Annotated in this window: 60 protein-coding genes (1 of these 60 running past the window's edge); 43 read left to right on the forward strand and 17 right to left on the reverse strand. The window is 33.4% G+C overall.

What is annotated here, in order from left to right; all coding sequences use genetic code 11:
• The 6 genes from GVV19_RS07360 to GVV19_RS10945 all read left to right on the forward strand — a co-directional run.
• The coding region (locus GVV19_RS07360; RefSeq protein WP_159638028.1) for an IS3 family transposase at positions 1-87 on the forward strand (87 nt) is incomplete at its 5' end.
• Entirely contained in the window at positions 81-1256 is a 1176-nt protein-coding gene (gene mobP3, locus GVV19_RS07365; protein WP_328598622.1) for a MobP3 family relaxase, read from the forward strand. The genes GVV19_RS07360 and mobP3 (GVV19_RS07365), both read left to right, overlap by 7 nt.
• Before the next feature lie 51 nt (positions 1257-1307).
• Positions 1308-2678 carry a DUF3991 and toprim domain-containing protein gene (locus GVV19_RS07370; RefSeq protein WP_159646720.1) on the forward strand — a complete coding sequence of 457 codons (1371 nt, stop codon included), beginning with the start codon at positions 1308-1310 and terminating at the stop codon, positions 2676-2678.
• Entirely contained in the window at positions 2668-2916 is a 249-nt protein-coding gene (locus GVV19_RS07375; RefSeq protein ID WP_159646722.1) for a hypothetical protein, read from the forward strand. Before GVV19_RS07370 ends, GVV19_RS07375 begins: the two co-directional genes overlap by 11 nt.
• Positions 2916-4619, forward strand: a complete 1704-nt coding sequence (locus tag GVV19_RS07380) for a VirD4-like conjugal transfer protein, CD1115 family (RefSeq protein ID WP_159646724.1) — start codon at positions 2916-2918, stop codon at positions 4617-4619. Before GVV19_RS07375 ends, GVV19_RS07380 begins: the two co-directional genes overlap by 1 nt.
• Entirely contained in the window at positions 4612-4869 is a 258-nt protein-coding gene (locus tag GVV19_RS10945; RefSeq protein ID WP_159646726.1) for a helix-turn-helix domain-containing protein, read from the forward strand. Before GVV19_RS07380 ends, GVV19_RS10945 begins: the two co-directional genes overlap by 8 nt.
• 223 nt (positions 4870-5092) lie before the next feature.
• On the opposite strand, the gene GVV19_RS07390 is transcribed toward GVV19_RS10945, so the two are convergent.
• From GVV19_RS07390 to GVV19_RS07405, 4 genes are all read right to left on the reverse strand, one after another.
• Entirely contained in the window at positions 5093-5338 is a 246-nt protein-coding gene (locus GVV19_RS07390; RefSeq protein ID WP_159646728.1) for a hypothetical protein, read from the reverse strand.
• 161 nt (positions 5339-5499) lie between these two features.
• Positions 5500-6180 (reverse strand): hypothetical protein, encoded by a 681-nt coding sequence (locus GVV19_RS07395; protein WP_159646730.1) that lies wholly within the window; start codon positions 6178-6180, stop codon positions 5500-5502.
• An 84-nt stretch (positions 6181-6264) separates the two neighbouring features.
• On the reverse strand, positions 6265-6891 hold the full coding sequence (locus tag GVV19_RS07400; RefSeq protein WP_159646732.1) for a hypothetical protein: 627 nt from the start codon (positions 6889-6891) through the stop codon (positions 6265-6267).
• A 371-nt stretch (positions 6892-7262) separates the two neighbouring features.
• Positions 7263-7673, reverse strand: a complete 411-nt coding sequence (locus GVV19_RS07405; RefSeq protein ID WP_159646734.1) for a helix-turn-helix domain-containing protein — start codon at positions 7671-7673, stop codon at positions 7263-7265.
• Between the two features lie 289 nt (positions 7674-7962).
• On the opposite strand from GVV19_RS07405, the gene GVV19_RS07410 reads away from it, so the two are divergent.
• The 6 genes from GVV19_RS07410 to groL all read left to right on the forward strand — a co-directional run bounded on the left by GVV19_RS07410 (position 7963) and on the right by groL (position 12560).
• Positions 7963-8376, forward strand: a complete 414-nt coding sequence (locus GVV19_RS07410; RefSeq protein ID WP_159646736.1) for a sigma-70 family RNA polymerase sigma factor — start codon at positions 7963-7965, stop codon at positions 8374-8376.
• 570 nt (positions 8377-8946) lie between these two features.
• On the forward strand, positions 8947-9210 hold the full coding sequence (locus GVV19_RS07415) for a helix-turn-helix domain-containing protein (RefSeq protein WP_159646738.1): 264 nt from the start codon (positions 8947-8949) through the stop codon (positions 9208-9210).
• A 36-nt stretch (positions 9211-9246) separates the two neighbouring features.
• The gene (locus GVV19_RS07420; RefSeq protein ID WP_201288202.1) at positions 9247-9441 is read left to right on the forward strand and encodes a helix-turn-helix domain-containing protein; all 195 of its coding nucleotides are present in this window, start codon (positions 9247-9249) and stop codon (positions 9439-9441) included.
• Positions 9428-10549, forward strand: a complete 1122-nt coding sequence (locus tag GVV19_RS07425) for a site-specific integrase (RefSeq protein WP_159646742.1) — start codon at positions 9428-9430, stop codon at positions 10547-10549. The genes GVV19_RS07420 and GVV19_RS07425 overlap by 14 nt, the downstream gene beginning before the upstream one ends.
• 119 nt (positions 10550-10668) lie before the next feature.
• Positions 10669-10947 (forward strand): co-chaperone GroES, encoded by a 279-nt coding sequence (locus tag GVV19_RS07430; RefSeq protein ID WP_067422657.1) that lies wholly within the window; start codon positions 10669-10671, stop codon positions 10945-10947.
• Positions 10947-12560, forward strand: coding sequence for a chaperonin GroEL (gene groL, locus GVV19_RS07435; RefSeq protein ID WP_159646744.1), 1614 nt, complete (start codon positions 10947-10949; stop codon positions 12558-12560). The genes GVV19_RS07430 and groL overlap by 1 nt, the downstream gene beginning before the upstream one ends.
• Before the next feature lie 563 nt (positions 12561-13123).
• On the opposite strand, the gene GVV19_RS07440 is transcribed toward groL, so the two are convergent.
• From GVV19_RS07440 to GVV19_RS07450, 3 genes are read right to left on the reverse strand one after another with little or no spacing between them, the layout of a single operon-like run.
• On the reverse strand, positions 13124-14170 hold the full coding sequence (locus GVV19_RS07440; RefSeq protein WP_159646746.1) for a restriction endonuclease subunit S: 1047 nt from the start codon (positions 14168-14170) through the stop codon (positions 13124-13126).
• The gene (locus GVV19_RS07445) at positions 14163-16070 is read right to left on the reverse strand and encodes an HsdM family class I SAM-dependent methyltransferase (RefSeq protein WP_159646748.1); all 1908 of its coding nucleotides are present in this window, start codon (positions 16068-16070) and stop codon (positions 14163-14165) included. The genes GVV19_RS07440 and GVV19_RS07445 overlap by 8 nt, the downstream gene beginning before the upstream one ends.
• Entirely contained in the window at positions 16060-16659 is a 600-nt protein-coding gene (locus GVV19_RS07450; protein ID WP_159646750.1) for a helix-turn-helix domain-containing protein, read from the reverse strand. The genes GVV19_RS07445 and GVV19_RS07450 overlap by 11 nt, the downstream gene beginning before the upstream one ends.
• A gap of 179 nt (positions 16660-16838) precedes the next feature.
• On the opposite strand from GVV19_RS07450, the gene GVV19_RS07455 reads away from it, so the two are divergent.
• From GVV19_RS07455 to GVV19_RS07475, 5 genes are all read left to right on the forward strand, one after another.
• A complete protein-coding gene (locus GVV19_RS07455) occupies positions 16839-17174 on the forward strand; it encodes a hypothetical protein (RefSeq protein WP_159646752.1) in 336 nt (111 codons plus the stop codon).
• 186 nt (positions 17175-17360) lie between these two features.
• Entirely contained in the window at positions 17361-18284 is a 924-nt protein-coding gene (locus GVV19_RS07460; protein ID WP_159646754.1) for a replication protein, read from the forward strand.
• Positions 18285-18294: 10 nt separating this feature from the next.
• A complete protein-coding gene (locus GVV19_RS07465) occupies positions 18295-19557 on the forward strand; it encodes an FtsK/SpoIIIE domain-containing protein (RefSeq protein ID WP_159646756.1) in 1263 nt (420 codons plus the stop codon).
• An 84-nt stretch (positions 19558-19641) separates the two neighbouring features.
• On the forward strand, positions 19642-19851 hold the full coding sequence (locus tag GVV19_RS07470; RefSeq protein ID WP_159646758.1) for a DUF3173 domain-containing protein: 210 nt from the start codon (positions 19642-19644) through the stop codon (positions 19849-19851).
• Positions 19852-19863: 12 nt separating this feature from the next.
• Complete coding sequence (locus tag GVV19_RS07475) at positions 19864-20979, forward strand: site-specific integrase (RefSeq protein WP_159646760.1); 1116 nt, start codon at positions 19864-19866, stop codon at positions 20977-20979.
• 225 nt (positions 20980-21204) lie between these two features.
• Here the strand turns inward: GVV19_RS07475 and GVV19_RS07480 are convergent, their stop codons facing one another.
• From GVV19_RS07480 to GVV19_RS07495, 4 genes are all read right to left on the reverse strand, one after another.
• A complete protein-coding gene (locus GVV19_RS07480) occupies positions 21205-22029 on the reverse strand; it encodes a GIY-YIG nuclease family protein (RefSeq protein ID WP_159646762.1) in 825 nt (274 codons plus the stop codon).
• A 156-nt stretch (positions 22030-22185) separates the two neighbouring features.
• Positions 22186-22827 carry a hypothetical protein gene (locus GVV19_RS07485; RefSeq protein WP_159646764.1) on the reverse strand — a complete coding sequence of 214 codons (642 nt, stop codon included), beginning with the start codon at positions 22825-22827 and terminating at the stop codon, positions 22186-22188.
• A gap of 233 nt (positions 22828-23060) precedes the next feature.
• A complete protein-coding gene (locus tag GVV19_RS07490; protein ID WP_159646766.1) occupies positions 23061-24641 on the reverse strand; it encodes a hypothetical protein in 1581 nt (526 codons plus the stop codon).
• Between the two features lie 244 nt (positions 24642-24885).
• Entirely contained in the window at positions 24886-26073 is a 1188-nt protein-coding gene (locus GVV19_RS07495) for an IS256 family transposase (RefSeq protein ID WP_159646768.1), read from the reverse strand.
• A gap of 181 nt (positions 26074-26254) precedes the next feature.
• Between GVV19_RS07495 and GVV19_RS07500 the strand changes: the two genes are divergently transcribed.
• From GVV19_RS07500 to GVV19_RS07510, 3 genes are read left to right on the forward strand one after another with little or no spacing between them, the layout of a single operon-like run.
• The gene (locus tag GVV19_RS07500; RefSeq protein WP_159633267.1) at positions 26255-26674 is read left to right on the forward strand and encodes a cupin domain-containing protein; all 420 of its coding nucleotides are present in this window, start codon (positions 26255-26257) and stop codon (positions 26672-26674) included.
• 40 nt (positions 26675-26714) lie between these two features.
• Positions 26715-27362, forward strand: coding sequence for an ABC transporter ATP-binding protein (locus tag GVV19_RS07505; RefSeq protein ID WP_159646770.1), 648 nt, complete (start codon positions 26715-26717; stop codon positions 27360-27362).
• Positions 27352-28110, forward strand: coding sequence for an ABC transporter permease (locus tag GVV19_RS07510; protein WP_159646772.1), 759 nt, complete (start codon positions 27352-27354; stop codon positions 28108-28110). The genes GVV19_RS07505 and GVV19_RS07510 overlap by 11 nt, the downstream gene beginning before the upstream one ends.
• 170 nt (positions 28111-28280) lie before the next feature.
• Here the strand turns inward: GVV19_RS07510 and GVV19_RS07515 are convergent, their stop codons facing one another.
• The gene (locus GVV19_RS07515) at positions 28281-29468 is read right to left on the reverse strand and encodes an IS256 family transposase (RefSeq protein WP_159646774.1); all 1188 of its coding nucleotides are present in this window, start codon (positions 29466-29468) and stop codon (positions 28281-28283) included.
• A gap of 300 nt (positions 29469-29768) precedes the next feature.
• Here GVV19_RS07515 and GVV19_RS07520 point away from each other — a divergent pair, with 300 nt between their 5' ends.
• The 16 genes from GVV19_RS07520 (at position 29769) to GVV19_RS07595 (ending at position 44194) form a co-directional block, all read left to right on the forward strand.
• Positions 29769-33149 carry a SpaA isopeptide-forming pilin-related protein gene (locus GVV19_RS07520; protein ID WP_159646776.1) on the forward strand — a complete coding sequence of 1127 codons (3381 nt, stop codon included), beginning with the start codon at positions 29769-29771 and terminating at the stop codon, positions 33147-33149.
• A gap of 111 nt (positions 33150-33260) precedes the next feature.
• A complete protein-coding gene (locus GVV19_RS07525) occupies positions 33261-33629 on the forward strand; it encodes an LPD28 domain-containing protein (RefSeq protein ID WP_159646778.1) in 369 nt (122 codons plus the stop codon).
• The gene (locus tag GVV19_RS07530) at positions 33610-34755 is read left to right on the forward strand and encodes a hypothetical protein (protein WP_159646780.1); all 1146 of its coding nucleotides are present in this window, start codon (positions 33610-33612) and stop codon (positions 34753-34755) included. The genes GVV19_RS07525 and GVV19_RS07530 overlap by 20 nt, the downstream gene beginning before the upstream one ends.
• Entirely contained in the window at positions 34752-35672 is a 921-nt protein-coding gene (locus tag GVV19_RS07535) for a DNA adenine methylase (protein WP_159646782.1), read from the forward strand. The genes GVV19_RS07530 and GVV19_RS07535 overlap by 4 nt, the downstream gene beginning before the upstream one ends.
• Positions 35662-35952, forward strand: coding sequence for an AbrB/MazE/SpoVT family DNA-binding domain-containing protein (locus GVV19_RS07540; protein WP_159646784.1), 291 nt, complete (start codon positions 35662-35664; stop codon positions 35950-35952). The genes GVV19_RS07535 and GVV19_RS07540 overlap by 11 nt, the downstream gene beginning before the upstream one ends.
• Positions 35945-36295: a DUF3852 domain-containing protein gene (locus GVV19_RS07545; RefSeq protein ID WP_159646786.1), complete on the forward strand. Its 351-nt coding sequence runs from the start codon at positions 35945-35947 to the stop codon at positions 36293-36295. Before GVV19_RS07540 ends, GVV19_RS07545 begins: the two co-directional genes overlap by 8 nt.
• Positions 36295-37149 (forward strand): conjugal transfer protein TrbL family protein, encoded by an 855-nt coding sequence (locus GVV19_RS07550; protein ID WP_159646788.1) that lies wholly within the window; start codon positions 36295-36297, stop codon positions 37147-37149. The genes GVV19_RS07545 and GVV19_RS07550 overlap by 1 nt, the downstream gene beginning before the upstream one ends.
• Before the next feature lie 113 nt (positions 37150-37262).
• Entirely contained in the window at positions 37263-37415 is a 153-nt protein-coding gene (locus GVV19_RS07555) for a hypothetical protein (protein WP_159646790.1), read from the forward strand.
• A gap of 219 nt (positions 37416-37634) precedes the next feature.
• Positions 37635-38558 (forward strand): hypothetical protein, encoded by a 924-nt coding sequence (locus tag GVV19_RS07560; RefSeq protein ID WP_159646792.1) that lies wholly within the window; start codon positions 37635-37637, stop codon positions 38556-38558.
• A 342-nt stretch (positions 38559-38900) separates the two neighbouring features.
• Positions 38901-39224, forward strand: a complete 324-nt coding sequence (locus GVV19_RS07565) for a resolvase (RefSeq protein ID WP_159646794.1) — start codon at positions 38901-38903, stop codon at positions 39222-39224.
• Positions 39221-39778 (forward strand): hypothetical protein, encoded by a 558-nt coding sequence (locus tag GVV19_RS07570; protein ID WP_159646796.1) that lies wholly within the window; start codon positions 39221-39223, stop codon positions 39776-39778. The genes GVV19_RS07565 and GVV19_RS07570 overlap by 4 nt, the downstream gene beginning before the upstream one ends.
• Entirely contained in the window at positions 39775-41628 is a 1854-nt protein-coding gene (locus tag GVV19_RS07575) for a VirB4 family type IV secretion system protein (RefSeq protein WP_159646799.1), read from the forward strand. Before GVV19_RS07570 ends, GVV19_RS07575 begins: the two co-directional genes overlap by 4 nt.
• Positions 41628-42683: a M23 family metallopeptidase gene (locus GVV19_RS07580; RefSeq protein WP_159646801.1), complete on the forward strand. Its 1056-nt coding sequence runs from the start codon at positions 41628-41630 to the stop codon at positions 42681-42683. Before GVV19_RS07575 ends, GVV19_RS07580 begins: the two co-directional genes overlap by 1 nt.
• 15 nt (positions 42684-42698) lie before the next feature.
• Positions 42699-42980 (forward strand): hypothetical protein, encoded by a 282-nt coding sequence (locus GVV19_RS07585; RefSeq protein WP_159646803.1) that lies wholly within the window; start codon positions 42699-42701, stop codon positions 42978-42980.
• Between the two features lie 32 nt (positions 42981-43012).
• The gene (locus GVV19_RS07590) at positions 43013-43939 is read left to right on the forward strand and encodes a DUF3846 domain-containing protein (RefSeq protein WP_201288203.1); all 927 of its coding nucleotides are present in this window, start codon (positions 43013-43015) and stop codon (positions 43937-43939) included.
• A 9-nt stretch (positions 43940-43948) separates the two neighbouring features.
• Positions 43949-44194, forward strand: a complete 246-nt coding sequence (locus GVV19_RS07595) for a DUF6103 family protein (RefSeq protein ID WP_159646807.1) — start codon at positions 43949-43951, stop codon at positions 44192-44194.
• Between the two features lie 352 nt (positions 44195-44546).
• Here the strand turns inward: GVV19_RS07595 and GVV19_RS07600 are convergent, their stop codons facing one another.
• From GVV19_RS07600 to GVV19_RS07610, 3 genes are read right to left on the reverse strand one after another with little or no spacing between them, the layout of a single operon-like run.
• On the reverse strand, positions 44547-47621 hold the full coding sequence (locus tag GVV19_RS07600; RefSeq protein ID WP_159646809.1) for a metallophosphoesterase: 3075 nt from the start codon (positions 47619-47621) through the stop codon (positions 44547-44549).
• Between the two features lie 26 nt (positions 47622-47647).
• Positions 47648-48565 (reverse strand): BsuBI/PstI family type II restriction endonuclease, encoded by a 918-nt coding sequence (locus GVV19_RS07605; RefSeq protein WP_159646811.1) that lies wholly within the window; start codon positions 48563-48565, stop codon positions 47648-47650.
• A complete protein-coding gene (locus GVV19_RS07610) occupies positions 48558-50030 on the reverse strand; it encodes an Eco57I restriction-modification methylase domain-containing protein (protein WP_236262336.1) in 1473 nt (490 codons plus the stop codon). Before GVV19_RS07610 ends, GVV19_RS07605 begins: the two co-directional genes overlap by 8 nt.
• Positions 50031-50219: 189 nt before the next feature.
• Here GVV19_RS07610 and GVV19_RS07615 point away from each other — a divergent pair, with 189 nt between their 5' ends.
• The 7 genes from GVV19_RS07615 to GVV19_RS10950 are packed head-to-tail and all read left to right on the forward strand — an operon-like array spanning position 50220 to position 55691.
• Positions 50220-50636, forward strand: a complete 417-nt coding sequence (locus tag GVV19_RS07615; protein WP_159646813.1) for a hypothetical protein — start codon at positions 50220-50222, stop codon at positions 50634-50636.
• Complete coding sequence (gene mobP3 / locus GVV19_RS10860; RefSeq protein WP_159646815.1) at positions 50629-51264, forward strand: MobP3 family relaxase; 636 nt, start codon at positions 50629-50631, stop codon at positions 51262-51264. Before GVV19_RS07615 ends, mobP3 (GVV19_RS10860) begins: the two co-directional genes overlap by 8 nt.
• Complete coding sequence (gene mobL / locus GVV19_RS10865; RefSeq protein ID WP_159646817.1) at positions 51212-52090, forward strand: relaxase MobL; 879 nt, start codon at positions 51212-51214, stop codon at positions 52088-52090. Before mobP3 (GVV19_RS10860) ends, mobL begins: the two co-directional genes overlap by 53 nt.
• 46 nt (positions 52091-52136) lie before the next feature.
• Positions 52137-53486 carry a DUF3991 and toprim domain-containing protein gene (locus GVV19_RS07630; RefSeq protein ID WP_159646819.1) on the forward strand — a complete coding sequence of 450 codons (1350 nt, stop codon included), beginning with the start codon at positions 52137-52139 and terminating at the stop codon, positions 53484-53486.
• A 3-nt stretch (positions 53487-53489) separates the two neighbouring features.
• Entirely contained in the window at positions 53490-53735 is a 246-nt protein-coding gene (locus GVV19_RS07635; protein WP_159646821.1) for a hypothetical protein, read from the forward strand.
• On the forward strand, positions 53732-55441 hold the full coding sequence (locus GVV19_RS07640) for a VirD4-like conjugal transfer protein, CD1115 family (protein WP_159646823.1): 1710 nt from the start codon (positions 53732-53734) through the stop codon (positions 55439-55441). The genes GVV19_RS07635 and GVV19_RS07640 overlap by 4 nt, the downstream gene beginning before the upstream one ends.
• The gene (locus tag GVV19_RS10950) at positions 55434-55691 is read left to right on the forward strand and encodes a helix-turn-helix domain-containing protein (protein ID WP_159646825.1); all 258 of its coding nucleotides are present in this window, start codon (positions 55434-55436) and stop codon (positions 55689-55691) included. Before GVV19_RS07640 ends, GVV19_RS10950 begins: the two co-directional genes overlap by 8 nt.
• 160 nt (positions 55692-55851) lie before the next feature.
• Here GVV19_RS10950 and GVV19_RS07650 read toward each other — a convergent pair whose 3' ends face one another.
• Together GVV19_RS07650 and GVV19_RS07655 are read right to left on the reverse strand one after the other, a co-directional pair.
• Entirely contained in the window at positions 55852-57042 is a 1191-nt protein-coding gene (locus GVV19_RS07650) for a glycosyltransferase (RefSeq protein ID WP_159646827.1), read from the reverse strand.
• Positions 57043-57138: 96 nt separating this feature from the next.
• Positions 57139-57671: the 3' portion of a nucleotide sugar dehydrogenase gene (locus GVV19_RS07655; RefSeq protein WP_159646829.1), read on the reverse strand. The gene runs 784 nt beyond the window's last position; the window shows 533 of its 1317 coding nt (coding positions 785-1317); the start codon falls outside the window, past its right edge — the gene reads right to left on this strand; the stop codon is at positions 57139-57141.

Raw genomic sequence — 57671 nt, forward strand, 5'->3', positions numbered from 1 at the left:
GACTATTTAAAATATTACAATGAAAATCGAATACAAGAAAAGCTAGGATATCAGTCTCCCGTTAATTATCGGTTGGCTTCATCCTAACTTGGTTTTTTCTTGAGTCCCAAGGAACTAGGTCAGTTCCACATCATGGTCTTTTTTATATAAGTGACGAACCTTTGGTACTTCAACATGTTAAAGGTATTGTTAAAGATCATCCTGGTAATATTTGGACAGCAATTATATCACTCAAAAGAGAAGATGCTACACGGCTTGGCTATGATAATCTCAACTTATGGAAATCACTCATTCGAAGTAAGCAAAACGATGTTGCAAGATACTTGAAAATCGACACAGACAACTTCGAGTGGTATGCTGCGTTTCATGACGAATCACATCACCCTCATGTTCATTTAGTTATGTTTGCTAAAGATGGGAAACAAGGATATCTCAATCAAAAATCAATGGATCAAATACGTTCTGTCTTTGCCCGTGAGATGTTCAAAGGTGAACATCTTCATATCTATAAAAAACAAACACAACATCGTGACCAGTTGAAGTTTGTAAGTAAGGAACTTATACAAGAACATATTGATTCCCTTAATCAAAATATTAAAAGTGACCCCAAGATCGATTCCTTACTCCTGAAATTACATGATGAGCTTAAATCTGTAAAAGGGAAACACTCTTATGGTTACCTCCAAAAACCTTTAAAACGATTGGTTGATGAAATTATTGATGAATTTTCAAATATACCCCATGTTCAAAACCTTTTAGATTTGTGGTATGAACAGAGAAACGAAATACTCAGTACCTATACGAATAAACAAGAGCAAATCCGTCACCTCTCAGACCTTGAAGAATTTAAATCAATTAAGAATACCGTTATCAAACTGGCTAGAGAAATTCAAATTCTTGACCAAATACCTAAAACTATTATTGATACTACTTCACCAACAAAACTAGTTCGAGAAGACCAGGATAATCTTGTAGAAACCATGCCGATAATGGCTCCAGAAAATGATAAGGTTTTCAAAATGAAACTCAATTCAAAAAAAGATATTCAGTCTGATATGCCAGACATATCACCTAACCGAAAAAACTCTGCCATGTCATCTCAAAGTATTCGTTTGTTATACCACATTAGTAATCTCTTTGAATCGTCAATGATGAAACGAGTTCACAATTATCAAGTCGATCACAAACTCATTCTCAAAATCAGAAAGCAAAAAATCACACTAGGTCAACATGAAAATGATTCACACAAAGACTAAGCAATATAATGCACGATATATTGCGAATATACATAGAAATCGGAGGAACATATGCACTCAAAGAATAGCTTATATAAAGCAAACACTGTACCTATTAAAGAACTTCTAATCAAACTGAATGAACCTATTAAGAAAATTGGTAAAAGTATTCGATGGGAAAAACATAATTCAGTATCACTTAATGATAACTTATGGTATCAACATTCTCTAAAACGTGGTGGACTTCCTGTGGATTTTCTTACTACGTTTTTTAATTACTCTAAAGAAGATGCAATATCATTCATTCTTAGTGAGTTTGAACTTGCTGGTGTGACAGTAGATGATTTGAAATCAAATATACCACTCAAACCACCGCCTAAAAATAGTAATTCTAGAATTATAGAAACATATCTCAAACAATTCAGATTTCTTGATAACTCAATTGTCGAGGAGTTTATCAACCAAGCGCTTATATATGAAGATCGAAAGTATCACAACTGTATCTTTGTTGGCAAAGATATCAATAGTTCCATCAAACATATTCATCGCCATAGTACCCATCTTTCTACAATTGACCTTAAAGGAAATCTTGATGGATCTGATGGTCGTTTTTCATTCAATTGGATTGGGTCTAATATCTCACTCTTTGTATTTGAAGCCCCGATTGATTTGTTGTCATACATTACTTTAAATAACGAAAATTGGCAACAGAACTCTTACGTAGCATTATGCGGACTCTCCTCACAAGCAATTCATCGAATACTAAATGATGTACCATCAATTGAAAGAGTTATTCTTTGTCTTGATAACGATATTGCAGGTCAAGAAATCACCGCCCAACTTCAAGATGAATTGCGAGAAAATCCTACTATTGAAATATCAATCAAATATCCACGGTTTAAGGATTTTAATGAGGATCTTAAATTTATTCATAACCAACCCGTTACGCTTGGACTTAGAGAACCCTTCTATCAATTTGCAAATGATACACTTCAAACAGTTGTGAAACTATCTCAAAAGGAAAAGGATAAATCACTGAAAGATCTAATGAACAGCATTTCAGTTGTTTACTACGGTGTTAACTTTACATCTCCAAAGCAAATTGAGAAATATCGAAATGCACTCCTTGAAAGCGGAAGAGATGCTTTAATGCTAGCTCGGCAACAATATCGACATTTTGAAATTCGTTATTCAATGAATGACATGGTTGACCTTGTCAAAGATGAATCGGAACCATTTATGAAATACTGTGAACATGACAAGAAATTTACTGGATTCACAAAAGAACTTGATATCATCAAAATATTGTTTACCACCAAAATTTATCTTACTGAAGATGAAAAAAATCAATTAATACAATCACTCATGAGTCTTGCAAAATATTGCATATATACTCATGTTTTTTTATCGTTAAATGAAAGGAAAATCATCAATGAAAAATAATCAAAAACCCAAATCTCCACTAATTGGCGCAGATGGAAATATCTTCAATCTTATTGGTGTTGCTTCAAGAACACTAAAGGAAAACAACATGTCCATAGAAGCTTCTGAAATGTCTACAAGAGTCTTTGAATCAAATAGTTATGAAGAAGCACTTAATATCATTACTGAATATGTAGAGCCTGTTGAGGTTGGTTTTGAGCAGGAAGAAGAAAGTTATGATATGGAGTTTGAAGAATAATGGATATTCAATCAATCGTCATTCTTTCTCTTATTGGGTTAGGTCTTGTTATCATTGCTTTTGTCTCAAACAGAAACTACAATCTCAACAGTATTCAAAATAAACGTGTAGGACAAGGACAACATGGTACCGCTCGTTTTGCAACGTCACACGAAATTAAAAAGACATATCGATCAATCCCTTATACTCCATATCTATGGCGTAAGCAAAGCGTTAAAACACCCTCACAAGGCGTTATTGTTGGATATCAGAAGATACATAGGAAAGTTTATGCACTAGTCGATGATAGCGATGTTCACACACTGATGATTGGATCAGCAGGAGTTGGTAAAACAGCTTACTTTCTCTATCCGAATTTAGAACTTGCTTGTGCAAGTGGTATGTCTTTTTTATGTACTGACACAAAAGGTGATCTGTTTCGTAATTACGCGACCATTGCTGAGAAGTACTATGGTTACAAGATATCCGTGATTGATTTAAGAAAACCACTTCAAAGTCATCATTTCAATATGCTCCACCTAGTCAATAAGTATATGGATGTGTATCTTATGAATAAAGCAGACGTTTCTATTAAAGCTAAAGCTGAGAAATATTCAAAGATCATTGCTAAGACAATCATTTACTCAAGTGGTTCAGATATGAACTTTGGTCAAAATCAATTCTTTTATGATTCTGCAGAAGGATTACTAACTGCAACCATTCTTATAATTGCAGAGTATGCTGAACCATCGAAACGACATATTGTTTCTGTATTTAAACTCATTCAAGACTTAATGGCTCCAGCAACAAATAAATCTAATGAATTTAAACTCCTTATTGATTTACTACCCGAGAATCATAAAGCGCGCTGGTTTGCAGGTGCATCACTCAATACTTCTGAACAATCCATGCAATCTATCTTATCAACAGCACTTGCTCGTCTGAATACCTTTATTGATTCAGAACTTGAACAAGTGCTTTGTTTTGACACTGACATCGATACCGAAATATTCTGTAGTCAAAAGTCTGCTATCTTCTTAGTCCTACCTGAAGAAGACAACACTAAACATTTCATCATCTCTTTGATCATCCAACAACTCTATCGGGAAATATTATCCGTAGCAGATGACATGGGTGGAACCCTTAAAAATAGAGTTATGTTTTACCTTGACGAGATTGGCACTATACCAAAAATCGATAGTATTGAGATGATGTTTAGTGCATCGCGTTCCCGTAAACTCTCTATCGTAGCTATTATTCAGTCATTAGCGCAACTTGAAAAGAACTACGATAAAAATGGTGCTGAAATAATTGTTGACAATTGTCAACTCTCTATTTTTGGTGGTTTTGCTCCAAACTCCGAAACTGCAGAGGTACTTTCGAAAAATCTTGGTAACCAAACTATTATGAGTGGATCGGTGAGTAAAGGTAAAGGAGATTCATCTCAAAGTCTGCAAATGATAGAGAGACCGCTTATGACCCCGGATGAATTGAAATCTATGCCTAAAGGTAACTTTATTGTAATGAAAACCGGGTCAAATCCTATGAGGTCAAAGTTAGAACTATTTACTAAGTGGGGTATTTTGTTTGAGGAACCTTACAGTATTAAAGTAAACTCTCAACAGCAAGTTGAGTATGTCTCTAAAACTGAAATATTAAAAGCAGTCACCACAACTCCTCAAATACAAGTTACTGAACGGAAAGGAAAGATAAAACTTGAGTAATCGTCTTGAGATTTTCAACTCAAACATCAGCGCTATTGGAATCCTTGTATACCTCTATCTCGAAAGACATGGTGCACGAAAAAAGCAATGTTTCCACTCAATCAGAACCATTGCTTCTAATTTAAACATTTCAGACAGAACTGTCAGACGAGTACTTAATGAACTCGAATCTAACAAATTTATACTTAGAACGCACCGTTACAGAGCTAATGGAGCAAAATCAAGTAACTTGTATGAAATTTTAAAATAGTTAGATGTAAAGGAAGTAGTATAAATTTCTACTGTCCTATGGATACGGTCATCAAGTCCTATCTTATTAGCTTTATACTCTATATACTGAATACAAAGAAATGATTAACTACTTCTATACAAATAATTACCTGAAATAGAAATCAATCTATTGATTTTGATTCATATAGTATTTAGAAATTCAAAACAATCTTCTTTAACTGAAGCATGAATTACAGAGATTGTCACTTAGTCTTATTTGATTTCCGAAATAAAATAACACCAATTCCCGATATAGAAAAACCAATAACTAACAAAATTATTCGTGATATCAAGTCCACTGTTCCTAAATTCATTTGTGTATTCAACATTTTATTGAAAAATAAATCTGTAATTATAAAACTTCCCAGTGTACTTGCTCCAAAAATAGCAATAGCTAATCCTAAAAAAATTAAAATAAATGAAATTGTTTCCTTTTTTTTGTTAATCACTCGTTCTCCTCCATTAAGTGCAACTCTAATCCAGTCTTCCATACCCAAATGGGTTTTCTTCACTTATTAACATATAACACGGTCTCACACTAACATAGAATATTTATATTAGTATGTTACCATTATTTTTGATCATTTACATAAAAGTATCATTTTTAATTTTATGCCCATTGACCATATTCAACGGTACATCTATATGTCCAAAGGGCAACCTTACCAGCAGATAGTGCCCACCCAGCTGGTGTAGCAAACTCCACGAGCTTTAGAGCTGCTTTTTTACCAAGTTTATTTACAGCTATTTGTGCCATTTTTTGAACAGCTTGATAATATGCTTTTTTTCCAACAAGATTGACAAGTTCTCCATGTCCAATAAATAGTGCTGTTGAAAGTCCAAAACTCCTTGCTATTTGTTTTATAAAACAACTTGCAAATCTACCAGTATGATATCCAATGCCTTGGTTCATAACAGAATATTCCGAGGATCGACTATTTTGGTTAACCAACTTTCTAAGCTCCGTTGATTCTGGTGTTACTCCATATTCAGATTCCAACCTATCCACATCAACAGAAATCAGATTACCGTCTATGTCTGTCACAAAAACTGTAGACATCAATTCATCAATTGCTTGCGCTGATTGGTGAATTAATTGCTCTACATCATTATTAGAGAGTGAATCCAGTTCTATAAACACTGAAGAATCATTATTTATAAGATCGTTATCATCAATACACTCATTTTGTGAAATTGTTTTTTCCTCTGCTAATACACTAACAGAAGTACTATAACCGAAAATACCTAAAGTCATAGCAAATACTAGAACACTTAGTAGTACTTTTTTCATCATTCTCTCCTTTTTTATATGAGTTAATAAACTCCTCAATAAATTATTATTAATAGTTACTGCTTTAATCAAATATTACGTTAACTAATTGAAAGAAAATTCTTTTTTTCCACTTTCATAAACATAAAACATACTTCTAGCTGTTTTGAATTGGGATGAAAGACCAGAGACTCCAAACGAAGCCTTGAAAACTGCACGACCGACAGCGTACTTACCGTTCCCTCCAATCCAAGATGATTGAGAATCTTTACTAATTTGCAAAAGAGGATTCAAATTCACGGTTACATAAGTATTATGATAATTAATTTGAGTTACATTTCCACCACTCGTTTTGTATCCTATTTCAGACTTAATTCCAAGAATTTTCAATCCAAATATATGAACGTATTGCTCATGCCATGAACTTTTATCAGAAGCTCTGAGCATTAATACTCTTGCTAAACTATTATTCTCTTGTTCCTCGCTATACTCAACATTGGGATCATCACTCTCCCCTAACCATACATCAGGAACTGATAATAATTTGACTGTTTTTTCTTTATCGTTCTTACTTAGCATCACAAACTGTGAATAGGTTTCAATGGAATTCTCTTTTAAATACTGCTCATACTCTTCAACGCTTATCAAAGAAGTTTCTGCACTAACAGGAGCAACTAAAACTCCTAAAGTAATTATAGTTATAAAACAAATTGACATTATTTTCTTTATCATTAATATTCTCCTATTTTCACTTCACTTGAAGCAACAATTTTTAAAACTATTAACTATTCCAATCTACATCACTCAAACAACTGTTCCTACCAATCACCTCCACTTAATCTAAATCTGATTACTTGTTGCTAACATTTATCGTACTATTACTTTATTACTAATTTGTAATTGGCTCTCTCTGACTAATTGTAATTTCAGTAACATAAGCGAAGCAATATACACGCTTCATGATCCGGGTATCCTAACTGAATATTTTCAAGATACTCGATTTTTATATTCAGCAACCTGTGAATTAATTATTTCCTATATACATAAAAAAGGAAAGAAACATTTGTGCCTCAATAGCAACAATCTGTTTCTTTCCTTGTTCTCTAACTTAGTAGATTCATAAATGAGATATAACTAAAGGTAAATGCTACAGCAATAAAGACAGTAATGGAAATTCTAGCAACAACTATTTTCTTAATATTTCCTCTTATTGTGTTCTTATATCTAATCAAGTAATAAACTAAATAAAGTATCCCTATGATAGGAATCCATATAAGAAATTTATTGAAATCATCGGTCGTTTCGAATTTTTCATCCAAAAAATATGCTTCACTATCCTTTACTAATTCATCGATAGAACAATTATATATTTCTGACAATTTTGTTAGTGATTGTATATCTGGTTGTGTTTTTCCATTTTCCCATCTCGATATCGCTTGCCTTGTTACACAAAGTTCTTTAGCAATTTGATCTTGAGTTAATCCTCTTGATTCACGTATTTCCTTTAATCTCATATCAGTCCCCTTATACATTATAATACTATATCAATTATGGGTAACAATCAACAATTCTTGTATTTTCAAAAACCTAATTATTAATAATGAATCATCAATCCACAACACATACATGATATCGCTTACAATTAGTGTATACCGGCTAGACTTTTTCGGTAAATTGGCCTCTCAAAATGAATTCTGATAACAATCAGAATCATTTTATATGGGAGGTTTTTTATATTGTTCATTCGTGCACCACCTGTTTCAAATCAAAAAAAGTTGATTACAGAAACAGGAGGAAGTAAATATGCATAACAAATATGTGATCTACGTTAACAATCAAGCCATTAGTGTTAGTAAAGAAATCTACACAGAATATTGGAAGAGTATAGAACATGAGCGATACCTTACAAAATTAATTCGAAAGACTTGGATTTATTTAGACCATCTTTTTGATGAGTATGAATCAAATACACTTGAATACAAGCTAATTCAGGACAAAAACCCAACAAGAAATGAGGCATACAAAATGGATAAATATGAAGCTTTGCATAATGCTATTAAACAATTAACTGAAGATGAAATGGACTTAATAATTTCTCTTTACTTTGACGGATTCAATCAAACTGAATATGCCAAGTACATTGGAAAATCTCAACAAACAATTAGTAAGAATCATAAGAAAATACTGAAAAAACTAAAAAAATTAATAAATTCATGATTTTTGGTTGTAGAAAGGCTCTGAGATTCCTTATCTCTATAGAGGGGTTGATTTTCATCCCCCTCTTCTCATCTCATGTTAGTGAGATTGTTCTTTGAAAATTGAATAGCCATTGTTAGTGACTTTATCTATCAACCGAGCAACCTTCATCAGTGCGCTGTGACCTTAAGAAAACTAGAGAGCGATGAAACTTAGATGATGAAATAGTTGGAAAAACTATGATGCCATGACTTTGATAGTGACAATGATACTCCACCTATGGACGTCCGAGCGTGATAAGACCGTCGCAGGCTATATAGGTGCTTCCTTGATTGGGAGTGGTGAAACTCCAGTGAAGTAGTGATTTCAAACTACACCTAACAATGCTACGAAGATGATAACTTCGTAGATACGAAAATATCGATTTAAAATTTTAAAACAAATCTTTTGATTTGATAACAGATAGAGTGATTCAGTCCTTTTTGAGCTGGATCACTCGCCTGTGTTATTAAGTCATATTCTGATAGATATGTTGAGAAACATGTGATAGTGTTGTGTTGCGAAAACCAACTGTCCTAGGAGGTGATCATTATGGGATTTGCAACTAAAGAAATGATGGGTGAAGAAAAGCAACTTGTAACCAGTATTGGTTTAAAGATCGCTCTACTTCGTTCTGAACGAGAACTACCACGTGCTGAACTTGCAAGACAAGCAGAACTACACCCACAATATCTATATGATGTAGAAATGGGTAAACGTAATGTTACCATTTATGTACTTGGAAAAATTGCTCGCGCATTTGACATCACTTTATCAGAACTACTTGAATCACACACCCTACCACCAATTGACTAAGTCGATTGGTTTTTTAATGAAATGGAGGAATCAATTATGTTAATAACGGTAGATGAAATTATGACTCTTTTTGGAATAAGTAGGTCCAGTGCTTATCGTATTATCTCTGATTTGAATCAATCACTCAAAGAAAAAGGATATCGTACTGTCCAAGGAAAGACATCCCGTAAATTCTTCTACGAAAACTACTACATTAATAATACGGAGGTAAGCCATCATGTCAGCGTATAAAGATAAGAAAACTGGTAAATGGGTAGTAACCCTACGTTATACTGATATTGACGGCAAAGAAAAACGACGCGCTAAACGTGGGTTTCTAACCAAACGTGAAGCCAAAGAATGGGAAACTGAATATCTCAGTAGCTTAAGTAACGAAGTAGAAATTGATATGTCATTGAATGAATTCTATGAAGTCTATCTGAGTGATATTTCAAACAAACTCCGTTATAACACCATTAAGAATAAACGGATAATTTATGACAAGTACATTCAACCTTATCTCGGTTCTAAGAAACTCATCAAGATATCAACACCTGATATTATTAAGTGGCAAAATGAGATTCTAGGCTTTCAGTTTAAAGATACCTATGCACGCTCCATTAACAACCAACTTGTAGCTATTTTCAATCATGCAGAACGTTTCTATGAACTTCAAAGAAATCCATTAAAGAAAACCACTGCAATTGGTTCTAAACATCCTTCAAGTATGAACTTCTGGACAAAAGAAGAATTTGATAAGTTTATAACAGTTGTTGATGATGAATCATCAAGATTGCAATTTAATGTCTTATTTTATACAGGAATCCGTGTTGGTGAACTGATTGCGGTTAGACTAAAAAATATTAATTTTGAACGGGGACATATTGAAATAAAACACTCTGCCCAATATGAAAATGGTGAATACATCTTCACTAAACCTAAAACAAAAAAATCAGAACGAATTGTAACAATACCTCAATTTCTGACTCAAATGATAAAAGATTATGTTGACCGATACTACTTTATCGATATGGAAGAACAAGTTTTTATGACGAACAAGAGTCGGCTTTCAAGAGAACTTGAAAAATATGCTAAGATTGCGAATGTTAAACGAATACGAATTCACGATTTAAGACATTCTCATGCATCCCTACTCATTGAACAAGGTATCCAACCAAATATAGTTCAGGATAGACTTGGACATGAAAAGATTGAAACGACTCTTCGTACTTATTCACACCTATATCCTAACAAACAATACCATCTCGCATCATTCTTAGATCAGATTGCTTCAAACAAATTTAATGATAAATTTACCGAAAGTAACTCTAATCCAATAATGATCGAGACTATTAAGTAATTTATTTTTTTAAAATTGATGACTTGACAAATTTTACTTTCAATTTTAGAATATTGGCGTTAGCACTCGTGATACAAGAGTGCTACATAGGTCAATTACTGGAATAGGAGGAATAGATCATGATTAAACCATTGTATGACCGTATATTGTTAGAAGCAATTCAGGAAGAAGCAATTACTCATAGTGGTATTCTACTACCTGAATCAAAAGATAAACCTACAGTTGCTCGTGTTGTTGCTGTTGGAGAGTCTACAGATAAAGAATCACCCACATCAATTAAAGTTGGTGATCATGTTATCTATAAAAAATATTCAACAACCGAGATAAAATATCAAAATCAGGATTATCTAATAATTGAGAGTAAAGATATACTAGCAATCGTAGAGGAGGATAAATAATGGCTAAAGACGTACGTTATGGAAGCGAATCTCGAGACTTATTACTAAAAGGTATTAACAAACTAGCAGATGCTGTCGCAGTAACTTTAGGACCAAAAGGACGCAATGTAGTTCTTGAAAAAAGTTATGGCTCTCCCCTAATTACAAACGATGGTGTAACCATTGCAAAAGAAATTGAACTCGAAAATCCTTTCGAAAACATGGGAGCAAAACTTCTTTATGAAGTTTCAAACAAAACAAATGATGTAGCTGGTGATGGAACAACAACTGCTACAATTCTTGCACAATCTATCATTCACAACGGAATTGCGCATGTTGATCGTGGTGCAAATCCAGTATTAATGAGATATGGCATTGAAAAAGCAGCAAAAATTATTTCAGATCATCTCTTAAAACAAAGTAAAAAAATTGAAACCCGTAATGATATTGCGAATGTTGCAGCAATAAGCGCAGGCAATAACGAAATTGGGAATATTATTGCAGATGCAATGGATAAAGTAGGTAAAAATGGTGTTATCACTGTTGACGAGTCAAACACATCTGAAACATTTTTAGAAGTCGTTGAAGGGCTCCAGTATGACAAGGGTTATATCTCGCCGTACATGGTAACAGATCGAGAAAAAATGGTAATCAATCTTGAAGACCCTTATATTATTGTCACAGACCGTAAAATTTCAACCGTACAAGAAATACTTCCGATCCTAGAGCAAATTGTTCAACAAAGTAAACCATTGTTTATTGTTGCAGAGGATATTGACCAAGACGTCGTATCGACACTTGTAATGAATAAACTCCGAGGTACATTTAATGTTGTTGCTACTAAGGCTCCAAGCTTTGGAGACAACCAAAAGCGAACTTTGGAAGATATCGCAATTGTTACTGGGTCAACATTCATTAGTAAAGACTTAGGAATGGATTTCAAAGATGTTACTCTTGATAATCTGGGTTCCGCATCAAAAATTGTAATTAGTAATGATGAAACAACAATTATCGGTGGCAAAGGAGATAGCGATGCCCTCGAAGCACGTACTAATGAAATACGTAGTCAAATAGAAATCACGAAGAATACGAGTGATATTGATCAATTAAGCAAACGTCTCGCAAAGCTCACGAATGGTGTCGCGATTATCAAAGTCGGTGCTGCTACGGAATCTGAACTTAAAGAAAAGAAACTTAGAATTGAGGATGCCTTGAACGCCACGAAAGCAGCTGTATTAGAAGGGACAGTCCCAGGAGGCGGTTATGCTTTGGCTCGCGCTTATATAGAGTTAAATGAAGCAATTACTTCGGAATCTCAAGATGAAAATCGCGGTATCTCAACAGTTATGAACTCAATTTTGAAGCCGTTATGGCAGATAGCCGAAAACGCTGGTTTTGATGGAGATGAGATTGTTAAACAACAACTCAGTTCAGAAGTGAATATTGGTTTTGATGCTAAAAACGGAGTATGGACAAATCTTAATGAAGCAGGAATTGTGGATCCAACTAAAGTAACTCGTAATGCTCTGTTAAATGCAGCATCCATTGCTTCCCTATTCTTGACAACAGAAGTGGCTGTCGCCGCTATTAAGGAAAATAACACAGGTGACATGACTGCTCCACATCTTTACTGATATTTACAATTGAGTATTGTAAATCAAATTCTCGTTATGTCTATTTGTTGTCATTTTCAGACTTCAAGTAACTGTATTGAGAAACGGTAAAAATCCGCCATTAGGTGGATTTTTATGCTTTCTTTAGAGCAATTCAAACCATAAACATGCATTTCAAGAATGTATCATCTAGAATGTTTTAGCCATTCCAAATCGGAATCAAGTCCACTTTTGTTCAAATGAAGTAAATACTAATCGTTTTGGATTAGCTTAAGTTTAGGAGTGCTTAATGCATTGTTCAATTATTTGACATCATTTTGACATCACTAGCTCTATTTTCTTACTATTCTCAATTTCGATATACAAAAAACCGCCTATTTAAGCGGTTTTTCTGTATTCATTAAACTTTACGCAACTACTCCCACTCTGTATCAAGAACAGATGATATAAATGAATATCAAGTAATATTAAGGTTTATTAATGCAAATAGGAAATTTAAATCAGTCTATTTATCAGTCAAATGTGCAATTTTTGCACAATCAATTCTTTTGTACTCAACTTTAGCATGTCGTGAGGCATGCTTTTTACTTATAATAATCTATAATATCTTTCAGAATATCTAATTCTATATTTTTCATTTTATTTTCCATATAGCTATAATCAATGTGTTGTGGCTGTATGACAGGGAGAACTATCTTTTCCTTAATCATCCTTGCATTATTGATTTCTCTATTGAATGAATATTTTACTTCAAGTTTACTAGTAATAGTAGATATATATAAATAACTGTATTTATTTCCTTTCTCGATAGTAAGGGACGTAATATGGTCACTTCCTATATACCTATACGGATGATAAAAACTTTTCCCAACGCTACCACTATTGGCAATACTTAAATTATCATTAAACATCCTAACATCAGTTTCATTCCCTATAAAGCCATCTAATCCATTATTCAAGCCAGTGGATGAAACATAAGGGATTTTTCCATCAATATGGTCTCCTTTTTTTAGTCTTTTTCCTCTTTGAATAGAATTAAAAATACTATCAAATCTAAAAACTTCAAAGTTACTATTCTCTGACAATTCTCTTATTGCTATTTTCAGTTCTTCACTTCTAGACTCATAATACTCAACAACCTTATCTACCTGTTTTTTTCGTTCTTGCTTAATGTAGTCCTCCATGAATTGCCAATGAGGTATACCATCTTCGTCTACTGGTAAAACTATTTTTCTTTTCAATAAACGAGTTCCAGTTAGTCCCTTCCCATATCCAAATCCACTATCTTTGATAGAGCTCTGTAAAGCTTGAACTAGGAAAATCCCTATTTCTTTGTTAAGTCTTTCATGAGTTATATAATACATCTTATTACCTGTAATATATTCGTTTTCTTGATAGAAGAATTCAGCACTTTCCGCACCAAAACTAATAACATTTGAAGGATTAGTTACAAACTCTTCATTCTGTATTATTGATTCATATCCATTATTTAATCCTGTTCTAGTTACATACGGAATACCTCTATCGTACTTTTTGACATCACTGGTATGATACGGTTTTGAATTAACAACTTCAAAAATCTCTGATATTTCAAAAACTTTCCAACTAGTTTTATTTAATATATCATTCATCTTCTTCAACTCCAAACAGATAACCTTTCCCGTGAGTAATCATATTTACTTCAAAAGTTATATAATCTGCGATTGTATTTTTAAAATCTTGTTCAGTCGGTATTTCATCGTTAAAATAATAGAATGAATGAAGCCACTCATCATCAGCTTCAATTGTTGTATTAACACAAAATTTTGTTTCTGCATCTAGTCTATCAAACCATACATCCAATAGATGCTGTTTTTTATCTTTAGCGGAAGGAGTAGGTATTAGCCCTACATGTTTTGATACTTCATACCCATCATTTTCAAAGTTTATAAACTTACTCATCTTATCTTTGCGGTGAGGAACACCTGCGGTAAAAATTGCTATACATGGATTTGTACCTACACCATAGAAAGTATTCTTGTTTAGAGTGATAACTCCCTCTAATGTATGTTTCTTCAATATGTTATTCTTAATATTTTGTTCTTCTTTCGTCTTTCCTGTCATAGAACTTTGTGGCACAATGACAGCAACTTTACCGTTTTGAACAATACTATCTAATAAATGTTCAGTAAATGCTATCTCATATAATGATGGATTTTTCTTTGAACCTTGCGAATATGGTGGGTTCATGAGTCCGACTGTACAACCTTTTTTTTGTAACATAGACGGATTTTGAGCTAGAAAATCCAAATTCTCAAGATTACTTTTTCCATCTCCCCTTAAAATCATATTAGTTGTAGCAATTGTAAACATATAACTTTGGTCTTCTATTCCAAACAATTGGTCTTTTCTAATACTATCTTTTACAAACTCATCATCAGTCATATTAACCATTTTATGCATTGCTGCAATTAAGAAACCCGCCGTTCCACAGCAAGGGTCCATTACCTTATCAGATGGCTTTAAATCAACTAAATCACAAAATAAATCTGTAATATGATTCGGTGTAAGAATAATTCCTAGACTTTGACCATCTCCTCCTGAATATGACATAAACTCACCATAAAATCTTCCGAGGTAGTCTTCAGAATTATTGTTATATCGTATACTTTGATAAATACTATCAAACAAGAATTCAGTATAATGTTTTAGTGGAGTTTTTCCTAAATTTTTATCAACTTGATTAATTTTTGTTGTATCTTTAATAACTGTAAATTGATTTAGTAACTTATCTCTTTTTACCTGAGGCGAAACGTTAGCTCTATCTAAATTATCTTTGATGGCTTCATATATTTTTTGTCCATCAGTCTTATATTTATCACCTATGAGACTTTCAACGCTAAAATTTTTATGTTTTATTTCTTCTAGTGCCAATAGTATTCCAGAAACAATCAACGGTTTATCTTTATCTTGAATACTTCCATAGTTTCTTAAATCTTCATGTAATTTACCCGCATCTCTTAGTATTTCTTGCGTCGTTTTTTCATAATTTGTATTTTCTTCCAAAATTTCTTGTATATAGTATTCCTCTATATTCTGTGCACTAAATGAAATTAAGGTTTCAATTTCTGGAAGAACTTTATAATCTCCTCTTTCATTAATAAATATCGGAGAAATTCTATGTCGTTTTTCATTTCCTGAAATACCTATAGCTATTATCTTTTTATAATTTGTTGTTTTAGACAAATGTTTTCCATAAAATAACGCACCATTGACAGCATAATCACTCACTGCTTTTACATTCTCATCGAGCACGTTATTTTCATCCAATTTTTCATGAAATGAAATTGATGATTTATTTTCTATAACTATTAAAAAATCTTTTACAACACCAACATATTCTGGAAAACCCACATTACCAGTTCCTCTTTTAGATGCTGTCCTTAACGCGTCATTTACCTCTTTAATTGAGGATCCTTGTGGGTCTAGTAAAATATTTGCTTCTTTAGATAAATCATATACCCATAAATCTGTCTTTGCTTCATTCTTCATTCGTTTTCTCTCCTTTATTTCTTTGGATTTTATGATAATTTGCTTCAATATATTGCTCATATAGTTCATTTACATCATAATCTGTTGAATTTATAAAGTCCTCTTCTACCAAAAAAAATTGAATTTCTTGCCTCTGCTTCGATTTTTCAAACAATAAAATCTTTTCCTCTGAGTATGATTTGAAATCACTTTCAGAAATTTCCTTATTGTCTTTTCTATTTTTTAGGCTCTGAATCTCACTTAATAATACTATAAAGTCCTGACTAGCTGATATAGTAGCAAACGTATTCGTGATAATCGCTGAGGGATGATTAAAAGTTTTATCGGAAAAGCCAAATTTCATTTTACTTAGGAGCAATTCCACTGTTGTTTTTGTATTAATAATTTGTTCATTATCCGTATTTTCATTGCAATAGAGCCAATCTAGTGAAACTTGGAACTTATTGGATATTTCAAATCCCTTATCGATAGGGATTTGAGACTCACCTTCATATTTTTTTATAGTGGCTACCGACATATTAATTATCTCAGCCAACTCTTCTTGGGTAATTTTCTCGCGTTCCCTTAGTTTTTTTAAGTTATTCTCCATTTCCCATACTTCCCTTTCTCATTAAAATAAAAATACCAAACATTGAAGGTATAAAGACATTATACCATATACCTAAAAAGTATATTAGTTGAAATAGTATTATTGTATCGTTTAATACTCACATTTTTATTAATATGAAAATACGTTAGGCCTAACGAATTAAAAGGAGGCATAATAATATGCGAAGGCTAAACACAACACTTAGTTTATTTACCAATGCAAATGAATTCGAATTACTTGAGGTGTCACGACGAAAGCAATTCATAGATGGAGAAGCAACTGATGTTTTCGATAGTATCTATAAAATACTATTAAACTATGAGCCAGTGGAAATACGTGTACATGATGATGGAGCAATTGCTGATAAAGCAGATGTTGTTAATTCATATCGACAACAAGGGAACCCGCTTCTCATATCATTTGAAGATTGTCAGATTTCAGTATCACCAAAAACTCAGTACGAACTTAGAATCTATGGCACCGCTAATAAAGCAACCTTAGTCAAAGCTAAATAACTATCAAATAGAGGCTAGCGATGTAGCCGTTAGGCGAAAGAGCTAAGCCTCTACCCCATAAGGGCTTGCTAAAGTTAGTATTACCTTTAGCAACTTCTGTGACTTGTGACAAAGAAATAAGTAAGCTTTGTTAATAAGCAATATTTACGTCACATCATTTTATGACAAATTAAGGCGGTGACAAGAATGAATGCAGATAGTAGAAGTCGAAAATGGCAGATCACTATTAATAACCCTCATGAGAATGAAACGACTCACGATGCTATCATCGAAATAATTGAATCTATGAAAGGTATTGTATACTTCTGTATGTCTGATGAAATTGGAGAAAAAGGAACATATCACACACATATCTATATTGTTTCTAATAACGCAATACGCTTCTCAACGATGAAAAACAAGTTCCCCAAAGCCCACTTTGAAATTGCGAGAGGAACAAGTATTGATAACCGTGATTACATTTTCAAACTTGGTAAATGGTTAGACCATAAAAAGTCTGAAACTAATCTCAAAGATACACATTTTGAATTCGGCGAAGTTCCGCTTGAAAGACAAGGTGCTAGAAACGATTTATCAGACTTATATGACATGATAAAGCAAGGTATGGATAATTATGAAATATTAGAATCTACTCCTGAGAATATGATGAAGTTAGATAAAATCGAGAGAGCTAGACAAGTCATTAAAGAAAACGAATATCGAAATCAATTTAGAGAACTTTCAGTAACATATTTATCTGGAGAAACAGAAACTGGAAAAACTAGATACGTCATGGAAAAACACGGTTATGAAAATGTTTACCGTATAACAGACTACAAGCATCCATTTGACGGATATCAAGGGCAATCTGTGATTTGTTTTGAGGAATTTAGAAGTAGTTTATCAATTGCTAGTATGTTGAATTATTTAGATGGTTACCCTTTAGAGTTACCTTGTAGGTATTCCAACAAAATAGCTTGCTATACAACAGTATACATTATTAGCAATATAGAACTCATACATCAGTTCAAATATGAACAAGTGAACGAAAAAGAAACATGGAGAGCTTTTCTTAGGCGAATCAACAATGAAATAGTATATTCAAAAAAAAGAATCAAAAATAGAAAGTAGGATATATATTATGAAGAATACTTACAAACTGAAATTATATAGAGTAAAAAACGGATTGGAAAAATCCATAACTAAGCCTTGGAAATATCCATACTTGTATATTCATCTAGGACTAACATTTATTCTATTGAATAAAATCATTCACTTTGATAACGGAACGCACTTTATCATACAACTGTTCAAATATATTATTATCGCAGTTATAGCGCTACTTGCTTTGATTAGCTATATTAATATTCTTATTAGAATAGGTACCCCATTAGGAACAAAAAGAACTCATCAGAATCTATACAAAATTGGATTGAAGAATTCCATTGGTGAAATTCCTTGGCTCATAAGTAAAACTAAGTCAAAAAACAAAAATACAATAGTTTATATATTTATGAACAACGGGATATCTTTAGAAGAATTCGAAAAGAAAAAAGAGAAATTAGAAGTAGCACTCAATCTAAAGGTGTTTGATATTGAATATGTAAATGGAAGAAATAAAATTAAACTTATCACCACCTCTCATGACTCTTATGAAACTATCAACTGGAAGGAAGACTACTTACAAGATAAAGACTTTGAACTTGTTCTCGGAGAAACAATGACAGACATAATATCAATCGATATCTCTCGTATTCCACATATTCTGATTGGCGGATCAAGTGGTTCTGGAAAATCCGTCCTCTTGAAGTTACTTTTAAAACAATCCATCAATAAAGGTGCTGATGTTTACCTTGCAGATTTTAAAGGCGGTGTAGATTTTCCAAGAGTCTGGCATGAGAGGTGTAACTTCGTTCTTACCCTAGATGAATTGACATTTACACTTAAGCAAATAATATCAGTATTAGAAACTCGTAAAGAATTACTGGTAAATGCACAATGTTCAAATATTCAAGAATACAATAAGCAAGGAGGATCACTTAATAGAATAATCTTCGCTTGTGATGAAATAGCACAACTCTTAGATAAGTCTGGGTTAAGTAAAGAACAGAAAGAACCAATTGTAGTTATTGAGAGCTATTTAGCAACAATCAGTCAATTAGGACGTGCATTTGGAATTCACCTTATCTTAGCAACTCAAAGACCTGATGCTAATATTTTAAACGGTCAAATCAAAGCAAATATCGGCTATCGAATTTGTGGACGTGCAGATAGTGTTCTATCATCAATCATCCTTGATGATACTTCTGCTAGCACCATGATACCTAAAGATGCTCAAGGACTATTTATAGACCAAAATATGAGAGTATTTCAAGGCTACTGGTTTGACGATAAAGAACTTTAGCATTCATTAAAATGCGAATAATTGATATAATCTTAGATGAGTATATTATCCTCGTCTAAGGTTGTATCTGGAAAGGAGAAAACCATGCTTACAGTTACCAAGCAAGACATCATAGATTTAGGATATGGAACTTCTTTTGCTGCGGATATCATCAGACAATCAAAACTTGTCATGGTAGATAGAGGTTATCCCTTTTATCAATCACGAAAAGTAAATCGAGTACCCGTTGATGTTGTAGAAGAAATTCTTGGAATTACATTGTCTGAAAATACACTTGATTATATTAAAAAATAATGAGGTGATACAATGGCAAATGAACCAATAAAAAAAACCAAAAACGGAACCTACTATTTCAGAGTCCATCTAGGCTTTGATGATAAAGGTAAAAGAATACAGAAATACAAGAGTGGATTTAAAACAAAGAAAGAAGCACGAGATTGTCTATTTGAAATTTTATATCAAAAGGAAGATTATTTACTTGCAAAACAAGATGTTATTCTCTTCAAAGAATATACAGAAAAGATATTTCTTCCTTGGTATAAAACTCAAGTCAAGATACAAACATATGAGAACAGACTTTCGATCATTGAGGCACATTTTAAGCATTTCTATAAAATGAGTGTAGACTCAATTGAACCTATCCATGTTCAGAAATGGCAACTTAATCTCATGAATGGATTGAAACCATCTTATGTGCGTTCAATTCAAGGATTGTTCTCACTTGCAATGGATAGAGCAGTCGTATTAGGGCTAGCTGAACTGAACCCCTCTAAGGTTATTGGAAATGTAAAGAAACAAAAAGTATCCATTGACTTTTGGACTCTTGATGAATTCAAACAAGTTATATCAGTTATCAATACAAAAGATTTTTATGAATATTTTCATTACATCTGCATTTCATTACTGTTTATGACTGGTATGAGAATCGGAGAAGCAACAGCCTTATCATGGAATGATATAGATTTTGATACTGGAGTATTATCGATAACAAAAAATCTGATTTATAAAAGTCAGGAAGATTATAAATACGGAGATACAAAAACAAAAGCAAGTAATCGTCATATCGTTTTAGATAAAGATACACTTGAACTTCTTAAAAAATGGAAATCAATTCAAACTCGAATTATTCCTAAAACAGAATTTATCCTAAGTTATAATGGCTATCCAACACAAAAGCACACACTATCTCATGCAATCAAGAGATATTCAAAGCTCTCTGGAGTACATTCAATCAGGATACACGATTTAAGGCACTCTCACGCTTCTTTACTAATTCAACTAGGAGAAAACCCATTGATTATTAGAGACCGTCTAGGGCATGAAGAAATCGAAACCACGTTAGGCACATACGGTCATCTATACCCTAATACTAATTATGAGGTAGCTAATAAACTCAATGGATTAATCAATCATGTGCAATAAATGTGCAATGTCTAAAAGAAAAAGAGCGTAAACCCTTATAAACAAAGGACTTACTGCTCTTATTCTCTTACTCCCACTCAACGACTTAAAACATGTCACCAATCTCTTTGTCCCCATTTTAAAGGCTATTATGATGTTTAATTTGTCATGATCCTCATGATTCCCTTGTTTCTCAAATTTTTTGACATCATTTTGACATCAATTTATAGATTAAACACTTTATATCTAATTACTATTCATTCCGAATGTTCTAGTTTTCAATGTAGATTTCCACCAAGACTCTCTTTCTAAAATAATCTTCTTATCAACCCTTGAATTATAGTTTTCTAGAATTGCATACTCAAAATTATTCTTTATATAATCAACGCCTTTTAGTTCAATAATTTCGAGAAATTCTTTGTTTCCTCCATGTCCTGTTCTAATATATGACTCCCAACGATTTAGTAACATACCATTATCACCATAGGCTGATCCTACATATAATCTACCGGTTTTTGTATCAGTGATTAAGTAAACTGCTTTCTGATTCTCTAGTGATGAAATCCAATCATTCTTCCGTCGATTGATAATCATTTCTAATTGTTTGAAAGATAACCGCACCTTTTCATATCCTGGAAAACCATCATCGTCAAAAATCGTCGGTAGTACTTCTAGAACCTCGCAGTCCTCAATTATTGAGTCAGCATAATAGACCTGAGATTGGTTTGTTTTTCTATATTTAATAATGGTCCTACCAAAAAACTTAGTATAATGCTCGATTTCTGTTCCTAAGTAATTTATTCCATTTACAATATTTAGATCGGTATCAACAGTTTTTATGGTTGTTAATAACCACGTGTCATATGATAGTTTTAGTAAACAAATAGCTATTTCTCCAACTTTAAAATACCGTTTCTTTTTCCTCCAAAATAACCATTGTTGATTTATTAAATCTGGATCATTCTGATAAAGATCCATTGGATTATCTTGACCATTCCACTGATTCATTTTAATTTTCGTCTTTTTTAACTCGTCACTATTGAGTTGTAGCAAGTCATTCAATTTAATCATCTAATATCATCTCACTCTCTAAATTATCATTCTCTAAGATACTTCAATTTTTATACACGTAACAAAATATTTAACTCAGTCCACTAAAGCTATTTTTTAGTCAACAAAAACTAAATGTTATCATTTTTTACATCCAATCGCTAAACATCTTAACAGTTAACTAATTAGAGAATCTTTAGACACTTTAACAATTAAGCAATATAAAGATTCAATTCGATTACTGACTTCAATGCGACTATACTCATACCATTTCATTTGGTATTTTCCTTTTATACTTAGCGTTCTAGATCTTGCTAAATTTTTTTCTTTAGCTTTTTCTGCAAAAGAATAATTACCATGAATTGTATTTCCTTGGTGAATTGGAAATGAAGCAGCATTGGTGTTAAGCTGAGCTTCTTTTAAAATAGATTGATCCATTGTAATAATAATAGCATAGCCCTCTATAATACTGTCTATGGATCTGACTAATGATTCAATTCTGCTAATATCTCTCAAAAAGTCATATCTTGCGTAGTCTCGAGCTCCTTGATATTTAAGAATAAATCGTTCAGCATTAATTACCGCATCAAGCTTTGTTGTTTTATACTTTAACTCAATTGGAATTTGCAAATTTGTATCTGATACAACCAAATCAGTTCTGTCTGAGGAATCTGGTCGTAGTTTTCTCTCTAAATTAACAATAACCATTGGATACATTTCTTTAATTATCCAAGCGAGCTGAAATTTAAAATCATCTTCAGAATGAAATAAAGTAAATCTCTTTCCTAATTCAAGCATAACTAACTCTATATTAATCATTTTTGTACCTCACTCACTTTTTTCACTAACAATTATCATAGTTAAGGAAACTCGTTACACTAATATAAAATTGACATAAATTTGATGTGTTGATAGTCCCTTACTATACATTTTTGTGTCAACTTTTATAGGGTAAATCCAGTTAAAACTGAATAACTTAATAACGTCCTTTATATTTTTCTTGAGAATTAATTATTCAAAACCTCTTTGTTTGATATTCTCACTAAACAAAATTAATTCTTGAGGCTACTTAATACCACAGAAGAAATTACAGAAAACAATAATACAGCTGTTGTTAAAAACTTTCTAAAGAATGTTTGCTCATCATGTTCATAGTTTAAGTGTGCCAAATCATTTCTTATATTCCATCCTTCGTCATTTTCATCAGATAAAAGATAGTATTTAGCAACTCTTAATTGGGCTATGCCAAGTAGGTCTACAATCTCTGAGTTTTTCTCGGATAATAAATAATTAAGTGTAACACTTTTATTATTTGTAAAGTCGATGTTTCTCCTCTGATATTTGTAAAAGTTCCTAAGTATTTTTTCAATCAAGCTACACATATACATTGTGGGCCCGTAATAATTTGCAATAGATAGTATACACGTCAACTCTGAATCCTTGTCGCTTTTTGATACGTTTTTTAATATATCAGTTAAACTTTCAAAATCCTTTTCCAATTTGTAAGTCTCACTTATACAATAGTAACTGTCAATTACTTCAGCATAAGATTTCAATGCCTTGACTAGCAATTCTGACTCGTTATAAATAATATGTTGCATAAAACTCGAAAGATATGCCATCATATAATTAAGATGAGTCACTCTACTATTTGTAAAAAAAGACTTATTCTCGTTTTGAAATATAGAATCAAATACCGAACCTTCAGCTTCTTCAAGCGATTCAAATACGCTTTTTTTATCATCCACCCTGTGTGTATATTCGAAGAGAATTACTCCATGCTTCGATATCTCTTTTTTAAATAGATCCATTATTTCTGACATATCAACTGTATTATTATATGTTTGTCCATATTTTGTAATAACCTGCCCGAACTTTTGCATGGTAACTATTTCTAATGCTTCGAATTTATAAACCTCCGCTGATTTTGTGTCTTTGAGATATTTAAGCCAATTGTGATAAAAACGTTCGTACAGATAAAACACCTGATCGTCTTCTGTACCGCATAAATCAGATGAAACTAACTGTGAAAAACTATTAGTAATAGCCGTATTAAACCATAGAATTATTTCATTGAATTCTGAAGACTTTAAGATATCAATGTTTTTTATTATAGATGAATCAGTATAATACACTTTGCTTTCAATTATCTTGCTCAACCATCTTCTTAAAGTAGATGGATTTTTCTTAAGGTAGGTAGCGTATAGCTTAAAATTTTTTGGAATTAGTAAATCATGATAACATACATCAAAAAGATATTCCTTAACTGTCTTGTCGATACCATTATTAGGTGCAATTGCGATAATCTCATTCTTGTAAATCAAATGCTCAGTAATTAAATCTTTAAAATACTTATTGATAAGAGTATTGCAGTCTCTTATTGACAGGTCACTTATGTTAAAAAGCAATTCATTTATACTATCAAATCGTTTCAACTCAGATCCGCTTGCAAACAATGAATCATTCTCATGCTTAACATAACTTTGATAAAAGAGATAATTCTGGATTCTCTCGAAATCTGTTCTAATCTCATTTTTATAAGCTAAAAGCAATTTTATAGTTATATCTTCTTGATTAATTCTGGTTATAATATTTGCATTATCACTAACTTCTAATAGGTTTAACAAGCTCATTTTTCTTATCCCTCTCTTCTTAAAATCTGTAGATTATATAATATTTATTGATTATCTTTATAGTTCTTTCCATCTTTATTTATTCTCAACACCAAATTGTTCGAAAGATCATGTGAAATTAGGATCTACTAATTATTATTATAAACTATCATAGTTACTTTATATAGATTGTTTTATACTTCTCATAACTCACACGAGTCAAGTCCATAATCCTGTGTAAAAGTGATTATGTTAGTTAGTGGATCTAATCAATCCACTTTTTAGTTTGTTCTGTAAACTGAGTATACTGTCTTGAACTTGATTCCCATTCTTCGTAAATATCAATGAGTACTGCTCCAATGAGTCTAAGCGCTGATTGTTTATTTGGGAATATTCGAACGACTTTCTCTCGTCGACGTATCTCTGAATTTACACGCTCTAGCATATTTGTATTTCGTAAGCGTGAGTAATTTATTTCTTCGATAGTACAGTATTGAAAACCATCTTCGAATCCCTCATCCAAACACTCAGTCATCTTTGAATATTTACCGATATACTTATCTACGATTTCGTTCTTCAATCTTCGAGCAATTTCTATGTTCGTTGTCTTTAACAATACTTTCAACTCACCTCTAACTTCTTCAGTGTTTTTGCGAGGTAACTTGTCAAATACATTTCTCATGAAGTGTACCTGACATCGCTGCCATGAAACACCTGGAAAGCTTTCTTTGATCGCTTTCACTTCTCTACTATGTGAATCAGAGATAACTAATTTAAGTCCTTGTAAGCCACGTTCAGTAAGTTCTGAATACAATGACTTCCAACTGTCATAAGATTCATTGTCTTGGATTGAGAACGTAAGTAGTTCACGTTCTCCTAAGTCATTAATTCCCAGTATAATGTGGAACGCCTTAGATACAACACGATGATTCTCTCTGACCTTTATAAAGAGTACATCACTTAGTATGAACGGATATTTTTGTGTAAGTGGTCGTGATAGAAAGGTTTCTACAACACCATCAAGTTCACTTGTAAGTGAACTGATGAACGATTTGGATACATTCAACCCGCACAGTTCCTCGACAACCTTGGATACTTTGCGAGTCGATACACCTTGTACATACATTTCCAAAATTGAAGCGAGAAGGGCCTTTTCGTTTCTTTGATATCTATCAAAAAGCGTAGGAGAGAATTCACCGTCACGAGTACGAGGTACAATAAGATTCAATGTTCCAATACGAGTGGTAAACTCTCTTTCATAGTATCCATTTCTTGATGACTTACGATTATCATCTCGTGAATATGGATCAACTTGGATATATTCATCACGTTGTTTCTCCATAAGTTGATTAAACAGAACTGTCAGCACCTGTTTTGCGAGATCATTAGCACCACTGTTCTCGATAAGTTCTTGAATTTGATTTGTGTCTAAAGTAAAATTGATTTGAGTCATAGAGGTCTCCTTATGTTTGTTTGGTTACTAACATAATAACAGAAGCCTCTATGGCTCTTTCACTTTTACACAATTATACGGACTCTATCAATTCTTATTATAAATAAAGTATTTAGTCATTAGTCTTGATTTCGATTGTGATAGTGATTATCATTGTATGTATAAAGAGGAGGAATTTCAGATGTACAATTTTGAAGACAGAGGAAAGAAACCCGTTGTTGAAGATATCGAAGGAATGACATTAGAAAACGAAAACTTTAGAACAACGATTTGGACAGGAAGTCAACTACAAGTAACCGTAATGACGATTCAACCTGGTGATGATATTGGTCTTGAAATTCATGAAGGTATTGATCAATTTCTAAGAATTGAACAAGGTGAAGGCTTATGCGAAATGGGACCTACTGAGGATAATTTAAACTTCAGTGAAGTTGTGAAGGAAGACTTTGCTATCTTTGTTCCTGCAGATACTTGGCACAATGTTACCAACACCGGTACAAAACCTTTAAAACTTTACACTATTTATGCAGGTCCTGACCATTTGAAAGGAACTGTTCACAAAACCCATCAAGATGCTATTGATGATCCAAACGAACACTAAACACTGATTCGTCAGTGTTTTTTTATGAAGGAGTGAGACCATGAATTGTTTTGAAATTAAAGACGTTAATTACACTGTTAAGGAACAACATATCCTTAAAAATATCAATATTGAAATACCGGATGGTTCATTCACTGTCGTAAGTGGACCATCAGGAAGTGGAAAAAGTACACTTCTAAAAGTGATTGGATCTTTAATATCCCCTACTTCTGGAGATATTATTTATCACGAAAAGAATCAAACCTCATATTCACCACAAGAATATAGACAAGAAGTATCCTATTGTTTCCAAACACCCGTTCTTTTTGGAGAGACAGTAAGGGATAATTTAAAATTTCCCTATGAAATTCGTGGGCTTGATTTTGACGAGGGTAGAGCGCAACAGCTGTTGGATACCGTCGGGCTATCAGGATTCATCGACAAAGGAATCAACGATATTTCTGGTGGAGAAAAACAAAGAGTTGCATTGATTCGTAATGTCATCTTCATGCCAAAAGTATTACTATTAGATGAAATCACAAGTGCTCTCGATACAGAGAGCAAACAAGAGGTGTGGAAATTTATCAATAAACTCTATAGTGAAGAAAAATTAACCATTATTTCAGTTACGCATCAAGTGGATGAAATTGAAAATGCAACACATAAAATCATCATAGAAAATGGGAGTGTGGTAAACTATGAATCTTAATGTAAGTCCTCAAACTCTTGTTATGACTTTTCTGCTTGTTTGCGTCGGAATCTTCATCTCATATAAAGAAAAGATAGGTACTGTCAAAGAAATAATTTATAGCATTACAAGAGCAGTAATTCAATTAATTATCGTCGGTTATGTTCTAACCTACCTTTTTGGACTAAATAGTGGTATTGTTACTATCGCCCTTGTTTTAGTTATTGGATTTAATGCATCTTGGAACGCATACAAACGAAGTCAGGGAATGGAAGACGGATTCAAAATATCCCTGATTGCGATATTTAGCGCGTTAACCCTAAGTTTAGGTGTACTCATTGCTTCTGGTTCCGTTGCATTTACACCATCTCAAGTTGTTCCTATTTCTGGTATGATTGCTGGTAATGCCATGACAGCACTAGGCTTAACTTATCGAAATCTTAATAACTTCTTCAGAGATCAAAGACAACAAATACAAGAAAAACTTGCTTTAGGAGCTACTCCAAAACAAGCTAGTAAATCGATTATTAACGAAACGATACGTCTTGGTATGCAACCAACGCTCGATTCAGCGAAGACGATTGGAATTGTTTCTTTACCGGGTATGATGTCAGGATTAATGTTTGCAGGTACAGTTCCTTCATTGGCAATCCAATATCAAATTATGGTTACATTCATGCTTGTAGCAACCACCAGTATCTCATCATTCATTTCCGTAACCTTAGCATATCGGAAAGCATTCAATCAACACGATCAGTTTATACGCTAACTTACAACATGAGTTTCTTTAGACTCATGTTTTTTTATCAGTTAAAAAAGTTGTATACTAAATTCTTGCAATGTCACATTTCAGTCGTTAAACTTATAATGAACTTAAATGTGAGGTTATTTAGTCAAGTCCATAATCCTGTGTAAAAGTGAGTATGTTAGTTAGTGGATCTAATCAATCCACTTTTTAGTTTGTTCTGTAAACTGAATATACTGTCTTGAACTTGATTCCCATTCTTCGTGAATATCAATGAGTACTGCTCCAATGAGTCTAAGCGCTGATTGTTTATTTGGGAATATTCGAACGACTTTCTCTCGTCGACGTATCTCTGAATTTACACGCTCTAGCATATTTGTATTTCGTAAGCGTGAGTAATTTATTTCTTCGATAGTACAGTATTGAAAACCATCTTCGAATCCCTCATCCAAACACTCAGTCATCTTTGAATATTTACCGATATACTTATCTACGATTTCGTTCTTCAATCTTCGAGCAATTTCTATGTTCGTTGTCTTTAACAATACTTTCAACTCACCTCTAACTTCTTCAGTGTTTTTGCGAGGTAACTTGTCAAATACATTTCTCATGAAGTGTACCTGACATCGCTGCCATGAAACACCTGGAAAGCTTTCTTTGATCGCTTTCACTTCTCTACTATGTGAATCAGAGATAACTAATTTAAGTCCTTGTAAGCCACGTTCAGTAAGTTCTGAATACAATGACTTCCAACTGTCATAAGATTCATTGTCTTGGATTGAGAACGTAAGTAGTTCACGTTCTCCTAAGTCATTAATTCCCAGTATAATGTGGAACGCCTTAGATACAACACGATGATTCTCTCTGACCTTTATAAAGAGTACATCACTTAGTATGAACGGATATTTTTGTGTAAGTGGTCGTGATAGAAAGGTTTCTACAACACCATCAAGTTCACTTGTAAGTGAACTGATGAACGATTTGGATACATTCAACCCGCACAGTTCCTCGACAACCTTGGATACTTTGCGAGTCGATACACCTTGTACATACATTTCCAAAATTGAAGCGAGAAGGGCCTTTTCGTTTCTTTGATATCTATCAAAAAGCGTAGGAGAGAATTCACCGTCACGAGTACGAGGTACAATAAGATTCAATGTTCCAATACGAGTGGTAAACTCTCTTTCATAGTATCCATTTCTTGATGACTTACGATTATCATCTCGTGAATATGGATCAACTTGGATATATTCATCACGTTGTTTCTCCATAAGTTGATTAAACAGAACTGTCAGCACCTGTTTTGCGAGATCATTAGCACCACTGTTCTCGATAAGTTCTTGAATTTGATTTGTGTCTAAAGTAAAATTGATTTGAGTCATAGAGGTCTCCTTATGTTTGTTTGGTTACTAACATAATAACAGAAGCCTCTATGGCTCTTTCACTTTTACACAATTATACGGACTCTATCCTCACACGACAATCTTTCTCTTTAGTAATTTATTGAAAATGAATTACAAACGATTACTAATCAAAATAATATCAATCTGAATATATAGTATTAATCTTTTTGCTTTTACAAGTTTATATAAAGGAAAGGAGTTTAATTGAATATTCCAATTCGCGGAAGTCCAAATTGCTGGGCTTCTTTTTAATATCACTAAACCATGAAAGGAAACAATATGAAAAAAATAAATAAAAAACTTACTGCACTTCTGATGACACTTATGCTCATCATTCCAGCCTTACTACAAGTTACTCCAGTTTTGGCTGACAGCATTGACATAACAACACAACCATCTGGAGTCATATCTACCGGATACTATGAAGCAGTAAATAGCCGTGGTTGGGCAGTCCAACGAAAATCTGGTCACAACTCAAATATCATCTATGTTAATGGAGTTGTTGCTTTTTGCATCGAACCTGAAATAGAACGAGGTAATGGAAACGGCTATACCGTTTCTGATTTCAGCCACGATGAGCGCGAAACCTTCTCCCGGATTATCTACCATGGATACGACAACACAGCCAAAACTGGCAAGGACTATGTGGTAACACAAAATGTCTTATGGGAATACATTGCATCTATCCGAAACGATCTTGATATAAATGAATCATGGGGATTTGAAGGCTTTGACTACCAATCTGAAAAACAAACGATTTGGAACAAGGTAAACACTCATAATGATCGCGCCAGTTTTCATAACACTTCGGTTAAACTTAAAACAGGCGAATCAATCACATTGACAGACATCAACGAAGCAATATCACAATCAAGTGTTTCAAATAACGGCGGACTTGATGTTTCCATTTCAGGAAACAAAGTGACACTAACCGCAAATTCTTCATCACCAGAGAAATCTAGAATTGAATTTAAGAAGTATGGAAACATTACAAACGATGCTTCATCTTCCCCACTTCTTTACTCCCACCCGACAATGCAGGATGTTATTACTGGTGGAAATCCTGATCCAATTCCATTTTACGTAAATGTGGAAGTGGAACATAAGGGAACGCTACAAATTGGTAAAGTGAATGCCGAAACAAATGCTCCAGTCCCAAACACAACATTTGAATTATCATTTCATGAAGACATGCGAAATGCGTCTCGTTATACGACAGGTTCAAACGGATTCATCGATAACATCGAACTTGACACTGGCACTTACTATTACAAAGAAGTAGCTGTTCCTGAACCTCTCATTATTGATAACACAGTTCGAACGGTCGAAATTAAAGCGGGTCAACGAACAGAAGTAAGTGTAACCAACGAAGTAGCTAAAGGAAGAATTGTTCTTGAGAAGAAGGACAGTGAAACTGGTGATCTTCTTCAAAATGCTGAATACACAGTTTACAATGATAAGGCATTAACGAAGATTATTGAAATACTAAAGACCGATGTGAATGGTCTTGCTGAATCGCGAACCCTTCCTCTTGGTACTTATTATATTAAGGAAACCAAAGCTCCAGTAGGATATTTGGTTAACGAAAATGTCTATACTGTAAACCTTAACTATCAAGATCAAAACACAAAAATAGTTATTGAGAATCTTGGTGTCCAGGATCAAGTCATCAAAGGTAAAATTCAGATTGTGAAAGTTGAACAGGATCAACAAACACCGATTCAAGGGGCAGTGTTCACAGTTAAAGATATTCATGACAATCTCGTGGAGGAAATTACAACCGATGAAAATGGTTTTGCTTTCACTAATGACTTACGTTATGGTCAATATTTTATCCAAGAAAAATCAACACCGTTTGAATTCTGGATTGATAAAACAATCTACCCAATTTCAATTCTAGAAGATGGTGTTACTCTTGTTAAATACATTCCCAACAAATCTATCGAAATCAAACTTCAAATTTTAAAAACAGATATTGAAACAAGTACTCCATTATCAGGTGCAATCTTTGAAATTCACGACACAAATAACAATGTCGTTTCGTTTGATTACTTAGATGATGCCAATCAAGTGGTGTCACAAACACAACTTGTAACAGATTCAAATGGTATGGCATTAACACGTGGATTCCTCAAAGCAGGAACTTATAAACTTGTTGAAGTACAAGCACCTAAAGGTTATCTGAAATCTGGGCCTATTGAGTTTGTAGTTGACCAAAACACAGAGTATGTCGATTTACCAGTGATTGGATATACCACAACTCAAACGATTAGTAACCACCCCACTCAAATTGAAGTCATCAAACTTTCTGAAAATACAGGACAACCTGCTTCTGGTGCAACTCTGCAACTTATCCACAAAATGTCAGGAAAACTCATTCAAGAATGGATTTCAGGTGATGAACCAATACTCTTCAAGGGTCTTGAGATTGGAGAAAGCTACATTATAAAGGAAGTTTTTGCACCATCTGGTTACCTACTAGCTAAACCTTTAGAATTTACTGTTCAAGAAACCAATGAACTTCAAAGCATTGTTGTGTTAAACGAGCTAGAACCTGAAATTAAAACACAAGCCTTTTATGAATCAGGAAATAAAGAATCCCAAGTCTCAGAATCAATGACAGTCATTGATAGGGTCACATATAAGAATTTGATTGTTGGCAAAGAGTACACACTGAAAGGAACACTACTTACAATAGACACTCAAAATATTGTTGCAAAAAATGAAGTATCCTTTATTCCTGAAAGACCAGATGGTTTCATCGACATTACTTTTATCTTCGATGGTTCAACCCTTCTTGGTAAAGAACTGGTCGTCTTTGAAGATTTGTATCGTGGAACACGTCGAGTTGCCACTCATTCTGATATCACTGACCAAGATCAAACTGTTAATATCCCTTCAATAGGAACACAACTTAGCCTCAAGAAACTAGACCCTTCAAATCCTAATCATCTATCGTTGACAGATGTTGTATCCTATAAACAATTGTCAATTGATCAAACATATCATGTCAAAGGTTGGGTAATGGATAAACAGACAGGACTCCCTCTTTTAGTAGATAACAAAGAAATATCTTCTGAATTAGACTTTACACCTAAGTCAAAATCAGGAACGCTTGAAATGATGTTTGAACTTGATTTGTCAAATCTATCTAAAGGTGATTACGTAGTCTTTGAAGAAATTTATCTCGGTGATGAACTCGTTGCAGAACACAAAGATATCAATGATAAGAATCAAACCTTTTCATTAGTTGAAGTGATCGTTCATAAAGTAGATAATATGAACAATCAATCATTAGAGGGTGCAGAGTTCACATTATTTGATGAAAATAATCAACCGCTTACCCAAAGAACAACAAACGAGCAAGGATTGGCTCGTTTTTTAATGCCTATAGGTTCTTATAACTTAAAAGAAACCCAATCACCCAAAGGTTATCGTCTTGATAATACTGAGGTCCAACTTGAACTTATTGGAAATGAAATAAACCATGAGATTAAGCTTGTCATTAAGAATGAGAAAGTTCCTGAGCTTCCAAATACTGGAGTTTCATCACCAAATCCACTGCTACTTTATGGCTTGCTAGGAATCGGTTCGTTTTTACTTATCATATCCAACATTATGAAGAAAAAGGAATCAAATCATGAAACACTGGACGATTAAATTTAAAACCCTCTTCACAGTTCTTGGGTTATGCATTTTCGCACTAATTCTCATAAGGTTGAAAATCAATGGTCTCTTAAATTCACCGAACGTTTTAAGTGGAGGTTCACTATGAAAGATCACAACTTAAAACTTGCCATCTGTAAAGGTCATCTAGTCGCTTTTACTTATGGAAGAATTAAACAAGATCAATTAAATGTGAGTCTATATAAGTACGATATTCAATCAAGCGATGACGGTTTTGAACCTTCTGCCATTAAACCAACAATTCATGTCAATCATTGGGGAACACTAGTAACTAGAGTTCCTCTTCCTTTGGATGAGTCGGGTTGGCTAATGTTGGATCATCTCGAAGATTTTATTGAACTTCAACGTATGATCATTACTCAAGAACAGTATGCTGAATTATCAGAAGATGTTATTCAAACGTTTTTAAAAACTAGTCAGGAGGAACAAAACTATGGCACTCATCAGATTTAGAATGAACAATGGCGATATCGGATCGTATGACTTCCCCCTCAAACTAACACAGCTCAAAGAATTCTTCCCGAATCGAACCATTGAGTTACTTGAAGAGAAACTCACACCATGGCTTAGCGCTCAGAATCATCAAACACTTAATGCATATGAGTTAAATGCATTTATACGCTTATATGAAAGTTTAACTGACTTTGAGCAAAAAAAGATAAATGCGATTGCATCTTTAAACTCATCACTCACTTTGAATGAACTAACACAGCATATTCAGCACCTTCATTACTTTGGTCTCATCAATAACTTCGACGATTATACCGTTTCAGATAATCTTGCACGAGAACTTTTTATACAACATTATCCTAATGGGGTTCCGGATGGGATTATTGGAACAGATAATGAACCTGAATGGTTTGATGACGGTGATTGGGCTAAACAACATCTTGAACATCATCAAACCAATTACGGATGGCTCTTTGTTCTTAATGATAAAATCCCATCGATTTCCAAGAACGAACATCTATACTACTCACGATGGCTAGAAGAATCATCAGTTCAAGTTACTGTTACCAACCCAACGAATCAATCATTTATCAGACTGTCACTTTGTCTTGATGACACTGAAATTGAAGAATCATGTTTACGACTGGATGTGGAGTCCACTGATGATTTAACGTTATCTTTTGAAAACGTGAATCTTGATGGGGAACTATTTAATCATATCGAATCCGTCCTTATAGAATCTAATATCCTATCGAGCAATGCCTTTATCTCAGACATTAGTAGACTCCATTATAAAGAGATTCAATGTTTTAATACAGTTTTAGATCACATTCAAGTTGATGACCTGAGTCAATTACAAATGATTCTGGCGTCACTTAATGATTTTAAACTTGTGGAAACTGAGATTAATACCCAAGCACAATATGCCTCAATCAAACTCAAGGAGTTCGCAAGGAATAATTGGGATGAGTATCAAGAGTGGATTGATGATTTCTTAGACTACGATGCTGTAGGTAAGGCTATGATAGACAACAATACGATCATTAAAACAGAAAATGGATTTCTTGAAGTTCCTGATGAATTCAGTCACTTCTTTGAACATCTTGCAATAAAGGAACAAAAACTATGAAATCCTACTTACCATGGATTGGTGGTAAAGGCGCACTGCTTCATGAAATCATGCCACGACTTCCTTCCATCATCAATAAATATGTCGAACCTTTTGGTGGCGGTGCTTCAGTACTTTTTGGAAAACCAATTTCTCGCCAAGAAGTCTACAACGATTATCAAAAGGATCTCGTTAATCTATTTCAAGTTGTTCGAGATCGTCCGCTTGCTTTTATCGATACGATGGGATATCTTCCTCTTAACTCTCGTGATGAATATAAAATCATTCTTGAAATTCTCAGTGGACAACTTGAAGATACTTTGTTTTTAAAAGATGAGCTGAAGATTGCGAAGAAAGTCTTTGATCCACCACGTTATGAAGAAATCAAAAATCTATTAACCACCAAGGCAGAACAGCATGATGTGAAACGTGCTGTTCTTTTCTATAAAGCCATTATTTGGAGTTATGGTTCACGTGGAAAATCTTATGGTAGTCGGGTTTTAACTTTACAGAATTTAAATCGAACCATCATGAGAGCCAGTCATCGTTTAAGGCGTGTTGTGATTGAAAATCGAGATTTTGAAGATTTGATTCAAACTCATGATTCGGATACTACCTTCTTCTATTGTGATCCTCCTTATTTTGAAACTGAAAAGATTTATGATGCAGACTTTTCCAAAGAAGATCATAAGCGACTGCGTGATTGTTTAAAACAGTGTAAAGGATTGTTTTTATTATCCTACAACGACTGTGAATATATTCGAGATTTATATCAAGACTTTATGATTGTTCCTGTCAGCAGATTAAACAACTTACGACAACGCTATGAAGCTGGTAGTACCTTCCCTGAACTACTTATTGCAAACTATGACATTAACTTAAATCAAAATCAACATCCATATCAACAAACACTCTGGGAGGAACCTTATGAAAACTGATATTTCTGTCTTTAAAGTCTTAGATGATAAAGGACGTGTTGTAATTCCAAAAGAATACCGTGACATTGCATCGTTACAACCGGGTGATGTAATTAAAATTATTGCTGATACCAAAGGTATTACTTTAAGAAAAGTTGGCATTGTTGATCATGATGCACAATCACCCCAAGACATCGAAAGTATCATTCAAAATGCCTTAAACTCTTTACCACAATCAAGACAGCTCAAGGTTGCGAAAACAATCTTAAACACACTAGAAAGGAACCAAACCAATGATTAAAAAGTTAACAAATCCTAAAGTGATGAAGTGGATTCTATCCCTACTCTTCATCACTCTTTTACTTCTGATATTTGTACATCCAACCTATGCACAAGGAAATGTATCAGGAGTTATTGAAGAAACGTGGAATAATGCAGAGAGTCAGATTCGACAGGTCGTTAATAATGTCATCTTTCCTGCACTCAGTATTATTCTTGCCATCTTCTTCTTTGTGAAACTGGGAAGCTCATACTTCGATTACAAACGAAATAACGATCGGTTTGAGTGGACTGCCCCTGCAATTCTCTTTGTTTGTCTTGTCTTCACTCTTACTGCTCCAACCTATATCTGGCGGTTACTGTAATGTTTATTTGGGATTTTATCGCCGAGAAGATCTTTGATCAGATCACCGATTGGATCCATGCACAGATTGTTTCATTTCTCGGTGAGTTCTTCGGCATGATTAACAACATGGGAGCTGAACTCTTTGACTTTGTTTGGGTTCAAGCAATTGTTATCTTCTTTAACTATCTTGCTTGGGCAATGTTTACAGTTGGACTGATTCTTGCCGTCTTTGAAACTGCCATTGCCTATCAGAATGGTCAAGGTAATGTTGGTAATACCCTTTTGAATATTCTTAAAGGATTTATTGCGACATCACTGATTACCACCCTACCAATTGAACTCTTCAAGTTTGCGATATCAATGCAGACATCCTTATCCGTTAGCATTGCAGGATTATCAAATAGTACAGGAACCATTGGTGAACTCGCAACCTCATCAATAGGATTTGTTGGTACCCTATCTGTATCAGCCATCTTTTCAGTATTCCTACTCATTGCTTTAGGTTATGCTGTCATTAAAGTTTTCTTTAGTAATCTAAAACGTGGTGGTATACTCCTTACTCAGATAGCTGTAGGAAGTTTATACATGCTATCCGTACCTCGTGGTTTTACTGATGGCTTCATTGGTTGGTGTAAGCAAATCGTTGCATTGTGTCTAACTACCTTCTTACAGTCCGTATTCTTGGTTGCAGGATTAATGGTTTTTAAGGACAACTTATTACTTGGAGTAGGACTGATGATGTCAGCAAATGAAATACCACGTATAGCGGATCAATTTGGTCTTGATACGTCAACACGTGGTAATATGATGGGAACCATCTATGCAACTCAAAGTGCTTTGAATATTGTTAAAACAGTTACTAGTAAAAGCTGATATATAATGTTTCAACATTCTATATTTGAACTAATAAGCCGATAGAATACAATGATTGAAATTGTATAAAGGACTCTTGTTTGATATATTCAAGTTAGAAAGTAGGGATTGAAATGAAAAAAATCAAAATATCAAGATTAAAGCTATATGAAGAAATTTGGGAAAAACGTATAGGACTTGTAGCTCAAGAGTATAATATTTCACTAGCTGATATGCGTAAAGTTTGTAATCTACTAAACGTTCCTCGTCCATCTTCTGGCCATTGAGCAAAACTCTTATATGGCAAAGACTCACCAATTGTAAAATTATCAAGCGATTACAATGGAAATGATATTATAGAATTTTTTGTTGATGATTCAATCTCTTCAGAAGACCGAATTATATGGAACACGAATTCGAATTTTGAAAATCCAATTGCATATTTTACCGATAAGATGGTTTGGCTAGTGTCATCTGAATCAAAAAGAGAATTCTATGATGATCTCATGAAACACTTTGAAGATTCAAAAGAAATTAAGTTGTCTAAAAATTTTAAAGATCTTAGAAATGAAATACTGGCAAGTAAGAAATCATATGATAAGTTAGAACAGCAAGCAGCCGTACATAATATCGTTCAAACTTTAAAATACTCTTGGAAAAAAGAGCGACCAGTGATTAATGTACGTTTACTTTCTTCACAAACTATTGATCGAGTTTTTCTGTTTATTTCGAAATTAGAATATATTCTTGAAAAATTTAATTGTTCATTAAACGATGATCTTACTGCTAGTGTACTCGAACAGAATATTTGGTACTCATTTTATGAGGGACAACGAAAAGTTAATCACGTTCTTACTACTAAAGACAAACAAGCTCTTGAAAACTATGCGAAAGATATTGCTAGAGGGTATACTTTGTGGCGTGTACCTCAAATTAGAAAATATGACTATATCTTTAATGGGAATTTAACCCTTAGTTTTGATTTTGGTAACAAATCAATATACAAAGACTCCAAAAACCGAACACTTGAATCTTACATTCCGGAAATCATTCTCGAAATCCTTAAGTTTGGCTTTGAAGAAAACACGAGAAAAAAAGAACTAACAAAAAATCAAATGATTAACGACATAAATGAAAATATTAGCGAATTGGTAAATCATAGATATAACCATGAACTCAATTTGACTTCCGAATTATTACGTATGAGTCACTACTTTGATGAAGCTGAGCGTCTACGTAGAATGATTTCGAGCATAGAAGAAAACGAGCAAAATTCTGCCTGGATTGACTTTGCTAAAAAGAAAGCGGACTGGCTTGACCCATCAATATATTCTATAGATCCTATACTTGGTGAGAATAAATACGAAAAAGATATAATCGATTTATTAAATCAACCAAGCATTAAGCCTAACAAAAAATGGAGGTACTAACAAATGTCACGATTAGTATACTATAATTCAATATCTTTAATTATTATCTTACATTCTAGAGAGGAAGCTATATGTACCTATACCCAAACAATCTGAAATCAAAGCCAATGCTCTGGCTCTGGTATATGAGAGATATTGTAATTATTGGAGTTTTGACTTTAATCTCAGTATTTATCTACACACAACTAAATATCATTCACTTCTTAGTGGGTACTTCAGTCTACGCATTACTCACCTTAAGATTTGACGACATGAGCATTCTTGATTTTATCACTTACTCATGTCGTTTTTTTATATCTCAACCTCAATCCTATACATGGAAAATAGAAAGGATGGAAAACCATGGAAAACATTAAAAACAAAGTCATTGGATATATCTTCGACTCAGATGATATGTATGACAAAAAACATTACTTTGAAGATACGCCTGAGAATATCGCAAATTTCATTATGCAAAACTGTTTCCACAATTGCACTATAACTGATACTGCAGATAAATTGATTCTTACTTCAGTCGTTGGAGGGTATGTGGATCAATGTCCTAATCAAGAATATCTGGAAAATGAACTTTTACCCTTACTGATTCCTCTACAGCTTGGTGACGTTGAGCCTCAAGAAATAAACTTTGATGAAACTGATTATTGTTACGAACAGGTGATGCAATGAAGAGACATTCTAGTTCTACCCGTCGACTTCTCAATTTGAAGTCACTCCAAGAATCCAGTATTCTAGGCTACAACAATCACCAACTCACCTATTATGCAATTGCCCCCTATAACTTATCGGTGTTGTCTGATGAAAATATTGAAGCAAAAATATTTGCACTAATGAATCTCATAAAAACAACCGAAATTGTCGAGATACTCTGCCTCAATAGTCGTGAGAATTTCCGTTTTAATAAAAGTCATATAAAATGGCGCATTGCTGAAGAAACAAATCCTCAAGTTAGAAAGTTACTTGAACGCGATCTTCAGTATATTGATGAAATTCAAGTCAAGACCGCAACCGCTCGGTCTTTTTTAATATGTATTCGTCAGTCTCAAATAAACGATTCAGATCACTCCTTGAATCGTTTGGAGAAAGCATTCAAACAATTTGGTTTTTCAATCAGTCGTTTATCTAATAGTGAACTTAAAACAATGTTGGCAGTTTATTATGAACAGAATGTTACCACGGACAAGTTTGAAGATATTGACGGTGAAAGGTGGCAAAACTTATGAATTTTTTTAATTTCAAATCTCTTCTTAAAAAGAAAGAAATAAATACCGATGAAAATCGTACCCAAACATTTCTTGATATGGTATCTCCTTCAATTATTAAGTTTTATACAGACCATTTCATTTGTGGTAATACGTATCGTTCAGTTTGGGCATTAAGAGACTATCCCACATCAACTGAAGAACAAGCACTCCTTCGCTACTTAGGCGAAAAAGAAAACATTACTCTGAAGATCTATTCTCGACTCGTAACACCGCTCGAAGAAAAGAAGATTATTACTAATGCTTCCAATAAGAATAAGATGAAAAGTACTTCTTCCACACAGGTTCAAGATACAATTGAAGCACAAGCAGATATCCAAGATTTAACGGTATTGATTGCGAATATGCATCGTTCCCGAGAACCACTGGTTCATTGCGCAGTATTCATTGAAATGATTGCATCAGATTTAGAATCTTTAAAAGTACTTCAAACTGATGTACTCACTGAACTGGTTCGTTCAAAAATGAATGTTGATAAATTGTTACTAAGACAAAAGGAAGGATTTTTATCTGTTGCTCCATCAGGTAGTAATCAATTCAAAGAAGAATTTGAACGAGTCCTACCCGCATCATCAGTCGCAAATTTCTTCCCTTTTAATTACTCAGGTAAGACAGATGAAAATGGATTTTACCTCGGTCGCGATAAATATGGATCGAATATCATTGTAGATTTCAATAAACGTTCCGAAGATAAAACCAACGCCAATACCATCATCTTAGGCAATTCGGGTCAAGGTAAATCTTATTTACTGAAACTCATTATCTGTAATCTTCTAGAATCAGGAATGCGTGTTATTGTGCTGGATCCTGAAAGTGAATATGCAGAACTTACCCATAACTTACAAGGAGACTATATTGACTTAACCAATGGTCAGCATATTATCAATGTTTTAGAACCCAAGCTTTGGTCAGATGAAGTGCTCCTTGAAGAACAATACGATGAAAGTGTCCCTGCTGCTTTTAAGAAGTCCAACAAACTTTCACAGCACATTTCATTTCTCAAAGACTTCTTCAAAAGCTACAAAGATTTATCGGAAGCACATATTGATACCATTGAGATCATGATAAAAAAACTATATGACTCATTTAAGATTACTGATGAATCAGATTTATCACGATTTAAATCAACAGATTATCCAATTCTCTCTGACCTCTATGATCTAATTGATACTGAGTTTAAAAACTACGATAACAACCAAAAACATCTTTATTCAGAAGAAAGCCTACGTGAGATCTGTCTTGCACTATTTTCCATCTGTAAGGGTTCTGAATCTCAGTACTTTAATGGTCATACAAATATCACACATGGTTCACTAGTTACATTCGGTGTTAAAGGGCTTCTTAATTCAAATCAAAATCTCAAAAATGCGCTCTTATTTAATGTCTTATCTTACATGTCAAATGAGCTTCTTACGAAAGGTTCTACTGTTGGTGCATTGGATGAATTCTATTTATTCTTAACGAATCTGACCGCTGTGGAATATATCCGCAATTTCATGAAACGAGTTCGTAAAAAAGAGAGTTCCATCATTATTGCTTCTCAAAACCTTGAAGACTTTAATCTTCCTAAGATTAAAGAATATACTAAACCCCTATTCTCAATTCCAACACATCAATTCCTATTTAATGCCGGAAGTGTTGATAAGAAGTTTTATATGGATACTTTGCAACTTGAAGAATCTGAATATGAACTCATTCGATATCCTCAACGTGGTGTATGTTTATATCGATGTGGAAATGAACGATTTATTTTAAAAGTTCACGCACCAGAATATAAAGAAAGATTGTTTGGTTCAGCGGGTGGTCGATAATGGGAGCGAAGATAGCTAAAGTACTGTTGTCTTTGGTTCAAAGTAAGAAAGGACGAAATCTTCTTAAATCAATCACAATTATTGCTATATCACCAATACTCTTAATCATGATATTTCTAATCAGTGGTGCTGATGGCGCTTCAAAGCATAACAACCATCTCATTGATGTAATATTTATGAATCATGAAATCTCCCCCTCTGTACCTGATGAGTATCGAATATTTATTGAGAACTACAAAGTGACATTTCAAAAAATTGATGATGAACTAGCAACTCTTGAAATATCTGAAGGACGATTAGATCCAACTTTAATCAAGAGTATTCTTTTTGGAGCAACCATCGATTCTGACAACAATCAATTCTTATCATCACTAAATATCTCCGAATACTTACATTGTTTCTACATAACAGATGAACCAAGTGATAAATCACCTCCAGTACACAAAGCTATACCATCAACAAATACTGTAATTCGTAATGCATCTTCTTATCTTAAGATTAACCTTGAATCAAAAACTGAAACAATCTATGAGATATACCGCGTTGCGTTGACGGGTATAAATAAAGGACTGGATGATTATGTTCCAATGGCAACGCTTCTAGAAGATGCTTATATCATTTCCGAAAAGACCCCATATATTGGTGGTGACTTTAGGAGTCCATTAGCGGACGATTGGAAACAGTATGTTACTTCAGAATTTGGTCCTCGTGAACCGATTACCTTACCAGATGGATCAACAACAAGCAATTATCATACAGGTATTGATTTTGGAAGACCGCAAGGAACTCCACTTTTAGCTGTAGGTGATGGCAAAGTTGTGATCGTCAGATACAGCGATGAAGGACTTGGATTCTTTTGTGTGATTGATCATGGCGAAGGAGTATTCACGGTCTATGCTCACATGTCTCGGATTCATGTCACTGAAAATCAGGTTCTCAAACAAGGACAACAAATTGGTGAAGTTGGTTCAACGGGATACAGTACCGGTGCTCACCTTCACTTTGAAGTCATTGTGAACCGCCAATATGTTAACCCAAGACTCCACTTAAAATAATGAAAGGAACTGATTATGCCCTATAGAAAAGCACAACTTCTTTTTAAAGAAGCAATAGAATGGATCGCCGATTATGTTGAAGGTGAGATTGAATTTGATACCGCAGCATCTAACTTTGAAGACAGAATTACAGAACTACAATCCGATAGTTTTGATTTACTTCTCGAGCTTTCATCACCCCAAAGTCATCTACTAAGTGATATCGATGACTTATTGGATCAAAGGGTTCTAACACTTTATGATCCTGACGAAATTGATATGATTTCTGAAACTAAACTCAAAATAAAGCTACAATAATGTCTGAATGACCACAATGAAAGGAATTGATTATGAATACAAAACAACTGAAGGAACGCTACCCAAAAGGCATGCGTATCGAATGTATAGAAATGAACGATCCACAATCCGTAACTTCTGGAACTCAAGGTACGATTAACTTTGTGGATGATATGGGAACCATCCATGTCTCTTGGGATAACGGACAATCTCTCGGTCTTATTTATGGTGAAGATGAATTTCAAGTTATCCAATCACCATCCAAAACTTATGAAAAGAAATTTGTGAATCTTGAAATTAATACTCCCTTAGTCCTTAAGGAAAAACTTGATCCAATCAAGAACATTATCAAGTCTGCAATTAAAGTATCTTACAGTGATTACCATGATCTATTAGATAATCCAACTACAGACCGCGATTACATTGTTGATCATCTTGATGAAATGACTCAAGACGAGTACCGACAAAACCATAGTATCCTCGTCTATTGTGATGAAGAACCTGATGGAATTTTAATTGAATCTGGGGGTTACAATTACCCACGATATCAAGGCTTTGTAAACAACGTTCATGATTTGCTAGATACTCATACTTACACAACAAATAACTATGAAGACAGCTTTTCTAAAATCAAAGTACTCGTAATTGAACCGCAAACTACACCCTATGTTGCAATACTCGATAATAATCTTGAATCATTACAAGCAATGGTTGGCGGTAATTTAGAACTTGTATCACTCAGTCATTCAGCGGAACTTCTCTGTAACGAAAACGGCAAGATGATGAACTTACCAGCTAATAGACGATTGGGTCAAGATGTGATTGTTGGTCGTTTTATTGTTGTGGGAAATGATGGTGGTGAACACTTCACTTCTCTTTCTCGTGAAGATATCAATCAATATACTAATCAATTTAATGACTTAGAAATGATTGATCAATCTGAAGTTCATGAGGACTTACATTACGAAATACACTATTAGGAGGTCATAATGAAGAAAGTAAAATTTGTACTTGAAATTGATGATGAACGATTGAATGCAATCAATCTCTACAGTTCAGAATCAAGAAAAGACTTAAAATCAGTTTTGAATGATACAATCCAAAAACATTATGAAGAGATTGTACCGAGTGAAGTACGTTACTATTTGGAGTCAAAACTAAACAATGAACAGAAGAAAGCATCAACTTCTATTCCAAAATTCAACAAATCTAACACTCAAAAACCACAGAAATAATAGCACGAAAAAGCGGTACCACTTAAAATTTGTGTGGTACCGCTCATTTAACTACTAATTTCACCTCAATTAAAGCATATTTCGTGTCTAAGCACTATCGCCAATACAATATAAGATGTTATTCGAATTCTGTGCCGGTTTGTTGGCGAGCTGTGGGCTGTTTCTCATCGAATTGGAACTAGTACCCAACTCGAGTATAATTCATCAATTTATGAGCCTGTTTGCGAAGTATGTAAATTTGAAGAGATTTCGCCTATTGTCGCGATTCCAGACCAAATAATAATCCGAAGCAGGTTAAAGCCACGGTAGTACACCGCGACTCTTCACATCGCCGTGCAACGCTCGGCGAAATCTATTGATTACTAGTTATAACTAATCGACTCTCATTCTTTATGTTCAATTTTGAAAGTAATTTATCTTTTTCAGGCTTAGATTTTGCTGTATTATAGTAGTAATATCTCCAAATTATAATCCTGAGAACACTCTGAGTTAAGAAATCATCTTGTGCTTCATTGATTAAAGATTCCACAGTTGAGGTTTTCTCATTATTTAAGAATAAGTAACTAATTGCTACATCAACCAAACGCATTCCATATGAATAATTTGAAGAAAGATACTTCTTTAGTGTAGGAGCAATCTTGACACTTGAAAGAGCATCACTAATACGATATACATTGGCAAAGGCAGAGTACTGAAGCAAGAAAGAAACATATTTTACTGCTTCCTCGTATGCATCTTCGTGGCTTAGTGAAGTATCAGATGCAAATAAATCTCTAACATACTCAATAAAGTCATCTTGCTTGTTTAGCATTTCGAATATGAAAGAAAGAGACCTCATCCCTAACTCATAACATTTCTGAATTAAGTACTCCTTTTGCTCGACTTTAATAGAACCTCCATAACACTTTATAATTTGACCTATTGTAGACATGAGATTTAGAACAGTATTTAACTCAATTATCTCTTTCTGCTCAATGGCCTTCTTATCATTTTCATTATAGGATTGAATATCATTTGACTTGTTATGAGCAGCTACTTCTTCTCTTTCTAATAAGTCTGATTGATTTATCTCAACATTTTCGTCAATGCCTTTTAAGTTGATTAATATATCCTTCTTATGGTTACCCAAATCTCTAATAATCTTGGGTGGGTTCTTATAATCAAATACTTCGTAACTCGCCATTGTTTTTGCAATCTTCTGATCAAGTTTCTCCAATAAGACAATATCATTTGAAAAATACCAAATATTTATTATAATTCTCGAGTAGTCTTCTAAGTTTATGTCATCCAACAACTTATCAATTTCAATTAGAACTTCAGTATCTGACAAATTCTTAGAAAAATATCTTGCTACAAAGTACGAATATAAATAACTATATCTAAACGATACCTTGCACTGAATTTCTGAAATTTTACTGCCATTCGTGTTGATATTTTCCATCTGTAGGATGTTTGACTGAGTAAGTTGCCTCAACAACCTTTCAGCGCTATTGACTAAACCATATTCTTGGTTATCTTCAGTAATTACATCTTTGAGTTCTGAGAAATCCAACATTCTTGATTCAGCACTATAAAGACGAAATGCAAACGTACTTAGTATTCTAAAAGTTTCTTCTTGGCTATCTCCATCTATTTCAGATTTTTCCATTGCATTAGAAATAATGTTAGTTAATAGGTGACCATACAAGGTTGTCTTATCCGTTTTATTAGTTTGACTTGTACTTAGAATTGTCAAAATTGCATCTGGAGTTTGTGGCAAGTTATTTCCCAACAAAAGAGTCTTAACAACGGATGCATCTTCTCTATTTTTTCGTTTGAGATCTTCATCACTATCTTCAATGTTTTCAAGTTTATTCCAATTTTCTATAATTTTCATTTGTAACTTTGGCCCAAAGATTTCAATGTTGTATCGATTGAAGTTAATAAGAAACTTATCGACTTTTAGATATCCTGAAATTCCTGCTTTACTATTAGAAAAAATAAATGTCTTTCCGAATTTATCTTTCACAAAACTGTGTAATAATTCTACATTACTTTCTCTCTCAAATAAATGATTATAATTATCGATAACAACCACTCTACATTCTTTGGAAAGAGAGTGAAACCTCTTTGTCATATCTTTACCATATTGATCCTTAAGTAAAATATCGAAATAATTATCTAATCTTGCAGGAGAATTAAAAGCACCAATATTCTTTGAAATATCAACATAGACTACAACATACTTATCAAGATTAATCAATTCAGAAATCAATCGCTTTGCAAGCGAAGTCTTTCCTGACCCGTAATCTCCATCAATTACACATTTTTCTTCTTCAATTAATGTTTTAATTGCGTCCTCGTCCTTGATTCTTAATTCATGATTATTACCTTTGTTAAGACTCATTGTTAAATATGGATTAACAAATAAATCTGATAAAACTGGTGCCTTCTTTCTTGGGTGAGTTATTAGCATGCCTAAATCCTCTAAGAAAGATATATGTTCCTCATTTGGTCTTGGTATGTTTTTTTCAGTCAAATCTAACCCTGCATGCTTTTGAGTTTCAATAATGAAACAGTTATATTCTACACTCCACAAATATGTTTCTTCTGTAATGCTTTTGTCATCATCAATACTGATTACTTTAAAAGTAGAAGAGTCTCCTTCAAAGGTTCCTCCAACACTATATAATAAATCATTCTCTTTTTTTCTCTTTATATGAGCATCATCAGTGTGCTCGTGTCCAGTCAATATAATTCCATTCTTGGTTTCAATCATTTCTCTTAGTGAGTGGTCATCATTAGAAGTAAACCACGATCTCGGATGATGATACACGAATAGGTTGTATACATCTATAATGCCTTCACCATTATATGCATCAAAACTAAAATATTTAGTTGGCATTATGATGTTCTTATTCTCATGTAATGAAGACATCCATGCAGTATTAAGCAGAAAAAGATTAATTTGAATTCTCTTATTCATCACAATTTTTCTATTTTGGAGTAAACTGATGTTCTTAACATATGGAGAATTTTTTCTTTCGAAGAAAGAATAATTTTCAAGCACTTTACCAACAAACTTTACTTCGTTATCAGTAGTAGGTATTTTCTTATCTACTAAATTCCTTATTCTTTTACTGCGTTCGTTAAGATAATCTGATGTTGAGAAATCACAGTCATGATTACCTGGAACAAAATAAAGCTCGACACTTTTGAAATTACTCTTTAAACTGATACGTAATTGTTGAAAGAAATTACTTGCATAAGTGTACTCTGTACTTTTTCCAGAATATGCTATATCTCCAGAAACAATAATTAGTAGTTTGTCCTCTATGTCACCCACGTTCTTTAAGCTTGTTGTTAAGGAAGACAATTTATTAAAATGACTTGTCAGGTTATTTTCACTAAAATGAAAGTCGCTTAAATGAGCAATTTTTATTCCCATATTATATCTCCTATCTCTACCCCATTCTAACGAGGTCCGAAAAACTTGTCACCATTTAGATGAATCATATGTTCTGGTAACTCGGCAATCCACACTTCTGTTTCCCATGCGAGTTGATCTGCAAATCTCTTATATGTTTTAAAATCCAAAAAGGATGTTACATAAACTATTCCAGAAGTCACATTTTTTGTCATTTCTTCGATTTCCAAAATTCTCTTAGGACTGATTGGTCCTACTGATGTCACTGCCTCTACAAAATAAATCCAGTTCATATCTTCTCTAAACAAGACAACGTCAGGCATCTTATCATGTTGAGTAATTTCAAAGCCTAATTGAATCAGTTTTTCTTCATCTTTTACAAGTGATTTGAAAGTGGTATCTCCTAAATACAAGCAGATTGAGTCTGGTGCAAATCTAGGAGCAAAATTCTCGATTATCTCTTTCTGTAACAAGTTGTGTTTACCAGTAGACAGGGTATAATCAAAATTATTAATTTTCAAAGGTAGCAACTTCATTTTCTTCTTTGATTGATATAAATCTATCAGGGAGGTGTGTACTTCTAAAAAAGCATTTAAATTACTCGTCCAAGACACTGTACCATAAGACTTGACTAAATCTAATGATTCAGAGGTAAGTCTGTATCGATAGTTAGGACTGTTTGTTGCCTTCCCATTGTCTTCTATTATCGCTGCATTTCGAAAATGATGTAAAGCCTGTTTACGAATTGTTTCTCTTGAATTTTCAGCATATGAAACATTGTATGACTCTCGTGTGAATGCAATTATATCATGAATTCTCACCCATTCATTGGTTGCTTCACTCCATAATGTCTCATTAGTCACACCTGCAAGACATAATAGAGTATATGCACAAACATCTGATTGCTGCGCCTTAGGCATTTTAAGTTCATTTAAGATTCTTTTTGCTTCTATTATTTTATCCACCATAAACCTCCAGTATTTTATTACAATTTTCTTCTGATAAATCTTTACTCCTTGACAATGCATTTCCCAATTTTTTAATAACATCTATATCAGGTACTGGTATATTATTCATCTCTGTAGAATTTACCTGAGTAGAACCATTTAACACTCTATAGTACACATCATACAACGTGGAATTGAATAAGACGTATAATCCATAAACGACACATTCTGACATTTCAATAACACTGTCAATAAAGTTTACTTTATTCTGCGTACTTATATAGTCATATTCTGGAAAGTCCTTTGCTAAATATATAGCACATTGAAGTCTTCGTTTCTCTTCTTTGGAAGTAAACCTTTTCACCATCAAGTAATTCTTGTTTTTTTGAATTAATCCATTTCTTTTTGGTATTAAGTATTCACCACCAACATATTTCGGAAACTCAATTTCACCATTACTTATGTGTCTTGAATAGATTAAGGGAACAACCTCAGAATTCTTTTCATCAGTTATACAGTCTCTGTTTCTAAAATCAACTGTTATTCCAGTTTTCATTTTCAAACCTAGGTCAGGTAACGTGGTCTTCCATCCGTTCACTTTTTTCAACACTGATAACTCTTGAGCATTAGTTATCAGATATATGTAATTATCCCTTGATGAAGCTATCAAATCATACTCTGCTTCTATTCTCTCAATGTTGTGAAAATCATCATTTGAGAGAGAGGATGTGATGGTAATATTACGATTACTTGTTTTACTCTTCCTAACTTTTACAATCATTGTCTCTTGCAGTACTTTCTCATGACTGAAAACTTTATTCCTACTCACAAATAAATGAAAATGTTCGAATGATATATTATTAAATAAATATTCTCTAAATTTTTTAAAATATGCTCCTGACGTCCATGATCTAGGAATTATATATACTAATTCTCCATCTCTCTTTAAGTTATGTATACTCATAGCCATGAAAAGAAAATATAAATTAGGTGATCCATACACGATAGACGACATTGCTTGTGCTTCAGGATCTAATTTATTTAATTTTTTATATGGTGGATTCCCAATAATCAAATCAAACTGTTCCATAGAATTAATTCCACTATTAAAGTCTTGAGAAAAATCAACAATGAAGTTTTTGTTTAAAATAGTGTAATTAATAGTGTATTTCGAAACTTTCCTTAAATACTGTAAATTATCATTTAGCAACTCCAAAATATTAGGGTCGTTTTCGATGCAAACTATATCTACTTTTCGTACACCTTCCATTCTATTAATCCTATCTACAATGGTCGCAGTTAAAATACCTGCTCCTGCTCCTGTATCAAGTACTCTAATATTCTCCTTATTTGGTATATCAAACAAAGAACTCATGAAAATAGCAGTCTCTTTACTAGTAAAAAACTGACCGTATTTTTTACGTTCTGACTTAGGCATTTTTTCTATATAGGCTGATGTTTTATCAATAATATATTTTAACAAATTAACACCTCTTTCAGTGAATAAATGAATGCGGAAATTAGCTACATTTTCTTTTAATTATAAGCTTAATCCGTTTGAGTTTCTTATTAATATTATAACATACAACATTGCTTTTTTTTCAATCTATAAGATTTATATGAAATTACTATTCACTACTCTAATATTAGGCAAACAAGAAAGGACACCTTCATGAAATCGAGAATCAAAACAGGAACAATGATGTTTCCAGAAATTATACAACTCTGTGATGATAACTTAGTACTCGCAAACACAAAATCTCGAAATGACTTTATTGAAGAAGCTATAAAGTTCTATGTTAGTTATCTCAACACTAAACACAACAATCTCTTTATCTCAGAATCAATTGAGTCTGTACTTCAAAACTCAATACAGATTACTGAAGATCGTTTATCAAAACTTCTTTTCAAACAATCAGTAGAAATGAGCATGATGATGAATATTATCGCTGCAAACTTTGAATTGAACGAAGATATACTCAAAAAACTACGCATCAAATGCATTCAAGATGTTAAAGCATCTGTTGGCTCAATTAATTTTGAAGATATTGTTAAATATCAAAATAGTGAGGAGGATAGAGATGGCTAGACTTATCGCAAAATTTGGTTACATGAAGCCCAACAAAAGAAATAGATCTGGGTTTGTTGAATACATTGCGAAACGTGATGGTGTCATTAAAAATATCCATACCTTTGCTCATAAACCCGTGACTAAAAAACAAGTACAACTTATTGAAAAACTAATTGCTAAATTTCCTAAAACGATAGAATCAGAACTTTATATCAAACATCAAGAATACCAAACAATTGGTTCTGCCTCTGAACTTATTACATACATTGAAGAATCATCACTTGAAGAACTATCCAAAATTCATGAATACGTTCAATACATAGCACAAAGACCACGAGTTGTTAAAGAAGGAACTCATGGTCTTTTTAGTATTCACGATGAACCTCTCATACTTGAACATGTTAAAACTGAAGTTCAAAATCATCCATCAAACATTTGGACTGCCATCATATCGTTAAAAAGAGAGGATACATCACGTCTTGGCTATGATGATTTAAAACATTGGAAGTCGCTAGTTCGTTCAAAGCAAAACGATCTTGCGAAACATCTCAAAATCGATCCCGACAACTTCAAATGGTATGGCGCGTTCCACAATGAATCCCATCATCCCCACATTCATTTTAGTGATGTATGCAAAAGATGGTAAACAAGGTTATCTCAATCAAGTCTCAATGGATGCAATACGTTCTTCGTTTGCTCGAGAAATCTTTAAAGATGATTTACTTCATATCTATCAGAAACAAACTCAAGCACGTGAAGATTTAAAACTAGCGAGCAAGGAGTACATTCAAGAGCAGATTCAAAACATCAATCGACACTTTAAAATGAATCCAAGAATTGAAGATAAACTTAATCTTCTTTCTAGAGAATTAGAAATCATTAAAGGAAAACATCAATATGGCTATTTACCAAAACCAATCAAACAGATTGTTGATGAGATTGTTAATGAAGTTTCCAATGATCCAAATATTCAAAAACTCTTCGACCTATGGTATCAACAACGACAAGAAGTCTTGAACACGTATTCGAGTAAAAAAGAAGAAATACGAAATCTATCCGATTTGCATGAATTCAAACCAATCAAAAACATGGTGATTCAACTTGCAAAAGAAATCATTCTTACGCACGACCCTCATGTTGAAACTACTAAACCATCAGTCATTGTCAAAAACGATAACACCGTTCAAACACCACCTCAAAACTACAATAAAGAAGACTCAGATACAGAAACCATAAAATACAACAAGCATGAAGCATCGAATATAGATGTTGAACCCTATAGACATGAAGATAAAGAGATTGTGTTTCCTGTTTCATCCAGTATCAAGCCTTTATATCAAGTCAGCAAACTCTTCGAGTCATCAATGATCCAACGTGCTCATAAATATCAAGTCGATCATAAACTGATTCTTAAAATGCGAAAACAAAAGATAGCACTGGGTCAACATGAAAATGATACACATAAAAACTAAGCAATATAAGAGGTGATATATTGCGAAACAGAAAGGACAAACACCAATGATAACTAAAAGAACTGCCAATACTGTAAACATGATTGAATTACTCGAAAAAATGAACGAGCCTCTTAAGAAAGTCGGGAAATCAAAGCGCTGGATACGTCATCCTTCTATCTCATTTTTAAACAACTACTGGTATCGACATTCAACTAAAGAAAAAGGATTTCCTGTTGATTTCTTGATGACTTTCTTCAACCAAACTGAACCAGAAGCAATTCATACAATTACCCAACACTTTAATCTTAAGAATGAAGAAATCAATTATCCAATAGAATCACTTTACAGACCACCTAAAAATCACAACAATCAAGCAGTAGAGGTCTACCTTAAACATATTCGTTTTATAGATCAAGAATGCATCGATTATCTTATTAATCATGATTTGTTGTATCAAGAAAGAAAATATAGCAATTGTGTTTTTATTGGATATGATACCCAAAATCGAGTTAATCATCTTCATAGACACAGTACGCATCTTGCAGATAATGATTATAAAGGTAATGCACCGGGTTCAGATAGTAAGTATCCCTTCAACTTAGTTGGAACAAGCGATTCCTTATATGTCTTTGAGTCACCCATTGATTTATTATCTTACATAACCTTGCACAACGAAAACTGGACGGAACATTCTTATCTTGCATTGTGCGGGTTATCAACATCTTCTCTTCATAAGTTTCTTACTGATCATCCATACATTCAAAACGTCGTACTGTGCTTGGATAACGATGCTCCTGGGCAAGATGCAACATCCTCAATACTAACTGAGATGATGAGATATCCATCTGTTTATGTAGAAGTACAGACATCACGATACAAAGACTTTAACGAAGATTTAAAAGCACTTCATGGTCTACCTGCACTTGAAGGTATCAAAGAAGCCTTTATTCAAGTACTCAATGAAGTCAAAAAAATAATCATTCAAGATTTTGAAGACTCAAAGGATAAAAAATTTAAGGATTTAATGAATTGTTTCTCATTGGTTTATTATGGACTTCATTCTAATAATCTAAAACATAGTGAAAAAGCAACGTCTGCTTTAATTGAATGCGCTGGATATGCGCTCTTACTTGTGCGACAACAATACCGTCATCTTGAGAAAAAATACTCCATCAAAGAAATGGTGAATTTTATCGATGATACACAACCCTTTATGATGTTTGTAGAAACCGATCCATTAATGACTGGATTTACTAAAGAACTGGATATTCTTAAGACAATCTATCTTACTAAAATCAATCATACTGTTGATGATAAACATCAACTCATTCAATCACTCATGAGCCTTGCAAAACGTTGCATGGTTACTCATGTTTTTTTATTGCTCAATAAGCAAAACGAAAGGAACCTTTAAACAATGAATCAAAACAAACCTAAAGCACCCATTATTAATGCAGATGGTAATATCTTTAATCTTATGGGTATTGCCTCTAAAGCTCTGAAACGTGATGGTCTTCATGAAGAAGCCAAAGAAATGGCAGAGCGTATCTTTGAATCTTCCAGTTATACCGAAGCACTCTCTATCATCCAAGAATATGTAGAACCTGTCGATGCAGAACAAGAACTTGAAAACTTATCCTATGATGAGTTGGATATACTATGAATCTAGAAACACAATCGATTGCAATACCGGCAATACTAGGAATTGGATTAATCCTTATTTCAGTATTATCCAATCGAGGTTATAACTTGAACTCAATCAAGAATAAACGCGTGGGTGATGGACAACATGGAACGGCACGTTTCGCCAGTGACAACGAAATCAAGGCAACACTATCACTTATACACTATTCACCTCAATCATGGCGTACAGGCGCTCGTTTACCCTCAAAACAGGGCATTATCATTGGCTACAAAATAATTCGAGGAAAAACCTATGCACTTCTGGATGATAATGATGTTCATGCATTAATGATTGGATCTGCAGGAGTTGGTAAGACTGCATTCTTTCTCTATCCAAATCTTGAATATGCGTGTGCAAGTGGTATGTCATTTATGGTTACCGATACTAAGGGTGATGTGTTTCGTAACGTTGCTCCAATTGCTGAGAAATACTATGGATACAATATATCAGTAATCGATTTAAGAAATCCACTTCAAAGTCATCATTTTAATATGCTTCATCTCGTTAATAGATATATGGATATTTATCTTAACGAAGCAAGTAATCTTACCATCAAAGCAAAAGCTGAAAAGTATGCCAAGATTATTGCGAAAACGATTATCTATTCAGGTGGATTCGATATGAACTTTGGACAAAACCAATTCTTCTATGACTCTGCAGAAGGACTGCTTACCGCAACCATCCTCATTCTTGCAGAATATGGTGAAAAGCATAAACGACACATTGTATCTGTCTTTAAACTCATTCAGGACTTAATGGCTCCTGCAGGAATGAAATCAACAGAGTTTAAGGTTCTCTTAGAGAAACTTCCTTCAAATCACAAAGCACGGTGGTTTGCAGGTGCTGCACTTAATACATCAGATCAAGCCATGCAATCAATACTATCAACAGCACTTGCACGACTTAATACTTTCATTGATTCAGAGCTAGAACAAGTATTATGTTTTGATACCGATATCGATGCAGAAACATTCTGTAATAAGAAGTCTGCAATCTTCCTAGTTTTACCCGAAGAAGATTCCACGAAGCACTTTATTATTTCACTCATCATCCAACAACTCTACCGCGAGATACTTATCGTTGCTGATGAAATGGGTGGTCAACTTAAAAACAGAATAATGTTTTATTTAGATGAAATTGGAACAATTCCTAAAATTGAATCCATTGAAATGATGTTTAGTGCATCACGTTCAAGAAGACTCTCCATCGTAGCCATTATTCAATCACTCGCTCAGCTTGAAAAGAACTACGATAAGCTCGGTGCAGAAATCATTGTGGATAACTGTCAGCTCTCAATATTTGGTGGTTTTGCACCAAACTCTGAAACTGCAGAAACATTATCAAAAAATCTTGGAACTCAAACAATTTTGAGTGGAACAGTAAATAAGGGAAAAGGTGAATCATCACAGAGTTTACAGATGATAGAACGACCACTCATGACATCAGATGAGCTTAAATCAATGCCCAAAGGCAACTTCATTGTGATGAAGACTGGAAGTAATCCCATGAAGATGAAACTCAAACTTTATGAAAAATGGGGAATTACATTTGAATCACCTTACCATATCCCAATTAATCCTGAACAGACAATTGAATATGTCAGCAAAGAAGAAATTACTCAAGCGATTGTAGGTAATGATTCATTAACAATCAGTAAAAAGAAAGGAGTTGTGAAAGTTGAGTAATCGACTTCCGATATTTAATGAAAAGCTTAGTTCTAATGCAGTGCTTGTGTATCTATATTTAGACCGTCATGGCGCAAGAAAAAAGCAATGTTTCCATTCGGTAAGAACCATTGCTTCTAACTTAAATATATCAGAACGAACTGTAAATCGAGTGATCAATGAACTTGAGAAATACGGGTTTATTCTAAGGGTTCCGAGATACAGAAATAATGGTGCAAGATCCAGTAATACCTATGAAATTTTAAAATAATTCTTCACCAAGGGATGAGTGTAAGTATGCGCTGTCGCATGGTATCTGTCACAAAGTCGCAGCTTATTAACAGAATATTTTAAATAACTTATACGCAATACATACGTATATATAAAGAATACTATTTATCAAAAAATAAGTACACCCGATCAAATAGATATCATCTAGTTCCCCATGTACTTTTCTTTATAGTTAATATGGCTTTTATTCTGATATAGATTAACAATAATGCGTAAAACAATTTATGTATGAATCCTACAAGAAACAGTTTAATATCTTCTTTAGCAATATAGAAATTTGAAATTCCATAGTTTCCTAAGAAATACAATAAAGCAATTGAAACTTGATCATAAACAATTATCTGCGTAATATCAATATTTCCTATACCCGTTATGTAGGCTACAAAACTATTAACACCAATATAAATCGCAAGTACTGTATTAAAAATCCATATATATGCTTCAGTCCATTGCCAAAATGGAATAAAAGGGTTTTTAAAGATCATTTTTATAGAATACAAAGCCAAAATGTATCCAGATTTTGCCCATCTGATTTGTTGTTTTAAAAACTTAGTTACATTATCAGGAACTTCTGTATAGCATATTGCATTGCTTTGATATCTAGTTTTATACCCTGCTTCAAGTACAATCGAAGTTAAAAGTCTATCATCTCCTGCCGACATTTTCATTCCGACAATTTTTCCTGAAAACTTACTAATGTTCTTTTTTATGATTCTAAACTTAAAAACACTAAAAGCTCCTGAACAGACACTTACGCAACCAGTTAGACTTTGTGCAGACCTGCTAAATCGAAATGCAGACGTATATAAAAGTTTTTGCATATTTACGATAAAATTAGAGTTTTCATTTGAAACCTTAATTGTTCCGACTACTGCTCCAGTATCTCTTTTATCAAAGGCTGCCATTAGATTACCTAATGAATCTTTATCTAGTAATGAGTCTGTATCAAATAAAAGTATGTAGTCAGATTTTACATATTTAAAAGCAAAAATTTGAGCTTCTTTTTTTCCTCTATTTTCATTCATTCTAAACGCTTGTATTCTATTATCTTGTTTGCTAAGTTCTTTTACATAGTTATAAACTTCATCACTGTCACTACCATCATCAACAAATATAAACTGATCGATTTTATAATCCTGATTAAGCAATGTCTCGAAACCTCTTTTAACATTTGGTAATTTTTCATTAAAATTTGGCATAATTGCGGTAACAGTTTTTTTTACAGTTTTTTTTCTTTGATAAACTGGTTTATATATAATAGATAAAATCAGTTTAAATATAGTCACTCCTAGAGCGAATGTTATTACATAAGTCACTCCATTATACTTCATGAAATATGCCAAAATAAATATAGCCAATGACAATAATAGTGATAGTATAATCTTCAGTATCTCTGATATCTTTCTACGTTTTCTCATAGCCAAAATTTATAAACTCCAATAATCTATTTTGCTCTTCAACTGAATAAAAATTGACTTCAAATCAAATAATATAGCATTTTTATTTAACATACTCATAATAACCTCTTCATCAAACGCCTCAAATTCTTTATGAGCTACAAGCACTGCTAATATATCCAAATCTCTAAAACTCTCAAGATTTACAACATCAAAATCATGATATGTAATTAATTCGTTATTATCTGCATGAGGGTCATAAATTATTGGTTCTATACCAAAACCTTTAATTTTTTCGATGATATTGATAGCCTTTGAATTTCTCAAATCCGGAGTGTTTTCTTTAAAAGTTACCCCTAAAACCCCGATTTTTAATTCAGCCAAATTCTTTTTGCTTTTGAAAATTTTAGTGATCATTTCGCTTACGACATAATCTTCCATAGCATCATTTATGTCTCTGCTAGATTCAAGGAGTGGTGTCTTTATTTTCTCTTTTTTTGCTTTGTAAATTAAATAGTATGGATCAACACCAATACAATGTCCACCAACTAAACCGGGCTTGA

The organism is Erysipelothrix anatis, assembly GCF_009828745.1.
Taxonomy (GTDB): domain Bacteria; phylum Bacillota_I; class Bacilli_A; order Erysipelotrichales; family Erysipelotrichaceae; genus Erysipelothrix; species Erysipelothrix anatis.

Coding starts and splice junctions, on each gene's coding strand:
- GVV19_RS07370 (WP_159646720.1), top strand. CDS start 1,308: ATGCACTCAAAGAATAGCTTATATAAAGCAAACACTGTACCTATTAAA.
- GVV19_RS07375 (WP_159646722.1), top strand. CDS start 2,668: ATGAAAAATAATCAAAAACCCAAATCTCCACTAATTGGCGCAGATGGA.
- GVV19_RS07380 (WP_159646724.1), top strand. CDS start 2,916: ATGGATATTCAATCAATCGTCATTCTTTCTCTTATTGGGTTAGGTCTT.
- GVV19_RS07395 (WP_159646730.1), bottom strand. CDS start 6,180: ATGAAAAAAGTACTACTAAGTGTTCTAGTATTTGCTATGACTTTAGGT.
- GVV19_RS07400 (WP_159646732.1), bottom strand. CDS start 6,891: ATGATAAAGAAAATAATGTCAATTTGTTTTATAACTATAATTACTTTA.
- GVV19_RS07405 (WP_159646734.1), bottom strand. CDS start 7,673: ATGAGATTAAAGGAAATACGTGAATCAAGAGGATTAACTCAAGATCAA.
- GVV19_RS07410 (WP_159646736.1), top strand. CDS start 7,963: ATGCATAACAAATATGTGATCTACGTTAACAATCAAGCCATTAGTGTT.
- GVV19_RS07415 (WP_159646738.1), top strand. CDS start 8,947: ATGGGATTTGCAACTAAAGAAATGATGGGTGAAGAAAAGCAACTTGTA.
- GVV19_RS07420 (WP_201288202.1), top strand. CDS start 9,247: ATGTTAATAACGGTAGATGAAATTATGACTCTTTTTGGAATAAGTAGG.
- GVV19_RS07425 (WP_159646742.1), top strand. CDS start 9,428: ATGTCAGCGTATAAAGATAAGAAAACTGGTAAATGGGTAGTAACCCTA.
- GVV19_RS07430 (WP_067422657.1), top strand. CDS start 10,669: ATGATTAAACCATTGTATGACCGTATATTGTTAGAAGCAATTCAGGAA.
- groL (WP_159646744.1), top strand. CDS start 10,947: ATGGCTAAAGACGTACGTTATGGAAGCGAATCTCGAGACTTATTACTA.
- GVV19_RS07440 (WP_159646746.1), bottom strand. CDS start 14,170: ATGAATGATATATTAAATAAAACTAGTTGGAAAGTTTTTGAAATATCA.
- GVV19_RS07445 (WP_159646748.1), bottom strand. CDS start 16,070: ATGAAGAATGAAGCAAAGACAGATTTATGGGTATATGATTTATCTAAA.
- GVV19_RS07450 (WP_159646750.1), bottom strand. CDS start 16,659: ATGGAGAATAACTTAAAAAAACTAAGGGAACGCGAGAAAATTACCCAA.
- GVV19_RS07455 (WP_159646752.1), top strand. CDS start 16,839: ATGCGAAGGCTAAACACAACACTTAGTTTATTTACCAATGCAAATGAA.
- GVV19_RS07460 (WP_159646754.1), top strand. CDS start 17,361: ATGAATGCAGATAGTAGAAGTCGAAAATGGCAGATCACTATTAATAAC.
- GVV19_RS07465 (WP_159646756.1), top strand. CDS start 18,295: ATGAAGAATACTTACAAACTGAAATTATATAGAGTAAAAAACGGATTG.
- GVV19_RS07470 (WP_159646758.1), top strand. CDS start 19,642: ATGCTTACAGTTACCAAGCAAGACATCATAGATTTAGGATATGGAACT.
- GVV19_RS07475 (WP_159646760.1), top strand. CDS start 19,864: ATGGCAAATGAACCAATAAAAAAAACCAAAAACGGAACCTACTATTTC.
- GVV19_RS07480 (WP_159646762.1), bottom strand. CDS start 22,029: ATGATTAAATTGAATGACTTGCTACAACTCAATAGTGACGAGTTAAAA.
- GVV19_RS07485 (WP_159646764.1), bottom strand. CDS start 22,827: ATGATTAATATAGAGTTAGTTATGCTTGAATTAGGAAAGAGATTTACT.
- GVV19_RS07490 (WP_159646766.1), bottom strand. CDS start 24,641: ATGAGCTTGTTAAACCTATTAGAAGTTAGTGATAATGCAAATATTATA.
- GVV19_RS07495 (WP_159646768.1), bottom strand. CDS start 26,073: ATGACTCAAATCAATTTTACTTTAGACACAAATCAAATTCAAGAACTT.
- GVV19_RS07500 (WP_159633267.1), top strand. CDS start 26,255: ATGTACAATTTTGAAGACAGAGGAAAGAAACCCGTTGTTGAAGATATC.
- GVV19_RS07505 (WP_159646770.1), top strand. CDS start 26,715: ATGAATTGTTTTGAAATTAAAGACGTTAATTACACTGTTAAGGAACAA.
- GVV19_RS07510 (WP_159646772.1), top strand. CDS start 27,352: ATGAATCTTAATGTAAGTCCTCAAACTCTTGTTATGACTTTTCTGCTT.
- GVV19_RS07515 (WP_159646774.1), bottom strand. CDS start 29,468: ATGACTCAAATCAATTTTACTTTAGACACAAATCAAATTCAAGAACTT.
- GVV19_RS07520 (WP_159646776.1), top strand. CDS start 29,769: ATGAAAAAAATAAATAAAAAACTTACTGCACTTCTGATGACACTTATG.
- GVV19_RS07525 (WP_159646778.1), top strand. CDS start 33,261: ATGAAAGATCACAACTTAAAACTTGCCATCTGTAAAGGTCATCTAGTC.
- GVV19_RS07530 (WP_159646780.1), top strand. CDS start 33,610: ATGGCACTCATCAGATTTAGAATGAACAATGGCGATATCGGATCGTAT.
- GVV19_RS07535 (WP_159646782.1), top strand. CDS start 34,752: ATGAAATCCTACTTACCATGGATTGGTGGTAAAGGCGCACTGCTTCAT.
- GVV19_RS07540 (WP_159646784.1), top strand. CDS start 35,662: ATGAAAACTGATATTTCTGTCTTTAAAGTCTTAGATGATAAAGGACGT.
- GVV19_RS07545 (WP_159646786.1), top strand. CDS start 35,945: ATGATTAAAAAGTTAACAAATCCTAAAGTGATGAAGTGGATTCTATCC.
- GVV19_RS07550 (WP_159646788.1), top strand. CDS start 36,295: ATGTTTATTTGGGATTTTATCGCCGAGAAGATCTTTGATCAGATCACC.
- GVV19_RS07555 (WP_159646790.1), top strand. CDS start 37,263: ATGAAAAAAATCAAAATATCAAGATTAAAGCTATATGAAGAAATTTGG.
- GVV19_RS07560 (WP_159646792.1), top strand. CDS start 37,635: ATGAAACACTTTGAAGATTCAAAAGAAATTAAGTTGTCTAAAAATTTT.
- GVV19_RS07565 (WP_159646794.1), top strand. CDS start 38,901: ATGGAAAACATTAAAAACAAAGTCATTGGATATATCTTCGACTCAGAT.
- GVV19_RS07570 (WP_159646796.1), top strand. CDS start 39,221: ATGAAGAGACATTCTAGTTCTACCCGTCGACTTCTCAATTTGAAGTCA.
- GVV19_RS07575 (WP_159646799.1), top strand. CDS start 39,775: ATGAATTTTTTTAATTTCAAATCTCTTCTTAAAAAGAAAGAAATAAAT.
- GVV19_RS07580 (WP_159646801.1), top strand. CDS start 41,628: ATGGGAGCGAAGATAGCTAAAGTACTGTTGTCTTTGGTTCAAAGTAAG.
- GVV19_RS07585 (WP_159646803.1), top strand. CDS start 42,699: ATGCCCTATAGAAAAGCACAACTTCTTTTTAAAGAAGCAATAGAATGG.
- GVV19_RS07590 (WP_201288203.1), top strand. CDS start 43,013: ATGAATACAAAACAACTGAAGGAACGCTACCCAAAAGGCATGCGTATC.
- GVV19_RS07595 (WP_159646807.1), top strand. CDS start 43,949: ATGAAGAAAGTAAAATTTGTACTTGAAATTGATGATGAACGATTGAAT.
- GVV19_RS07600 (WP_159646809.1), bottom strand. CDS start 47,621: ATGGGAATAAAAATTGCTCATTTAAGCGACTTTCATTTTAGTGAAAAT.
- GVV19_RS07615 (WP_159646813.1), top strand. CDS start 50,220: ATGAAATCGAGAATCAAAACAGGAACAATGATGTTTCCAGAAATTATA.
- mobP3 (WP_159646815.1), top strand. CDS start 50,629: ATGGCTAGACTTATCGCAAAATTTGGTTACATGAAGCCCAACAAAAGA.
- mobL (WP_159646817.1), top strand. CDS start 51,212: ATGAATCCCATCATCCCCACATTCATTTTAGTGATGTATGCAAAAGAT.
- GVV19_RS07630 (WP_159646819.1), top strand. CDS start 52,137: ATGATAACTAAAAGAACTGCCAATACTGTAAACATGATTGAATTACTC.
- GVV19_RS07635 (WP_159646821.1), top strand. CDS start 53,490: ATGAATCAAAACAAACCTAAAGCACCCATTATTAATGCAGATGGTAAT.
- GVV19_RS07640 (WP_159646823.1), top strand. CDS start 53,732: ATGAATCTAGAAACACAATCGATTGCAATACCGGCAATACTAGGAATT.
- GVV19_RS07650 (WP_159646827.1), bottom strand. CDS start 57,042: ATGAAGTATAATGGAGTGACTTATGTAATAACATTCGCTCTAGGAGTG.